This window comes from Parapedobacter composti (assembly GCF_900112315.1).
Taxonomy (GTDB): domain Bacteria; phylum Bacteroidota; class Bacteroidia; order Sphingobacteriales; family Sphingobacteriaceae; genus Parapedobacter; species Parapedobacter composti.
In genome coordinates this window covers 1-57,671 of record NZ_FOLL01000015.1, presented here as the reverse complement: position 1 = coordinate 57,671, position 57,671 = coordinate 1, and the positions used below count along the sequence as shown (strand labels likewise).

Here is a 57,671-nt window from a genome sequence, read left to right as displayed (position 1 = left end):
TCATCACGTATACCGCCGTAGCCCTCCATCACCCGGGTAAAAAACACCATCGCCGGGTTGTAATCCTCCTGTTTCAAGTGAACCCGTGCGCCAAGTTCTGCATAAGAGATTCGCTTCATTATGGCATTGAGCAACTCAATGGGTGTGCGTTGGTGAAGCAGCGTCATCAGCAAAAAATCCTTGCTCAGCTGTATTTTGGTTTCCTCGTCATAATAAACCACGTCCTTTATTTCCAAGCCGGCAGAAAAAGTGTCAAACAGCTTCTCGGCAAGCACTTTGCCTTTTTTCCTGCGCGTGGATTTACTGTAATTGCGGTTTGTGGCTGTTCCCACCATTTGCCTTAACAACCGGATGAATCGTTCACGCTGACTTTCGGACAGGTGCGTTGCCGGCTTAATTTCCTTTTCGCCCAATTGGCGATCTGCCTCCAGAAATGCCTTCGTTGCCATGTCAAATTCGGACGTATCACCCATATGTGCGTGGATGAAACAGCAGTGATCGACAATCAATTGTAAGAATCCGGGTACAGGTATTCCGAACAGCCCACAGGCCACTTCAAAGTCCCGCGGAACGTCCAGGTGTGCCGTTTCGATGTTCATGTTCATTATTTGTTGAATTTATCCGTAATGAAATCCAAAGCCGCCGCCAGATTCACGCCGGGATGCAACACATACCGGTAGCCGAAACTTCTGCGCTTGGTGCGTTTGAGCGGTGCTTTTCCCTTACGGCCGACCAGTTTGTCGAGTTCGGTCTTGAAATGGATGGGGTCGACCCCAACTCCAATTAAAGATTCCAGCTGCCGATAGAGTCTATGCGGCTCGATGGGCTTGTCGAAACACTGATGAACAAACATTTCGGTTATCCCGTCCTGAGCTGCTTGCTGGCGGTCCTTGACCGAATTTTCGTAACGGTACTTGCTCACTGCCGGATCCTCTTCGCATAACTGGAACAATACAATGCTTTCATAATCGCTCTTGTAACACTCCATGCGGTAAAAGATCGTGTCACCCGCTTTCCAGCTATGCATTTCATGGCGGAGCGACGGCTCCCCGTGGTGTTGGTGGCGTAGAAAATTCGTATGGCAAAAAACCCTGCATAGCTGCCCATACAGTTCAATGCTGAAATCCATCACGTCAAACCGTTCCATATTTCGGATAAAATCATCGTCCTGCCCTAAAAGGAAAGATAATTCCAATGCAGAATACCCACGGCTGAGCCGGTTCAGCATCATGCAGTAGATAAAACTGGAATACGTAAGGGAGCATTCGGCTGTGTATTTCTCCACGTTGCTGTCTTCAAACAACACACTCATGCCTCAGTCCCCTCTTTAATAGCCGTGCCCGCCTTCCCCTCCAGTTCCTTCACCGCCCCCTCGCAAAGCGTTTCGAAAAAGTGAACCATTTCCTTCGCCCGAGTTCGGTAAAACGCTTGAGATTGACCCGACAGACCGATCTCCATATTCTGCCACCATACGGCATGCGGACTCAGCATCAACCTCATTCTCGTTTTTTCAATTTCACTCGTCGGATATAAAACGTCTAAGAGTTGGCGGCCCGCTACGCCACTCCAATCAATCAACTCCGCCAGATGCACGTCAAAAGGCACAAAGCCCACGGCACACCGCAAATAGGTATTGACACCGATTTCCAATAGGTTACCCAGCAGCAACATGCAGGTGTCGAGCTTCAACGATCCGGCGTTTTGGATCAGCTCATTCAGATTACCCATGCAGGCTTTAGCATTCCGCCACGTCTGCTCTGCCCGATCATATTCGGCTTTCCAGTCCACGGAAGCCACTTCAAATGATGGTTCAAAGGTTGCCTTCCTGCGCAAGGTGCGCCCCTTGGTCCACATCGTATGGAAAAAGCGGTTGCCTTCCGCCAGGTTCTTCTGCACGGTTTTCACGTTGAGGTAAACCACCATGGCGCTGGCTTCCCCCACCTCCATGCAACGGAAGTGGAACGGCCCTTTGTTTTTCATCAGTACGACCAGGTAAAGTTCAGTTTTCGAACCTTCCCGTTCTTCCACCTGTTCTTGCTGGAACGGGCTCACTCCCGAAAAACCGCCTGTGTGATAATTCAGCATCATCACCTGCTCAGGCCGGTGCGTTTGATGGATACGATCCAGCAACGCGTTGACATCCTTTTTGTATTGCTCCGGCCATGGAAAGCCGGAAAAATCCTCGCAGATAAGCTGGGTAGAAGCCATTGGCGAAAGTGTGGCAGCATTGGGAGCCTGCCGTGCTCCGTCAGCCGCCTGCTGCGCCGCCGCGGCCTCCAGCTGCCCGCGATACGCCGTGATCCGTTCAACCATAGCGGCAACCATGCCGTCCATCACCGTCCGCGCACGCTCGCATTGCTCCAGGAGAAGGTTAAATTCGTCCAGGCTGATAGCAATCGTCTCCTGCTTCTTGGCTTGGGTATATGCTTGATCCAGCATGCGGAAAAGTTCAGCTGACGGTCCGTCACAGGGAAAAATTTCCAACAGCTGCGGCGCCACATTCCGCACGGATTTCATCAGCTGCTGAACGCTATGGGATTTACCGCCGTTCATGCCCAAAGCAGCCTGGAAGCCTTTGAGGCGGAGCTCCATGAATTGGTGTAGCATGAACGTGGCTTGGCTGTAGTCGTCTTTGGCAAGGAAGTTATCGGCCGCCTCCCGGAACTCGTCTGACTGTTTCCGGCTTTTCTTGTAGTTGAGCTGCGAGAGTTCCAATAAGCCGGTAATGGTTTTCCGGGAAAACAGCGGATTTTTTTTCGTTGATGCGGCATGTAGCTGGTGCGGTGGCAATGACGCATACGTGTAGTACAGACTCCCCTGCTTCAACTGGTTCTGCCATTCACCGGTAAGCACCATGTCAAACGGGATTTCGGTGGTATCTGACATGCAGAGGGAGACAATGGGTGCCATAGCTTTGGGGGAAAGCCCTTTAACTGGATTGACCACCAGCAGGAGCTGCTGCTTCTCCTTTTCAAGGAAAGGATATGAAAACAGAAAAATACGATCGAGATCCATACGCTGGACTAATCGGTCGACCAAAAGTTGAATATCAGTATTCATATTGTATAGATTTTCTATACAAACGTATACATAATATTTAAATTGTCAAAAATTTTGTGCATAATTTCTATACATATAGTAATTTCACCTAAACAAATGAACAGCATATATGACCAAACTGGGTGAAATTTTGGCCAAACGGTCGGTCAATAAGTCGATGGTGGCCAGACGGACGGGATTGAGCAAAGCCCGGATAAACGAACTCACGCTTAACGTGTCAACCAAATTGCGGGCGGATGAACTTTACCTGATTGCCAAAGCCATTGATATGGATCCGTGCGAGCTGCTCACACTTTTATATGGCCACTTGACGTTAGTGCCGCAGGTGGATTAAGAAAATGACCCGGTTAAATTGCTTGCTTCCTATCAAAAGTGTCGTATCGGACACTTTTGATAGGAAGCACTTAATTATTTTACTGATTAGAAATACTTCGTTTTCTTGGCAACAACAGCGTTGTCCTTTTCGGGGCATCTGAAAAGGGACATATCGAATACGAAAGCAGCTTTGAACACAGTTACCAAACCTTGCTGAAATAAAGCAGCCAGCGGCAATACCTACCGCTACGAAGTATCGGGTGCCACCGGAGCGGGATCCGCCTGGCTGACCACCCTCGCTATCGAACGCTCAACCGCAGCACAGACGGTTTGTCGACTCCTGCAGCGTATTGTCGAAAGCCGGCTACCCGCAACATCCATCCGCCTAAATTTGCTGGAAATCAGAAATCATGACCAAAGAAGCTTTAGATGCACCGAGTCTCTATATGGAAATGTTCGGGAGCCTTGCGGAAGCAAACGCCGTACAGCACCAGTACCCATTGAGCTGCGGCACGGAACACTCCTGCCCGGTTGAATTGGCGGATACTTATCCTGGACTGATGCTAACCTGCGAGACGAGGCACCCGTGGCTGAAACAGTCGACAACGTTCATCCTGGCGTATATGTTCGTTTATTTAAACGTTATGTGCAACCCCAAAAAAGAAAGAGGTTGTTATAAACAACCTCCTTCAATGTGACTTCATTATATTAATCTAATCCTAAACGAATAGCCATTTCAACGGGAGAATAGCCGACATCAGAATCTGAAATAGACAATTCGCCCCTTAACAACAAAGGTGGTTGTGCCATAAATTTAGGCGTACTTCCCTTATGTGGTTGAGCTGAATGAACCAAAAACGGATGACATAGGTAAACTGTACCTGCTTTACCAGTTGCATACACTTCTTTTCTTTTTGGCAACTCGTCCAACTTGCCTGCAAGTTCCATAAAAGAAAGACCTAAATCTCCTTCTTTACACAATAATCTTGCAACATCAATATGAGAACCTTCATATATGATTGTTGGAGCATCATTTTCGCTGACATCTGAATACAAAATCAACATTAATAATGCTCGTCCTTTTGATTTGACATTGACACGCCATTCAAAAAAATTATTCGGGTCATTTCCCGGAAAGCTTGCATCTACGTGTTTACCAGTATCGTTAGGCTGCTGATCAGATGGAAATCTGACAGGAAACGTTCCTACATTCCGACAAGGAATCCATTTGTCTTTACCTATTAATTGATTAAAAGCGTTATGTAACTTTGGAGTATTTACGGAATTAACAAAAGGTTCATTTGTGTACATTCCCAAACGAATTACAGGCTCAATCCAGGTTGAAGGATTTGACCTGTCACAAGGAAGGTCATTCCAAAGAATTTCTAAAGCAGAATCTGCGATTTCCTTGGAAAATGAATTATCAAGACGAACAAAACCGTTATAAATAAAATGCTTTATTTCCTTTTTACTTAGTATATCTGGCATAATTTACTTATTTAAAAACCAACCACATACAGCAACAAATCCTATCGACCAGTGGACTTGGTTTTAAGATTATTAATAAAATGAATAAATAATAGAAACGGACGCTTTGTATAAATAAAGCGCATTGCTTAAGAACTAAGCTTGAAGGAATATTATAGCATTACGGTCATTCTCATTGCGACAAAATTAAAAAAATCTCTAAACGAACAAAACGAAAAAGGGTATGCACATAACATTGTATAAGCATAATGCGTGATGAACGACTGAAATTGAGTATTTTGCAATCTATCAAAGTTTAGTGTGGGCGGACAGTGAATCGCTCCGAAACCCGCACTACGCTTATACTTGACCGTTGGATACGGCGCAGCGCAGGATACCATTGACCGATATCCATTATATATCGACATCCCCTTACTAGACATGCCTTTCCAACGAGATGCCGCGCGGGCCGGGGAATTGTTTGGATAGCGGCCGCTTTCCATGCAACAACAGGCGCACAACAGTGTTGATGTGATGCGTATCGCTTCGAATCCGGGTGGTCGTCCAGCCAATATTACGAGGCGTCTTTATCCACCAGTCAGAAATTTGGCCAATATACGTTTCAGTTCGGCAATATCGCCGAATTGCGGCATCAGCCGATCGAGATAATCCGCAGGCACACGCTGATAGGTTTGAACATGCTGGGCTTCGGACCAACCCTGTTTTGCCGCCTCGAATGCTGCGGGATGGCTTCGGTGCAGGTTGGTAAATGCGGCAGCCATCTGCTCCCGCTCCGGATCAGAAAACCGGCTACTCACCAACACCGGACCCAGCGGTATCTCCGGAGATTTCCAGACCAGCCGGATAGGGCGATTGGTGGTATCGCGCACAAAATCGGCATAAGCAATGCTACCGATTGCGCCAAGATCGGCTTTGCCCATGGCTACTTGCCCGGCTGCGGCCTGATGGGTGCCGCCGTATACCACCGTCTTGAATTGCTGCTCGGGGTACGCGATGCCCAAGGCAGATAGTGCCATACGCGGCACCAGGTTGCCTGAGGTGGAGCCTTCGCTGACCAACAGCAGCGAAAGTTCGGAAGCATAACGCACGATATCGGCCGAGTCAGCTATAAGACCGCCCTGCGGTGCGATGAAAATGCAGCGGTAATTGTCTCCCACGCCACCCGTGGGTGGCTGCCACACGACCAACGGCGGCATGCCTGTCGCAGCCGCGGAATCGGCCGCCAGCAGCAGGTACCCGAACGTATTGATAAATGCCAGGTCCACTTCATCCCGCTGGATGGCATCCACCAACTCGCGGACGCCGGCGTAGCTGGCCACCTTTGCGGTCTGGCCGATGGCTGCGGCGACGACATTAGCCGCCGGACGGATGTTGTTCTCCCGGCTGTTGCCGGCATATTGATAGGTTGCGACGCGCAATTGGGCGATCCCCTGCATGGGGGTTAAACACCACAACAGAAACAGTAGGTGACTAATCCGTGACATGTAACAAATCTTCAATGACATCCTTGCGGTTCCCACCGCCATAATTGGAAAACAGCACGACAGCCATCTGCCGGTCGGGAAAATAAATCAGATTGGCATCTACGCCCAGCGAGCTGCCATTCATCCCGTAACCGGAAAACGGTCCCACTTTCCACAGCTCGATACCCAAGCCATATCCGCAATCATCGCAACCAGGAGCTTCAGCAATCGTGGTCATCGCCTCCAGCGACGGCGCGCTTAGCAACCGGCCGTCAAACAGGGCTTGGCCGAAAGTGAGCAGATCTGCCGCCGTGCTGATAATGCCGGCGGCAGGATCACCGTCGCCGTCGGCCGCATCCCAACGTGTGACGTCATAGATACGGTTCCCGCTGCGATTATATCCCCGGGCGACATTGGGGTCGGCTCGCCTGGCCAGGTAGGTGTCCACAAGCCCCAAGGGCACGAATACTTGTTCCTGCAGGTTTTCAGCAAACGGCTTGTCCGTAGCGGCTTCCACCATCCACTCCAGCACCCAATATCCGGCATTGCTGTAATAAGTGCTGCTTCCGGGGGGATGTTTAAGCGGCTTGCCATAAATAAACTGCTGCAGGCGTTGCCGTGTGGTAAGATCTGCAAAATAACCCGGATTATTGATCAATCCCAGCTGGTAGTTCATGTCATCATCGGTGGGGTGTCCTAACCCGCTGGTATGGTTCAGCAACTGCCGGATGGTTATTTCATCTGCCCGGGGAAGCTGGCCGCGCAATCCGGGCAGGTGCGTAGTGATCTTGTCGTCCAGCCCGAGCAGCCCGGCCTCCGCCAGCTTTAGGACAACAGTGGCTGTAAACAGCTTGGTAACGCTACCGATCCGAAACGGTGTACAGGCATCCATCGCCGACTGATGGGCCAGGTTGCTGTATCCCGCTGCGCCTACCCAAGGGGCTTGGCCGATTTGCTTGACACCGACAATACTTCCGGGTGCTGCCGTCTGTTCTTGATATGTATGTAGCAGCTGGCTATACTGCTGATGCTGGGGATGGTTGGTGTATCGTGCCGAGCATGGGCTGTAATCCGGCAGCGGAATCTCTTCCTGCTGGCAGGACATAACCCCAAACACCGTACAAGCGACCATCCTCCATGAGTTAAACCGTCGGATATTCATTATAGGCTATTCATTTTTAAGCCGACCTGAAAAAGCTGGTGCGGCAGGATGGTGGAACTGGAATTAATGAATGGCGAATCGACATAAAATCCGTAGCTGGCATAAGGCACAAATTTCCCGAACCGATGGCCATAGCTGGCGGCGGCGGCCCCGACCCATTTTCCCTGGAATATCTTTGCGTGATAATGGCCTCCGCCGGTACGATAGACGGGGCTGGCAGGGCGGAATAGGTTATATCCCCCGCCTACGCCTAAGCTGACGACGGCGTTCCCGTGTACATACTTAGGACCAAATTGCGTGGTCAACATGTTGCTCGTGCCGAACGATCGGTTCGTTGAAAGTGCATAATCTACCGAATGGAAAAAGGCGATACGTCCCCGACTGCCATAATGATATTCTGCGCCGATTTGTATTCCGGGATTAATGCCGTACTTGAAGCCGGAAACTCCGGGCAAGGCAATCTGTTCCATGAACAGTCCGACCTTCAGCCAGACTCCCCTTTGGGACATTGCTTGACCTGAAGCCCCTGTGCCGCTGATCAAGCAAGCCAGTACAGAGGCTGTCATTACCCGGATGCAGCGGCTTATGCGGTGATATCTCATCGTATTAAATCATTCCGGTTATAACGATGCCGAGATTTGCTTACTTGTAAGGCTCCAGCGCCGCGACCAATTCGCGGTAGTCTTTTCGCGTCAGCCCCGGCCCATCGGTAATTTCCCATAGCGCACCCTGAATCAGCGTATAGATAAGCTGCCACTCGGGAGTTTCATAATCTTCGTCGAAGAGTTCCTGCGGATTGTAATGCTGGGTAAGCCGTAGCTTGGGGTAGTCTTTCAGCAAATCCAGCAGCTTGCGGATGTTCGGGTCTGTGGTGACCACGCCGGGTTCGTACATATCCTTACCGATGGGATAGTCCTGCGTGTCCCATTGCTGGTTTTCTTCCCACGGGAAGGCCATGGAATAGTTGAGGCACCCCAAGCCGAGGTACACGGTGGTGGTGTCTGCGGGCGTGCTTACGTCTGCATAGGTGGGCGGCACCTGGAGACGCACCGTGGATGTGAGGATACCGTTCTGCGTGCGTCCTTCGTGTTTGAACAGGCAAATGAGCCCTCCCGGTATCTCAACGGTCACCGTTACATTCAAGCGGTTAATAAAATTTACGTCTGCATAAAACGTGTTCAGGCTGCCGTGCAGCAGTCCGAGGTCCGGATTGAACGGCTTGTCCGGCCGGGCTACCACCTCGATGCCTTCGGGCAGCTGCCAGGGCGTCCCTGCGGGAATGCCTTCCGTATCGCCGAATCCCGGCTGGTCTTTCGATGAAGGGATGACGATATCCCAATCGTTTCCCTCTTCCAGTGGATCAGGCAAGCCTGGTCCCTCCCCTTTGCTGCACCCTGCCAGCAGCAACAGTGCCAAAAGATAATGCGGCACCCTATTCATCTTCATTAACGTAATCATGCTATTTTACAATTTGATAAATTCTACCCTTCTGTTTTGTGCGCGGCCCGCTGCGGTTTGGTTGTCAGCTACCGGCTCCACCTCGCCCTTGCCACTGGCTTCCAGCCGGGCGCCGTCTATTTGGTGCTGGGCCTGCAGCGCTTCTTTCACCGCGGCTGCTCTCCGCTCACTCAGCGCCTGGTTGGCGGCACCATCGCCCACGGCATCGGTATGGCCCACAATGTGAACACGGATATCCGGGTGCTGCGTAAGCACCGCGGCGATGGATTTGAGCACCCCGGCGGATTCAGGCTTGATGGTGGCCGAACCGGTGTCAAACAAAATGCCTGTGGTGCTGAACCTGCCCTCTTCTACCAGCTTGTGCCGGGTATCTGGCAATCCCCTGGCTATTTTGATGTTGCCGACGTATACGCCTATCTGTTCGTCTTCATACGGGCTGCTGCCCAGTTGGAAAAACAATTGGTTGAGCTGGCCGTCTTTCGGAATACCCTTGGGTACATCGTATAACTTCTCGCCATCCACCCAGAGGCGCAGCCGCTCCTTTTGCACCTGAATCGCCACGTGCGATGATTTGCCGTACCAGCTGCGGGCGACCTTGTTCTTGTTAGGCGGACTGTAAAAGTGGCGGGTATACTTCTCATAACTCTCCAGCATCAGGTTGGCGGCATCCGACAACGGCGATATTTCCAGGTAAAATGACTTGTCGCCCTTCGGGTCGGACAGCAGCTTGTTGGCGGTTGTCGACTCGGCCCCGGATGCCAACAGGCCAAATTTGAATGAGGGAGGCAGCCAGCCCTTGAAATCAATTTGCAGCACCATGTCAAACTCCACCGTAAAATCGGGCCCGAATGCCTGCTCGTTGTCCGTCAATACCACGGTGCGCTGCGCCATGCGCAGCCATTGGCCCGGCAGTCCATCCAGCGAGACCACCACCGAGCTGCCGTTGCTGTTCCATCCGGTAGGCAATTCGCCGATGGCCTCGCCGCTGAAGTCGTTGGCGTACAATACCGAGTCACCAGGCACAAAATCGTACCTGCTGAAGGCGTGGATGGCAGTCTGCTTGTTGGCAGCCGTATCCGGCCCGGGTGCAGCGGATGCGCTGTCTGTTTCGGGGGTATCTCCATCCGGCTTAGCCGTTGCCGATTTGATGGCTTTATCCATCCCTTTCGATACCGCCTTATCGGTCTCGTTCAATACTTTCTGGGTCGCGGTCTGCTCCGCTCTGTTCTTTATTTTGTTCAGGATAGACTGGGCCTGTATAGGAAGGGGCATGATGCCGAATACGATTCCTATAGCTGCGGCAATCGCCGCTGTTGTTCGTTGTAAGCACTTCATAACACAAATCATTAATGGGCGCAAAGTTACCTCTGCTGCCTTATCGCCTTTGTCCGTTTCGATGAACAGCAATATAGCGGCATGAATGCACCATAGCTTCGACGAAAGTCATGGGATTTTCTATCGCGGTTTAAAGCGGTTCATCGGCGCTATCGGCGATTCGTCGAAAGCGTTGTTCAGTAAAGACAAAAACCGGCGATACTTGCACCAAAAATTGATCATGGAACGACATAAAACATCCTTGCTCACCTTGGCCGGATACCTAACACTTGTGTTGGCTTTGTCTTGCAACAAGGATACCCCTGCGTCGGCAGACGATGAGGCGCCGCCGGTTTTCGGCGAACCGGTAACCAGGCCAAAAGGTCAACCTTCGGCCAGTGCCGCTTCAGCGATTATCGGGGCCAATGGTGGCGTTCTGCAATACGAGCAAGCTGTACGGTTGGAAATTCCGCCCGAAGCGGTGGCGCAGCCGACTACCTTTGCCATCCAGCCCATTACCAACACGCTGGACGATGGTTCTGCTGCACAAGCGTTTAGACTCATGCCGGAAGGCGTCCATTTCAAGAAACCCATCAAGGTATCTTTCCCGTATGTACCCGGCAATGGCGACAACCCGACAGTCCGCATGGTGGCTTTCCAACGGAATGACGGTATATGGTGTGGCGTGCCTACGGCACTCGATGCGCAACAGCACCTGTTGACCGTAGAAACGCACCACTTCAGCGACTGGGTGTGGTTCGATATGCTGTCGCTACGTCAGGACAAAGAAACCGCACGGGCGGGGGAAACGGTGAGCCTCAAGCTGATGGAACAGGTGCTTGGCGCATTGATGCCCGCAAGTACAATCGATAGTGTGCCATTGGCCGCGATGGACGACATCGGCTTTTCAAAAGACGTCACGGTAAGCGGCTGGCGGATTGTGTCTGGCCCCGGCACGCTGGAACCGAAACTCAACACCAATCTGTTGCTCGGCGACGCCATTTACACCGCCCCTACAACCGTCAACGAAGCAACGAACGTGGAAATCCAGGTGGAGGTGGAAAGCAGGAACGGTTACATCAGCGACCCCACCGCCCCCAACGGCCGGCGTAAGCTGGGCAAAATGATCCTCCTGACAACCATCCGCCTGATGCCCGAAAATTTCGTGCAGCTCAAGCTAAACGGTGCCGAACAAGACTTCGCCCATTTAGGCAATGCCCGCGTGGTAAACGGCACGCTGTACATCCGCACGCACAACGAGCAGATAAACCTCGCCTTGCAGTGCAACGGCGCCGGACGGGGCACCTATCCCGGTGGATTTGGAAATGGCCAGTCGCTCTTTTCGCTGACCAGATCCCAGGGACAGACCCGCCGCGACTTCGCCAATTTCTATCGCTCATGTGATACCAACAGGGAAATCTTCAACGGTACGACTGTCATCAGTACGGTGGAGGATTATGTCGAAGGGACGTTTACGGGCAACCTGTATCCGGTTGACCACCAAAGCTGTGATCTTCCGGAAGCAACGGCTGTGGAGTTTAAGTTCAAGATTAAACGTAGTGACGATTTTTAAAAAAAAGATAACCAACATGAAACAAATGAGCACGCAAATCAAATGGATATTTTTCCTGCTGATATTGAGCCTTATCATCCAGACGTTTACCAATTGCTCAAAGGCCAACGATGGGCCTGAAGGAGATGACCGTGGTACGCCACAGCCCGGCTACCTGACGGGAACGGTGAAAGACCAGGCCGGAAATCCGCTGCAAGGCGTGCATATCCTTGTAGATCACAGCATTTTTTTCAATTCGAATCTCTCGACCTATACCGATGCTGAGGGTAGGTATAAAATCAAGGTACCCAACGGTTCCTGGTATGCTTTTGCTATGCATGATGTCAGCTACCAAGGCAATACCTTTTCATTGTACCTCCACCCGGAGAATCCGGCTGGATTCGGCGCGGAAGCCGGTGTCCGCAACTTTGTATGGAAACTTTCGGGTACCATGCCACAACCGCTGTCGGGTATTTACGGAGGATGGGTGACCATTGACAACTTCCCCGGAGTGTACATAGAGGAAACGGCAATTGACTTTGTCTTTACGCCGGTAGGCCCGCTCATTGACGGCAGCGCCGGGGAAGTCATACGCCGCCGTGCGGAAGATGCACATAACATCAAGGATATTCCCATCGGTCGATACCAACTTACCGCCACTTATGAAGGGCGGCCCGTAAAATTCAGGGCTTGGAACTCGGACGCGGAATTCCGTGAAACGTACGATCTGCAGTTCAAGCCGCAAATCGCTGAACAATGCGACAACTGCGCGATGTTGGAATATTATTGGGAGCCACTATAAGATCAGCGACTTGATATGATTCAGGTAATGCTTGCCGACACTGATTTCCTGTCCGTTTTCCATGACCAAGTACAGCTTCCCGATATCCCGGTAACAAGAGTCGACACGTTCCATATTGACGATAAACGACCGATGCACGCGGATGAACAACGCAGGATCCATTTTCCGCTCGATACATCCGATACCGGAAGAACTCAGAAATTCTCCACAATCGGTATACACTACCGTGTAATCGCCCGCGGCTTTGAGGTACCGGATGTCATTCGCCGCAATTCGGCGCAGATGCCCCCCGTCTTCTACAAAAAGGTGCTTACGATAGCCTACGGAGGCGGCTGCATTGCCCGACATAACATCTACAGCCGGTTTACCTGTCACCTTTTGCAGCGCGGCATCAAGCCGCGCCGCGCCATAAGGTTTCAATAGGTAGTCTAACGCCTCATGGTCAAACGCCTGGAGGGCATGTGACTCGCAGCAACCCGTGAAAATAATCTTGGGCAAGTGATCGGCCTGCCTGATTAAATCAAACGCCCTGTCGCCCCCAAGTTGTATATCAAGAAAAAGCACATCCGGCTCAAAAGTGTTGACACAGCGGACGGTCTCATTCGGCGTGCCGCACTCGCCAACCACACGAAACCCCGGACGGCCGACGATATGCTGGCGGATTTGGCGGCGGCATGCCGGTTCCGGATCGGCAATTAAGATGGTATTCATGCTAAACTCCTTTCTGGTGATCCATAGCAGCCATCGCATCTTGCTGCAAGACAAAAGTAAACCGACTAACGTATCATGTTTATCGGGGTTCTACCGGAAAGGATTTTTACGTAGTACTACGCAACAAACAAATGGCTGTAACATTCGAAGCCACTCTCTCGTCTACACTACATAATTTGCGAAAACAACGACTAACCATGAAACAGCTTCGCTTTCTGTGCCTTTTTATTTTTGTTCATGCCAACGCCAGTGGTCAGATAGTCAAACAGGACACAGCCCAGGTAATTCAGCTTATCGAGGCGGCAAGGGACAAGCAACAACAAGGGCTGACTGATGCCGCGGAAAAGGATTTCCGGCGGGCAGGACGGTTAGCCCAAGAGCTGAAATTCGACCGAGGGCTCTTGATGTATGCCGGCCATTATTGCGTATTTCTATATAGTCAAATCCGGTACGAAGAGGCGATGACAATGGCTAAATTGCAATTGGAAGTAAGTGAACGTATGGGCGATAAGCAACGCATGGGATATGCTTACAACAACATATCCCTGCAACACCAAGCACACGGAAAGTTGCAGCAAGCCGCCGAGTCCCTGATGAAAGCACTGGAGATTTCATCGGAAATCGAAAGCCCCACCGCCCGGGATCTCTCGGATCGCCGGAAATACTACAACAACCTCAGTTCGCTGCTGCTGGATATGAACGATCTGAAGAAGGGTAAGGAATATGCCGTGAAAGCACTCGAAATCGCTGAGCAATTGCAAGACACTTTGGCTATCGGATGGAGCCTGATAAACCTACTGGTAGCCGAAGCGATGGCCGGTGAGCTGGCTGATGCGGAGAAACATGGCTTGCAACTGCTGGCCGTCGGCCAGTCGCTCGGCGACACCGAAATGGAGCTGAAAGCTTACAATAACCTCGGCGATATCTATCGCATGCAAAAACGGTATCCACTCGCGTTGGAAACCTTTAAAAAAGCCCAGCGGCTTCTGGCTAAAGCGCCTCCCGGCAACGAAGTGTATATCCTCATGGGCATTTCTTCGGTGTACAACGGCATGAAGCAGTACGGCCAAGCCAATACGCATTTCGATCGCGCACGTATGCTGGCCGAACGGGAACTAGCCAAACCTCAGCTTATTGAACTGTACCTTTCGGGCGCGGAAATCAAGGAGGCTATGGGTAACTATAAAGAAGCGCTCGCGCTTCGGAAGCAGTATGAACAAATCAACGATTCGCTGCGCAATCAGGAAACACACAATGCCATACAGGAGCTCGAAGTGAAATACCAAACTTCCGAGAAAGAGAAGGCGCTTGCCGAGCGTGACTTGCAAATCAGCAAACAGCGCGGCGAACTGGAGCGCAAGAATAAATGGGTAATTCTATCTGTCTCCCTGATTGTGCTATTGGTTTTGCTATTGGTTTTCAATCGGCTAATCAACCAACAGAAACGGAAAAATGAAATTACTGAGCAGGCAAACCGCCTGTTGGAAGCGCAGCTGCGTGGCGAAGAAAAGGAGCGGGCGCGCACCGCCCGCGAACTGCACGATGGCGTGGCCAGCATCTTATCGGCCGCCAAACTCCACATTAACGCAAAGTCAAAAGGAGATACCGAAACCGATATACTCGTGGGGCAGCTAATCGAAACCGCCGTACAGGAAATCCGCAACCTCTCCCACAATCTGGCCCCCGAGCGGGTACTTAACGACGGGTTTGAACAAGCGGTGCAGGAGTTTTGCAGGCGCGTGAACCATCCGGGTTTGCAATTGGAGTGTTATGTGGTAGGGAAACTCCCGAAACTGGACAAAGACGCTGAACTCTTGCTATACCGAACCATTCAGGAAGCGGTAACCAATATCGTGAAGCATGCTGATGCCACTGAAGCTATCGTGCAGCTCGTGGGCGACGGCCCACGGCTCTCCATCACCATTGAAGACAACGGCAGGGGATTTGAGCCAGGCGCATCAAAGGGCGCCGGCCTTGGGCTGGAAAACCTCGCCTCCAGGATACAATTGCTCAAGGGCAGCCACGAAGTACATTCCGCACCCGGAAAAGGAACCTTCATCTACATCGAAATTGAAACGGCTACCGTGATGCAACTTGTCAGTACGGGATTGGAAACGCACTTCTCCGGATAACGCTATCTTACGTGGTGATACGGATACAGCAACGCGATAATTAGTTTAAATTTGCCTAAGACTTAAGGAGATATACATGTATGATTACCATTGGAATTGTGGATGACCACTCGCTGATCATCAGTGGACTGGGCCATATGCTGAGTGATCAGCCGGATTGCCCTGTCGTATTTACCGCCAGCAACGGCAAACAGCTGATGATCGAACTGGAGCGCCAGCTGCCGGATGTCTTGTTGCTCGATATCGAATTGCCTGACAGCAACGGTATCGAATTATGTACTGCCGTCCTGGAAAAATACCCGGCCTTGCCCATTATCGCACTCACAAACCACGACGAAGTGGTTTACGTAAGAAAAATGATGCGCAGCGGCGCAAAGGGTTATTTGCTGAAAGGAACCGATAAGCAAAACCTGTTAAACGCTATCCACGCAGTATATGAAGGCCGGCAATTTCTGGATCGCCCGATAGAACAGCTTATCCTGCAGCAAGCTATCTCCGGCAAGCGCGCATCAGCTGCAATCAAACTTACCAAACGGGAGAGTGAAATCCTAACGTTGATTGCCAATGAATATTCCAACCAAGAGATCGCCGACAAACTATTCCTCAGCGTCCGCACAGTAGAATCCCATCGGCATAGCCTCAACCAGAAACTGAACATTAAAAACTCAGCAGGATTGGTCAAGGAGGCCTATCTGCGAGGTTTGATATAGCCTCACTTCTGGCCCAACGTCTTCCGTATCCGGCTAAGGCTATCTTGGTGGATGGCCAAAAGCGACGCAACATACTTCAAGGGCACCTGTTGGATGACCTCCGGCTGGGTTTCCATTAGTTTCTTATAGCGCTCTTCTGCGGTCATACAAATGGCATCTATCTGATTATCCTGCAACCAGTTCAGCAACCGATCCATAATGGCCAGTTCCATATCGTACATCTTCTTCGGTATCGCTTTCTTCAATGATAGCGCGCTTGCTTTATCCCAAAGCAAGACATCGACAGTTGTCAGCGATTCTAACGCGCAGGTGGATAACTGACCACTCTGGAGGTATAACGGCGTAGACAAGAAGTAATTGGTAGAAACGATACCCAATGTGTGATCCACGCCCTTCTCTACCCGGTATAAACGGGCGATACCGCTATTCAAAAAATACAAGGTGTTGACCACCTTGCCCTGTTCCATGATGACTGTATGCGGCGGCAGAACCCGATGCTGTGTATGAGCGGCTATCAACTTGTATTCGGCGGGCGTGAAGAATATTTCATATTGCCGTGCAAAGGTGCATACAGGTTCGTAGAGCTTTCTCGGTATCATGAATCGAACACGCTCGTTTGAGCTTAGTTGCTCCCAAAATAGAAAAATAAATCGACCCGTGCAATTTCTGACATACGTCGGGTGAACACGGTCATTAGCTACGTTAATTTTGCCTTTCAAAAGGACATCACTATGAGAAAACCAACCTTACTGATTGCCGACAAGGATCATAATTTCCGGACCGAACTCCAACGCCTGATAAAAGGCCTTGGACGGAGTGCCGTGTTCTGGGAGTGTTGTAATGGGGTAGAGGCGCTTCGATACTTCAACGCCCTACAGCCCGATTTGGTTTTCATGGCCGTTGATCTACCCGGAGAGAGCGGGTTTGATGTACTTGACAAAGCGACCCACGCACCCGCCGTCGTTTTACTTTCCGATTCGTCCAATTATGCCGCAAGGGCGTTTGAGTATCATGCCTTGGACTATCTGTTGAAACCCATATCCGCAGAGCGTATGGAGCTGGCACTACGGCGGTGGGAACGGCACGCCGGTTTACAAACCGAAACGCAAAATCTTCGCGCCGCGAAGGCCAGCTACCCCTCCCGCATCTTGGTAGAAAAAGGGAAACGGCTCACCAGCATTCCGGTCAATGAAATCACCCACTTAAAAGCTGACAAAGATTATACGTGGATCCACACCATCAACGGGGAGTCCTATCTCAGCATGAATGGCATCGGCCAGCTCGAACGCAAACTAAATCCAGAATATTTCATCCGCATCCATCGTTCCTACATTGTCAACATTGATTATATCCAAGAACTTTACCGCGATATCAGCAAATTGTTTATCGCACTTCCGAACGCCGTTGAAATCAATGTGGGGCGGCATTATTTGCCCGTCATAAAGGACCTAATGTTTTGACTTCGTTACATCCGCCTGCCACGATCTGGAACCGCTATAGCCTTACCAGACGTTGGCCCGCAGGCTCGGTAGAACTACGCAAATATTCCATTGGGTAAAGCCTTGGAAAAAATCCACATGCTTGGAAGCCTACTTTTGCCATAATACAAGATCAAATAAATAATTGGGCAAATTTAATCCATATGAAAAACCAACTCTTATTAGTATGTGTAGGTCTTGCGTTAACGGCAAGCTGTAAAAAGGACAACACGGATTCTTCTGCAGGAAGCACGAGATACCTCCAACGGTTCATTACTACCGAAGGCGGATCGTCAATAACGTATACACTAACTTACGACAACAAAAACCGCCTTGTTGCTTACAACAGTGATGATGACGAATACCAAAGCAAAGTGACCTATGATGGCCATGGCAACGCGGTAAAGTTCGAACTCGAGTCTGAAGGAACAAAGCAAATCTTCGAAATCAGCTATAACAGCTCCGGCGTACCAATAAGTGCCATATCGTCGCTGTTCAATCCGGAAACCCCAGAAGATCCCTTCGAAACGGAAATCGCTTACGAGGTGACAAACGGCAAGATTAATCAAATGCTCTTTACCGATGAAACGGGGCATGAAAGTGTTTACGAATTGCGCTATACAGAAAATAACCTGACCGCGGTGACGTATACATCCGGCGGGGAAGAATTTACAATCACCTGGAAACATGGGACGAAAAAATCACCGTTCAGCGCCGCACAATTTAAGTATTTGGTAATTCCTGATCTGTTTTCCGTATTTTCCAATGAAAATGAAATAACCGAAACCATCATGGAGATTCCCGGTTTGGGTGCAGCAGTAACGCAAAAGGAAGAATACCAGTATGATGCCGAGGGATACCCTACCTCTTCGGTCATGAAAGATGAAGATGGCAACGTACTGCAGACCAGCATTTATCACTACAAACCATAAAGCAACCTAATCATTCTTCTGTACGGCATTGATTAATAAGGACTCGTTAAGAAAAGTTTGGCATTGTTTTCGCTACTGAATGCTTAGGTTTAGGTTGATAGCCCCTAACCCCATTGGGGCGACCGCCCGTCTTCGGATGGGCGGTTTTTTTGTTTTCTTCGGAACTCCCAACCTACTATAACAACCCAGCCACCCACGCCGGATAAACACCCAATACAAGCGTAATCAGTACCGCAACGATCAATACGACCCTATATTCTCCCGCCACGGCGATTTGATCGCGATCAAGGGGCCGGAAATACATAGCGACAATGACACGGAAGTAATAGAAGATCCCCATGGCCGCATTGACGGCCGCCAAGATGACCAGCAGCACCTGATAATCGGCCAGCACGCCGGAAAACATCATGAACTTACCAACAAAACCGGCAGTGAGCGGGATGCCCGCCAAAGATAACATGGCAACAGTGATAGCCAAGGCTAAGTAAGGATTTTTCTTGGCCAAGCCATTGAACGCTTCAAAATGGTCGCTTCCAGTGGCCCGCTTAACCAAAATCAGCGAACCAAAGGCTACCACGGATGCCAAGGAATAAGCGCCTGCGTATACCAATATCGACTCAGCCGACGTAGCGCCGATGGCCACGATGGCAAAAAGCATATAACCCGCATGGGATATGCTGGAATAGGCAAGCATGCGCTTGAAACTTTGCTGCACGATAGCGGTAATGTTTCCGACAAACAGCGTAACAATGGTAATGACCAGCAATACCGGCATCCAGAAATCCTGTAACGGCACAAAGCAGAACGCAAATAGCCTTAAAAAGCCCGCAAATGCGGCCGTCTTCACCACTGTACTCATAAATGTGGTAATCAATATCGGTGCGCCATCGTATACATCAGGCGTCCAGAAATGGAACGGCGCAGCGCCAACTTTAAAAGCTAAACCCACAATCAACAACAGGATACCTCCATGGAATAAGGGTGATACCCCATGCGGGTTATCCACTACATGGCTTTTGATGGCCGCCAAATCAAACGAACCGGTGGCGCCGTACAGCAGGGCAATACCGAAGAGCAGAAAGCCCGTAGAAAATGCCCCCATCAGAAAGTATTTAAGCGCCGCCTCGTTAGAAGCAAAATCCTTCTTGCGGATACCGGCCAGGATATACAGAGCAACCGACATGATCTCCATCCCGATGAACAGCATGGCGAGGTTATGGAAAGAAACCACCAACAAGGCCCCCGTCAACGAAAACAGGATAAGTGCGTAATATTCCGCCACATGCGTGCTCGCTTTATCGAAATAATTTTTCGACAGCAATAATACCAATGCCGTAACACCAACACACAATATAGAAAATGCCACGGCATATTGGTCAAAAAGCACCATCCCGTTGTAGCGGGGCTCTGCGTCCTTTGCCCAATCCGTACCGTACATAACCAGCGTTGCTACGAGGCCCAGCAAAGAAACTGGCAGCAATGCCGCTTTCGCTTTGAACAGTCCCAAGTATAGCAGCAGTATCGCTAATAAAGACAGCGTAATAATCGCACTCATGTTTTGTTTATTATCTTAATCCATCGATGCACCGCACCCCCGGAATATGCTTATTTCTATTTATTAATCAGGTTTACTTTATCAATCAAATCCGTCACTGCCGCTTCAGAAACATCCAATAGGGACTTGGGATATACGCCGATTCCGACAACCAATACCACCAGAATGGTCAACACCGCCCACTCCGTGCCCTTAACATCCGGAAAAACCGCTGTCTGTGCATTGACATCCCCGAGCATGGAGTTTTGATAGAGCCTCAACATATATACCGCTCCCAATATCAGGGTAAGGCCACCGAACGCGGCATACCATATACCATATTCGTATATCCCCAACAGTAACAGGAATTCCCCAATGAATCCGTTGGTCAGCGGCAATCCTACCGCACCCATCACCAATATCAGGAACATCACAGCGAGCGCTGGCGCAGGTTTGGCAATACCACCCATGGCTGCCAGCTCGCGCGTACCCAACCTGCGGATAACGATGTCAAGCACGAAGAACAGCCCAACCACATTGATGCCATGGTTAACCATCTGGATGATTGCTCCCTGTACGCCCTGTACGTTCCAGGCAAACACACCCGCCCCAATGAGTCCCACGTGGGCGATGGACGAGTAAGCGACCAACCGTTTAACATCCTGCTGCCTGAAAGCAATGATAGACGCGTAGACGACGCCGATGACACACAGTACCAGCGCCAATTGGCCGTAAGCGGCAAAGCCAAGAGGCGCCACGGGGATCAACCACCGGATGACCCCATAGACCCCCATTTTTAGCATAATACCCGCCAAGAGCATGGTGCCGGCCGTGGGTGCTTCAGTATACGTGTCGGGCTGCCAGGTATGGAATGGAAAAATAGGCATTTTAATAGCAAAAGCCAGAAAAAAGGCCCAGAAAATCCAGCGCTGCGTACCGGAATCCAAAGCCAACTGGTAGAACGATGCCAGCGCGTAATCGCCTGAAGGCACTTGCAGATGCAAGTAAATAATCGCCACCAGCATGAACAAACTTCCCAGAAACGTATAAATAAAAAACTTCAACGTTACACGGATGCGATTTTCACCACCCCATAAGGCACAGATAAAATAAATCGGTATCAATGCAACTTCCCATCCTACATAAAAGGCAAAGGCATCCAACGCGGTGAAAACCAGAAGCAGCCCCGCTTGCATGAAAAGTACCAACGCATAAAAACCGCCCTTGTAATCGTAATTGAATGCAGCAAGTATAATCAAGGGAATCAAACCATTGGTCAGCAGCACCAATGGCAGGCTAATACCATCGATCCCAATATGGAAATGGATACCCAATGCAGGAATCCAAGCAAAACGCTGCTCAAACTGCATGCTGGCATCCGGCACGAAGCCCACCCAAAATGGGATAGTACACGCCAAGGTGACCAATGATAACAGCAGGGCCAGCTGTTTGGCGGTCTTTGCCTGCCGCACAAAAGCGAGGACCAATGCTCCAAGGACCGGAAGTAATAAAAGTATAAATAGATTGTCCATGTACGCGATATAACTTCGTCTTGATTAACCGTTAAAAATACCGTATGCCAATAAAACAGCTACAGCAATAACCATCATGAAAATATAGAAACCCACATTGCCGCTTTGTAGCAAACGGATGCCTTTGCCGGATTCTCCCACGCTCTTGCTGAGCCCGTTGACCACCCCGTCAATACCCGCCTTATCGACTACCCGATAAAAAAATACAGACAAAGCATTAAGTGGGCGCACCACTATTGCATCATAGAGTTCATCCACATAAAACTTATGGTAAGAAAGCCGAGCCAGCAACCCGCGCGGGGCATCGTCCGCGGGCGGAAGATCTGCTTTGATAACATACTGCCGATAGGCAACGAGTGCCATCGCTAAGGCAACCAGCGCCGAAGCGGCCATGAGGATATATTCTGTGCTGTGCTCCATATGAAATTCACCGGTCTTTGCCAAGGAATCCGCAAAAACAGGAGCCAGGAAATTTGCCAATGCATGGCTTCCTCCCAATGCCGCGGGCACATTCAGCAGGCCTCCGATTGCTGCCAACACCGCCAGTACAATCAACGGTATTGTCATCGTTGCGGGCGATTCATGCAAGTGGTGTTCCTGATCGGCCGTACCCCTAAACTTTCCAAAAAAGGTAAGGAACAGCATCCTGAACATATAAAATGCGGTGAACATGGCCCCGATGAAACCGACCACCCATATCAGCCTGTTGTTACCATACACATGCAGTAAAATCTCATCCTTCGCGAAGAAACCCGAAAGGGGAGGAATCCCCGCAATAGCGATAGTGCCAACCAGCATTGTCATAAACGTCACCGGCAACGCCTTTTTTAATCCTCCCATTTTGCGCATATCCTGTTCGTCGCCCATGGCATGAATCACGGAGCCCGCCCCTAAAAACAACAATGCCTTAAAGAAGGCGTGGGTAACTACCAGGAAAAACGCACCTGTAAAAGCGCCCACACCAAGCCCCATGAACATATACCCCAATTGGGAAACAGTTGAATAGGCCAATACTTTCTTGATGTCATTTTGCGTAACCGCAATCGCCGCAGCCAGAAAGGCGGTACAGATGCCGACGGCAACAATGACCTGCAGGGTAATGGGTGAAAGCGTGAATAAGATATTGGAACGGGCAATCATATAGATACCCGCCGTCACCATTGTTGCGGCGTGAATCAGCGCAGACACGGGAGTGGGGCCGGCCATGGCATCAGGAAGCCAGGTAAACAGCGGTATCTGAGCCGACTTACCCGTAGCTGCCACAAACAGCAACAATGTAATCAATAGCAACGTGGTATCGCCCACCGGCATTTGAGCCGCTTCGGGAAATATGCCCGAAAATTCAAGCGTTCCAAAAGTGGCAAAAATCAGGAACACGGCAATAAGGAATCCCAAGTCGCCTATGCGGTTCATCACAAATGCTTTCTTCGCTGCACTGGCATAAGCCGAGTTTTTGAACCAAAACCCGATCAGCAAGTATGAGCATAGTCCCACGCCTTCCCAACCAATGAACATCACGATGTAGTTGGACCCCAATACCAGCAACAGCATGAAGAAGATAAACAGGTTCAGGTATGAAAAAAACTTAGCGAACCCCGTGTCATGCTTCATGTACCCGATGGAATACACATGGATAAGAAAGCCGATACCCGTAACGATGAGCAACATAGCTGCACTCAACGGATCCACCAACAGCGAAAGCGAAATATTTAAGCTACCGGCACGGATCCATTCGAATACCGGCTGCACAAAATTTGCTGCCTCGCCGGCTTGCCGAGCGGCGTATACCTCGGAGAATACTCCACAACTCAATAGGAAAGCGACCAACACCACGCCGCTACCGATAATACCCACAAGCGACTTGGGCAATACTTTCCTACCAAGACCATTGATTAAAAATCCTACCAATGGCAGTGCCGGAATCAACCAAATTAACGCTATCATGTTTTTTTATGGTTCAAATGTTCAAGTTAATCGTCCTCAAATTGACCAACCACCCGTTGGCAACACTTAAGTAATCTATCCGCGTAGACGGTTCAATGCATTGATATCCACCGAACGGGTATTACGGTAAACCATGACAATGATGGCCAGCCCCACCGCCACTTCGGCTGCGGCCAACGCCATGATAAAAAATACAAACACCTGTCCGGAAGCATCCCCCCAATGTACCGAAAATGCTGCCAACAGCAAGTTTACGGAATTGAGCATCAGCTCTACGGACATCATGATGATGATTACGTTACGGCGTATCAGCACGCCAATTACCCCGATAGAAAAAATAAGGCTACAAAACAGGATATAGTGATTCAACGGAACACCCTGTATATTTTGGATGACAGTTTCCATTTATGCTTTTTTTGCGTCGTTTTTGGCCAACAATACCGCACCCACCATGGCGGTCAACAATAGTATTGAAGAAATCTCAAAGGGCAGCAGAAATTCACTGAACAGCACCTTGCCCAGGTTGCCCACTAAGCCGATATCGGGGTTCTTCAGCGTCACCGGCTGCGAGGTTTCCAGCATCCTGAACGAGCCGACCAGGGTGACCAGTACGCACATGCCAGCAATGACCCCCATGAATTTAACCAGGTTGGACTTCAGTGGTTCGGTATCTTTATTCAGGTTAAGCAGCATCAGTACAAAGAGAAACAGTACCATGATGGCCCCCATATATACAATGAAATTAACAACGGCCAAGAATTGGGCATTCAACAGGACGTAATGTACGGTGAATGTAAAAAACGTGATGACCAGGTAGAGAACACTGTGTACAGGATTCTTGGCAAAGATGGTCATCAGTGCAAAAAATATAGAAAGAAAGGCGACAAAATAAAAAATACTCATGCTATTCCGTGGGGTTACTTGTAGTCAAACCTGGGTTCCACCAATTTATCTTTCCCGTAAATAAAGTCTTTGCGTAACTGCTCCGGCGGCACATGCGAACCATCCAGAAAGATGGCCTCCTTAGGACAGGCCTCTTCACAAAGGCCGCAGAAAATACACCGCAGCATATTAATCTCATATACCGCCGCATACTTTTCTTCCCGATAAAGGTTTTCTTCTCCCTTCTGGCGCTCGGCAGAGATCATCGTTATGGCTTCAGCCGGACAAGACAAGGCGCACAATCCGCATGCCGTGCACCGCTCCCGCCCTTCTTCGTCGCGCTTGAGCGAATGCATACCCCTGAAATTCTTGGAGTAAGGCCGTTGCTCCTCCGGGTACTTATACGTAACCTTAGGTTTAAAAAAATGCCTGATGGTAATGGCCAGTCCCCTTCCGATAGCGGGCAGATACATCCGCTCCCAGAAGTTCATGGGCTTTTGTTCCAGTACTTTTTTTCGATTACTCAATGATTGCATGTCACACCCTTCTTTTCTCGTTAAAAATACGTATCCTTTATGATGGTGACGATGCCTGTCAGCACAATATTAGCCACCGCCAAAGGTATTAAAATCTTCCATCCCAACCGCATCAATTGATCATACCGGAAACGGGGAAGCGTCCACCGTATCCACATGAAAAAGAAGATAAATGCCAATATTTTGATGAAAAAGGCAATTACCCCTAATATCGTTATCCAATTCTGCGATAACCCCAGCTCATTCATGAACGGGAAATTATACCCACCGAAATATAATGCGGCCATCAATGCCGAAGACACGAACATATTGATGTATTCCGCGAACATATAGAAAGCCAGCTTCATGGAGGAATACTCCACGTTATACCCGCCTATAAGTTCCGTCTCACATTCTGGCAGGTCAAACGGCACGCGGTTACATTCAGCAAAGGCACATACCATAAAAATCAAAAAGCCCAACGGTTGCACCCAGATGTTCCAATTGACAAAGCCTTCCTGCTGGGCTACAATTTCTTTCAGCGATAACGTACCGGTAACCATCAGCAACGCGATTAATGACAGCCCCAAGCCGATTTCATAGCTGATGCTCTGTGAGGCGGCACGCACGGCGCCCATAAGGGAATACTTGTTGTTGGACGCCCAGCCGCCTATCATGATGCCATATACCCCCAACGCCACCACGCCGAATATATATAGTACACCAACGTTGATATCGGTTACCTGCAGGGAAACCACCCTGTCGCCGATAACAAGCTCCTGCCCCCAAGGAATAACGGCACTGGTTATGCAAGCGGTAAACATAGCCACGGCAGGCCCCGCAATGAATAAAAATTTATGTGCTCCGGCAGGAATAATCTCCTCCTTAAAGAAAAACTTACCTCCATCGCACAGCGGCTGCAGGATACCGAAAGGCCCCGCCCGGTCCGGCCCGAAGCGCGCCTGCATAAAACCGGCCACCTTGCGCTCCACCAATGTAGAATACATGGCGATAAAGAGTGTAATGGCAAAAACAGCCACCACCAAAATCGTTTTTTCCAACAACAAAGCAGATTCCATAGTCTATCTCTTCTTGTATATTATACTTCCGCCTAACCGCTTACAATAACTGCTTCATCCGTTCAAACTGCTCCTTATTGGCTTCCTGCAACGCCAGATTCTTCTTGATCACGGCCGGCGGATTCGGATTTTCATAATGGTTCAGCGATATCACGGACGTGCGTTTCACTTGACGCGGGCCTTCGATTACCCAGTCTGACGTGGCCTTTTTATCAAACCGGCACGTGTTGCAAATGAAATCTTCCACCTCACCGTACTCGTCCTTACGGGCTGTCACACGCAACACCTCATCGCCCTTGTACCATAAGGTCACTTTGCCGCTGCATGAAGGGCAATCCCGGTGAGCTTCCACCGGTTTGGTGAACCACACCCGGTTTTTAAAACGGAACGTTTTGTCAGTCAGCGCACCAACCGGGCATACATCAATCACGTTACCGGAAAACTCATTGTCAATTGCTTTCTCGATATAAGTGGAGATCTCCGCGGCGTCGCCTCGGCCCAGCACGCCGTGCACACGCTTAGTCGTAAGCTGATCGGCCACAAAAACGCAGCGATAACACAAAATACAGCGGGTCATGTGTAACTGTACTTTATCACCGATATCAATGCGGTCAAACGTACGCCGCTCAAACTCATACCGCGTATCGGCTAACCCATGTTCATAACCCAAATCCTGAAGATGACATTCTCCAGCCTGGTCACATATCGGGCAGTCCAGCGGGTGATTGATGAGTAGCATTTCCACCACGCCCTTCCGGGCCTCGATCACTTCCGGCGATGTGATGTTCTGTACCTCCATACCATCCATCACCGTTGTACGGCAGGAAGCCACCAGTTTGGGCATCGGCCGGGGATCTTTCTCAGACCCCTTCGTTACCTTAACAAGGCAAGTACGGCATTTGCCCCCACTGCCCTGTAACTTGGAATAATAGCACATAGCTGGCGGCACAATATCCCCGCCGATTCTGCGGGCAGCGTTCAATATGGTTGTTCCCGGAGCGACCTCAACGGGAATGCCGTCTATGCTTACTTTAAACTTTACGTCTTCAGCCATTTTTTCTCCATTCAATTTTTTCAATTAGGCCACTGGCTCAAGCGGATCGGCATAATGTGCCAAGCCATAATTGCGTGTTTGTGCTTCCTGTCCATGAGTGACGTGCCATTCAAACTCATCCCTGAAATGGCGGATGGCACTGGCCACGGGCCACGCTGCCGCGTCACCCAGCGGGCAAATCGTATTGCCTTCTATTTTTTTGGATACGTCTACCAGCAGATCGATATCGCTGAACGCCCCATGCCCATGCTCAATCTTATGGAGCACTTTTTCCATCCATCCGGTACCTTCGCGGCAAGGCGAACATTGCCCGCAGCTCTCGTGGTGGTAGAAGCGTGTAAAATTCCAGGTGTTCCGCACGATGCACTGGTCTTCATCAAATACGATGAATCCCCCAGAGCCCAACATCGTACCGCTCTGGAATCCGCCATCGGCCAACGATTCATACGTCATCAGGCGCGAATCGCCTTTCAACGTTTTCAGAATAAGGTTAGCCGGCAGAATCGGTACCGAAGAACCTCCTGCGACCACCGCCTTCAGGCGTTTGCCTCCTGCTATGCCACCGCAGTATTCATCCGAATAGATGAACTCCTCGACAGGCAGACCCAACTCGATTTCGTAGACACCGGGTTTATTGATATTCCCACCTGCGGAGATCAGTTTAGTGCCCGTACTCCGCTCAATGCCTATTTTTGCATATTCTTCGCCACCATCGTTGATAATGGGGACCGTTGCCGCTATGGATTCGACGTTATTCACCACCGTGGGACAGTTGTAGAGGCCAGATACGGCGGGGAACGGTGGCTTGATGCGCGGATTCCCCCGCTTGCCTTCCAATGATTCCAGCAGTGCCGTTTCTTCACCGCAGATATAGGCACCACCGCCCGGCTGCACGTACAGCTCAAGGTCATAGCCCGAACCTAATATGTTCTTACCCAAGAAACCAGCATTTTTGGCTTCCGCGATAGCCCGTTCAAGAATACGAATCTGCGGCATCATTTCACCCCGTACATAGATATAGGATGTATTGGCACCCAGCGCATAACTTGATACAATCATGCCCTCAATCAACGCGTGCGGGATATGCGTCATCAGGAAACGGTCTTTGAATGTTCCCGGCTCGGATTCATCGGCATTGCAGACCAAGTACCTGGGTACGCCTTCCGGCTTTGCCAGAAAGCTCCATTTCATGCCCGTAGGGAACCCAGCGCCACCGCGTCCGCGCAGCCCGGATTTTTTCACTTCTTCTACTACGTCGTCGGGCGTAAGCGTTTTCAACGCCTTTTCCACAGCACGGTATCCCCCTTTTTGGCGATAAACCTCAAAGGTTTGGATACCCGGAACGTCGATATGTGTTAATAATAACTTGCGAGCCATAACAATCAGTCATTGGCTACCGGCTACCAGCCGCAGCTTTGTCTTTTAAATCCTCAATTAATTTATCGATGCTTTCCGCCGTCAGGTTCTCATAGAACGTATATTCCGGCCCAATCTGCAATACCGGCCCGTAGCCGCAGGCAGCCAAACACTCCACGCCGCGCCAGCTGAACAGGCCGTCCGGAGTAACTTCACCTTCTTTGACTCCCAGCCGGGTTTCGATGTGTTTCATGATACGCTCTGCACCTACCAGGCAACAAGGCCCTGTGCGACAGACTTCCAGCACAAATTTGCCCTGCGGCTTCAAGAAAAACATGGTATAGAACGTAGCTACCTCATACACCTCGATCGGTTCCAACTCCAGATAGGCGGCTACACTATCCATGGCCGGCACGCTCAGCCAACCATATTGAGCCTGCACTTCGTGCAATATGGGTAATAAGGCTGACTTTTGCCGCCCTTCCGGGTAGCGGGCTACGATTTCGGCAAACTTACCGAGCATCTCATCGGTAAATACCACGGGTTCATTTTCTTTGACACTAAGCATCCAGTTCTCCTGCTATGATGTTTAAGCTGCTCATGTTGATGATGGCGTCCGACAGTAACATACCACTGCTCATTGGCGCATACATCTGGTAATTGATAAATGAAGGCCTACGGAAATGCAAGCGATAGGGCGAACGCCCCCCATCACTGATCAGATAAAATCCCAGTTCACCATTAGCTCCCTCCACACAATGATACAGTTCCTTCTTTGGCGCGTCTATCTCGCCCATCACTATTTTGAAATGATAAATCAGGGCTTCCATATTGTTATAAACCTGCTCTTTTGGTGGCAGGTAAAAATCGGGCACATCCGCGTGAAAAATACCTTTTGGCTCCTTCTCAATTTTGGCAAGAGCCTGTTCAATGATACGGAGGCTTTGCCACATTTCATGATTGCGCACGAGAAAACGATCGTACACATCACCGTTCGTTCCCACCGGTATCTCAAAATCAAACTCTTCGTATGATGAGTAGGGTTCATTGGCCCGCACATCATAGTCGATTCCCGTTGCCCGCAGTATCGGGCCGCTCCAGCTGTAGTTAAGCGCAGTTTCAGCGTCAACCGCTGCCACACCAGCCGTTCGCTCGATAAAAATGCGGTTGCGCTCCAGCAGCGCCTCAAATTCCTTCAGTACAGCAGGAAACTCTTTTACGAATTGCCTGATTTTAGCGAATGCTACACCGTTAAAATCGCGTTCGAACCCGCCTATACGGCCGATGTTGGTGGTTAGCCGTGCACCGCAGATCTCTTCGAATATCTCATAGATAAACTCCCGTTTAATCATCATCGGGATAAATCCGGCAAAGGTGCCCGTATCAACCCCAAGGATACCGTTGCAGATAATATGATCGGCAATGCGTGAAAGCTCCATCACAATCACCCGCATGTATTGCACCCGTTTGGGAAGTTCAATATCGAGTAGCTTTTCTACCGTCATATGCCACCCCATATTATTGATAGGGGCCGAGCAGTAGTTTAGCCGATCAGTCAACGTAGTAATCTGGTAGTATGCCCGTCTTTCGGCAATTTTTTCAAAAGCCCTATGGATATAACCGATGGTGGACACCCCGCTGACTATCCGCTCGCCGTCTACCTGCAACACATTTTGAAATACGCCGTGCGTGGCCGGATGCGTTGGCCCCAGGTTAAGCGTAAAAAGCTCTTCCTGTAGTTCCTTATCGGCATAAATCGGCTTATTATTCGATGTCTTGCTAACTGAGTTGCTCATAATCAAGTCCCCCTATCTACCGAAGAAATAATCTTTTTTATCTACCCTGTTTGGGTCTTCCAATGGGTGTTCTTTGCGCATCGGGAAGGCTTCCATGTCATCCATATTCAAGATACGCCTCAGGTCAGGATGCCCAACGAACTGGATTCCATAAAAATCATACGTCTCGCGTTCCATCCAATTCGCCCCCTTCCAGAGCACTGTTGCCGTAGGAATAGCCGGATATGTTCCTTCCAAGAACACTTTGATTCGGATACGGATATTATTTACCAAGCTATGTAAGTGATACACCACCGCAAATTCTTTTGGCAATTCTGGATAATGCACCGCTGTGATATCCGTGAGGTAAATGAACTGCAGCTCTTCATCGGTTTTCAGGAGCTCCAAAACATCAAGAATATCCTCTTTATTGGTTTCGATTGTCAGTAAGCCGTAGGCTTCTTCAAGTTGGCTGAAGCGCCCCTCAAACCGCTTATTAAGGCACTCTACAACCCTCTCATTACTTAGTTTAGCCATTGGTATGAAATCCGTATTTCTCTAACAGCGCTTTATATTCCGGCGTTTGCCGTCTATTCAACGATTCATTCTTTACAATCTCCTGCAATTGCATGACGCCGTCCAAGATAGCCTCTGGTCTGGGCGGGCAGCCCGGCACATAAACGTCCACCGGGATGATTTCATCTATGCCTTGCAGCACGGAATACGTATCAAATATACCACCACTGGAGGCGCACGCCCCCACGGCTATCACCCAACGGGGTTCAGCCATCTGCGAATATACTTGGCGGAGCACAGGAGCCATCTTTTTGGCAATCGTACCCATTACCATCAACATATCCGCCTGGCGGGGCGAAAAACTATTCCGTTCCATACCGAACCGTCCGGCATCATATGTCGCCGCCATGGTCGCCATAAACTCAATGCCACAGCATGACGTGGCAAAAGGAAGCGGCCACAGCGAGTTGGCCCGCGCCAACCCAATCACCTTATCCAGCGAAGTAGCAAAAAACCCGGAGCCTTGAATGCCGGGAGGAGCCTCGGCCAATTTTATGTCGCTCATAGCTAACTCCTAACCTTTCTAAATAAAAAAACCTACCAGAAACATCTGATAGGTACAAAGCTACGATATATTGTCCTTTTAACGGGCCAATAATCTTATTTAGAAACAGTCTAATATCCCGTCAATCCCATTCCAGCACGCGTTTTTTGATGACATAAATGAAGCCGAGGAGCAGTAATCCCATAAAGATGAACATTTCAATCAAGCCTGACAAACCGAACTCCCGGAAGTTCACCGCCCAGGGATACATGAATATAACCTCAATATCGAAAATTACGAAGAGAATGGCCACAATGAAATATTTGATAGAAAACGGTTGGCGGGCATTGCCGATAACCTCCACCCCCGATTCAAACGCCCCCAACTTGGTATCCGTGCGGACCTTCGGCCCGATAACGTGTGTCAGCAAAATCACTCCCACCGAAAATACCACCGCAACACCGAACTGGATCAATATGGGCAAATAATCACTTGGCAAATTAGACACTTCTGTTTCCATGATTCCTTACTGCATTTTAATGAAAGACACCATCAATCGTGCCTGCAAAGCTAAAAAAATAAAGCGCTAATTTCAAGATTAGCGCTTTATTATAATCATACAAGACAATAGACCGGATATTATCGGCTGGTATTGCCGGTTGAAGTCGAAGCCTGCTCGAGATACATCAATGTCTGTTTCGCGTACTCGTTTGCCGGGTCCAGCTTCAGTGTTTCGTTCAGGTAATCCCGGGCTTGTTGGTATTCACCGTTTTTCGCAGCGATAGCAGCCAAGTTATTATAAATTTCAATGAAATTATTCTTGGCTTTTTGCACGTCTGCATCACCTTTTTCTTTAACCACTTCAATATATTTCAAGAAGTAGGGGACAGCCAATCCCTGTGGCTTTTCACTGTCGTCCAACAGATTGTTTATCCGTGCCCTGAACAGATAAGCATCTTGGGTAGTTGGGGCCTTTTCAATTACAAGGCCGAGCGCGGTGTCCGCCTTACGAAGCCATTCGGTGCGGGCCGGTTCTTCAGCCAACTGCTTGGTTGCCACACCATAATAGGTGGCAAAACCAACATAGAAATTGTCGTAGACATGATTTCTGGAAGTCGGTGTTGACGCAGGAATTTCAAAAACCTTTGCCGCCAAAGCATACTTCCGCTTATTGGTAACAAGATCCATACCCACCTCATGCAAATCATCGGCTATAGAGGAATCCGCAGCGACCGCCTTTTTCAATTGCGCAATGCCTTCATCAAAGAGCGCTTCGTCAACCGGTTCTTTCTCCACGGCAAGACCAATGTCTACAAGTCCGAGATGCAAATAATCCCTGGGGATAATCCGCTCTGCCTCCATACGCGTAAACAGCTTCTCCAAGGCATCTTTACTTTCTTGAAACTGCTTATTTTCATACGCCGCATATCCGAGATAACGCAATACTTTCGGGTTAACATCTTCCAGCTCAGCGAGCGCCCGCGCTTGTTCCTGCAGTTCGGTATAATCCCTCGCATAGACCAAGAAGTCGGCATAACGGATACGGGAATCTACCGTATAGTCCGTTTTGTCCATATACTGCTTGTAATACTCTACAGCTTGCTTATTGCGTTCTTTATAGTCATCGATTGATGTGGCCTGAACAGCCCATGCATGATAGGTTTCAGCCAGCTCACGGTATGTCGGTGCATAATCTGGCACCTCTTCTGCAATCTGCTTCAGGCCGTCAATCGCCTCCTGCCAAGCATGGGAACCCCGCACAATCACCTGCATCTGTACCCTGGCACGCGTAAGCGTATTATCCAATGTAGATGCTTCACGATAATTTACATACGCTTTACTCGCATCTTTCATTGCCAGATAAGCATCTCCTAAGGCCAGTGGAATCATCGGATCCTGCGCGTTTTTAGCCTTTGCTTGATCCAAATACTGCACGGCCTTCTGATAATCAGGCTCTGGGGCGTCGATGTACGCCCGCCCGATGTGGTATAACTCCAAATATTCTTTCCGCCTTAACTTCGCGGTTGCCTCGGCAAATTTCGCAGCAGCGCTGCTGGCATCATCTTTATACAAATCGACCATTCCCTGCCCAACCTTGTTCAGGTTGTTCTTCGGATCGGCCGCTAAACCCTGGTCAAAAACCGTCTTGGCCGAATCAAGGTGATCATTATGTATATACACAAGCCCTAAATAAAAGTAATTCTCTCCATCCTTGGGCTTGTTCTTCACCAGCGTTTCCAACATTCCCTTAGCCTGGGCATACTGTTCCGCATCAATGGCCTTCCTCGCATCACTCACACTTTGCGCCCGTGCACCGGTAATCACAAAAGCAAGGGATATACCCCATATCATTGCTTTCTTCATCATTTTAATCCTATTTAGTTTAACCTATATTTCCCTATATCGAGTTGCCGTCCATGGCAACAAATTCATGGGCATCCGCCCGCCTTTCTACCTGCCCCTATCTAATTATAATTTCCCTCGGCGGCAGGCTATCCGGCATTAATCCTGATTTGAGAACAATCCGTTGCCCTGTCACGCCGGTTAAAAACGCTGCAAACCCCATACCCAAACTCCGGCGAGGCTCAGCATTGATCACATAAACCGGGCGGGATAGCGGATAACGTCCTTCGGCCAATACTGATTGAGAGGGCTTATAATACCCATCATCACCATTCTTACCGGCCTGATTCCTCACGGCCAACACCTTCACACCATCCACGTACCGCGCCAAACTGCTATCCGGCCTCACAATCCAATTAATCCCCAGAACACCTACCGACTGAGGCGTTTCATACACATGTTTCAGCACTTCAGCGTTAGACTTCAATGCATATACGCCTGTAGAAGGTAGCGAATCCACCTCAGCCAACGCTTTCAAGAAACGAACCGTACTGGAATTCGGGTTATCGAAAACTAATCGACCCACCCGGTCCGCCGACTGTTTCCCCTGCATTATCCGTACAATATCATCCACGGTGATCACCGAATCAGGATTCCCTTTATTCACAATCAGTGCCACGGCATCCGTTGCAAACTGATGCACGCGTGGCTCAAACTGCCGTGTCTCAAAGAACTTTTTTTCCTCTTCCGTTAGCAGCCTTGTCAGCACTACAACTTCCGCTGACTGGTTCAGCAGCTTAGCTACCACCTGGTTTTCCGGCGCGTCTGACAGTACCACGTCCACCCGCCTGTACAGGTGTTCAAAAACCGTCACCTGCTCTTCCATAATAGGAAGCAGGCTCTCATCTGTCAGCACATTCAACTGCCCGCTTACGATGGTCCTGTCCTCCCTGGGTTCCCCGCTGTTGCAGGACCATAAGCAGCACGCTGCGCCAAAAACGAGTGGTAATAATAGCAATTTTTTCATAGCTATGAAAAAAAAACCGGTTTTTCAAAAAAATCCCGCCGCCCGTCTCCCCTTGTCACCTGCTTTGCCATAGCCGCACGAATCGGAAAAATGAATATACCACCAGTAACACTCCAAAAAGCACCCGGTATGTGCTTTCCATACGGATCGGAAATTCCTTCCAAAAGATAATCACCACACCAAGTGCGAAATAAAAGCCAAACATAAACAGGCCCAAAACAGACAGAAACCGCTTACTGGGCGATTTCTGTCTGCCGTTATTGTCACTGTGATAACTTGGTGCCAATATACCTACTGTTGGATGTTAAGCCGGATGGGCAGTGTATAGGCCACCCGTACGGGCCGACCGTTCTGCACACCTGGCTGCCATTTCTTGGCCTTCTTAAGCAACTCTATTGCTGCTTCGCCCGTGCCATACTTCAAGTCTCTTACAACCTTCAGGTCGGTGAGGCTTCCATCGCGCTCTACCACAAACGAAATTTGCACCAATCCATTCACGCCGGCTTCGATAGCGGCCTGCGGATAACGGTAATTGTCACCTACCCATTTCATGAACGCGGCCATACCACCGGGCGGTTGCGGCTGAACTTCCACGGAGTGGAAGATTTCATTGCTTGATCCCGATTCGGTTACTTCAGCGTCAAGCTCACCTTCACCTACAGGCAAATCGATGCGGATATCCGCATTGGGATCTCCCTCTATCGTTTTCGACCCCGGATCCGCCAGCTTCAACTGCTCAACCGTAGGAGGTTCTTCGTCGCGAACTTCCTCCGCCGGAACTACTTTGGGTTCAGGCATCCGCACCTGATCCACCCTTGGTGGTGGCGGCTCAACAGGAGGAGGGGGAGGGGGTTCTTCCTCATTCACGGGCGGCGGCTCTGATAGCTCCACCACCGTTTCGATAACCCTTTCCGTTTCCACCTCCGATGCATCTTCAACGCCGATCCACCTTGCGATAGCCGGCGCCATCAACAGCAAGACGAAGGCAACGGTCGACACGACCAGCCCAATATTGGTAGCCTTCGGCGAAAGGTTACGCAGGTCATACGCCCCGTATTCCTTGTTCCGCCCCTCGAACACCACATCGAGCCATTCTTTCTTAAAAATATCTAACTTCGATCCAAACATAATCTATTGTTTTATGTGGTGACTATCAATCGTTATATAAACCGTCCCGTTTCAAGGCTTCGATTTCCGGCTCGCTGATGGTCCCGATCATATATTGCTTAGCCTCCACGATATTCATCTCATCCAAGATATCCACCAAATTCCGGTGGGTTGCTTTTTCACTCGGACGAATCACAATGATTAAGCCCTGACCGGTCTTTTGTTGCACTTCCTGCATTTTTTTGAGCAGTATCGGGCGTATTCCATCCTTTCCATAGTCAGCAATCTCAGGCCCTTCTATGGGCTCGCTATACTGGCCTAAGTACCATTCAATTTTGTTGTTGGATCCTAAAAGGAGCGTCAAGGTGCGGTTGTCCGCTACTTCCAGCCTATCTTCCGGATCTTCTTCATTCTTGTCTGGCATGGCCACATCCATGGCGTTCGGTTTATTCAATGAGGTGGTAAGCATAAAGAACGTAATCAGCAAGAAAGCCAAATCCACCATGGCTGTCAGGTCTACCCGACCGCCCTGCTTTTTACTTCTTACCTTGCCACCGCCCTTTTTACCACCGCCACTATCTTGATTTAATTCTGCCATTGCATTAAAATCTTAATCTGTTTTTAAAAACTCCCCATTAAAAATCCGAACTACGCAGGCTGGTAAGCAAGCTGAACTTGTTTACGCCCTGGCTCTGAAGGATGTCAATTGCCTGCTTGATAGCGGGATACTTCTCATTGGCATCTCCCCTGATCGAAAGCCGCATTTCTTCATTCTTAAGCTCCTTGGTTGCCACGCGTGCTGAATAAATCCAATGGAACAGCTGATTGGACAGGTCCTTGGTAGTGTCTGCAGGTATTCCGGGCTGGAGCCCCGGGCGAACCCGGTCACTCGGTTCCATATTGATCACCTGCTTAAGGTTCCCTATGGGTACACCGAATGTTTCCATCAACGAGAATTCTGCCTTTTCCTCAGCAGTGAATGGAACGCTATACTTCTCAGACATTAACTCGAGCATCCGGGACCGGATATCCCGCCCTTTAACGCCAAAGAACAGCTTCCCATTATCCCCCACGGTAATAAGTCCGAGATTTTCGTCGGGCACCTTCACCTGTGTAACAGAGGCTGGGGTATCCACCTGTAACGGCTCCTGCGGACGGGCCGTAGCCGTCAATATAAAAAATGTGAGCAGCAAGAAAGACACATCGCACATTGCCGTCATGTCTATTGTCGTACTGGCTCGTTTAACTTTTACCCTTGGCATAATCGTACTTTTTACTACTCGTTACTGATAAGATGCACATTCATCCGGTTTTCCATAAACCGGATGAAATTTCCTATTTATGACTGGCTGCGTACGTCTGTACAATCGAGAAACCAGCCTCATCAATAGAGTACGTCAATGTATCGATTTTCGAGGTGAAGATATTATAGAATACGATCGCAAAGGTAGAAGTAGCGATACCGGTTGCTGTACACATCAACGCTTCAGAGATACCGTTTGCCAACTGTGCAGAGTCCGGAGCCCCACCGGTAGCCAATGCAGCAAATGCACGGATCATCCCGGTAACTGTACCCAACAGACCAGTCAGTGTACCAATGGAAACCAAGGTAGCCATAATCGTCAGGTTTTTCTCCAGCATCGGCATCTCCAACGCTGTAGCTTCTTCAATTTCCTTCTGGATAGCTACCGTAGCTTGCTCGATGTCAAGATTAGGATTAGCCGATACGTCTTTATATTTCAACAAACCTGATTTGATAACGTTGGCCACAGAACCTTTTTGCTTGTCACACTCTGCGATAGCGGAATCAATATTACCACCACCTATCAGCGACTGTATTTTCCGCACAAAGTTGCCTACGTTTCCTTTTCCAGAAGCTCTTCCGATTACGATAAAGCGCTCTATAGCGAACATAAACACCATCAAAAACAATGATAATAAGACGGGGATTACCGGCCCGCCATGATACATCATACCGTAATAGTTACCCGGAAGGGGCTGGTTCTCCGGATTGTTGTCTATAAAGTTGGACGGATCGCCCAGAATGAATTTATAAACACATATCCCTACAATGAAACAGAAAATAATTGCCAGACTTGCAAAAACATTCGAACTTGAATTGCTCTTCTCTTTTGCTGTACTTGTTTTTGGTGCGTTTGCCATTTTTTTTGAATTTTTAGATTTTAATGTTGTTAAATATGATTTTTAAGTAATTTGTGCAAATTAACCTTAATACCCTCATATAAGGGCAAAGCAAATATAGTGTTTTAAACTAAAAACAAAACGTTTGTCAATAATTGTCAGTAAATCTTATCATACTAAGGAGTGCGCAGCAGCAGCATCAACACCTCCCCGACAAAACATGCTTCTGTAATGCGGAAGCAATTTTTTTACAATGAAAACTATTTTTTTTTGTAATTGCAAATTAATCATTAAATATCTCTTTTTGGTAAATTGGGTTATCCACCCACTTGTTTAGCCCGATATCCGGCGTCTAACAGCAATTGCAAGACGCGCTGCTTAAAATCGCCTTGTATGATGATTTCGCCATCTTTAGCACTTCCGCCCACACCACATTGCTGTTTAAGCCGCTTTCCCAACGCCTCCAAATCGGCCTGCGTACCCACAAACCCCGTTACCAAGGTGACCACCTTCCCGCCGCGCATCTTCCGGTCCAACATCACCCGAAGCTGCTGCTGTTGATTGGGCAGCGTCACTTCTTCTTGCGTTGATTCCTCTTCTTGATAAACGAAATTATCGGCCGTGGAATATACAACACCTGTATATTTTTGTTTCTTTTTTTTCATTGCATCTAACAGATAATTCTCAATGTACTTGGATTCACTTCGATGTCCAACACCGGGCCTAATGCTTTGGGTTCGCCGTCCACATGCACGGCATCGGCGGATTCGCGGACGATGCGGATTTGCCTGCCGGGAATAATTTCTACATACTCGGATTGATCAGCCGTTTTATTGAACAAGTGGAATACCATCATCGGAAAAATATACAGCGGAAATTTATGTATGATACACACATCCAATATACCGTCCGTAACGGATGCCTGCGGAGCCACATGCGCATTGTTGCCGTATTGCGGGGAATTCGCTACGCTGATCATCAACGCTTCTCGTTCCAAGGATTGTCCGTCGATGGTTAACCGGTAATGCTGGGGCTTATAGGTACTGATTTCGGTCATGACAGCCTTCAGGTAACCGATAGCCCCCCGTATATTGTCGTTCGCAAAACGATCACTTACAGACGCGTCGAATCCGATGCCCGCCATATTGAAAAAAAGTAATCCGTTAATGCTTCCGCTATCAATAACCATGCTTTCCATCCGGTTTAACCTGCGCACCGCCGCTCGTTCATTAAGTGGGATACCCAAGTACAACGCCAGTCCGTTGCCCGATCCCTCGGGTACAATTCCCAACGCCGTAGACGTGCCATTCAGCGCCGAGGCAATTTCATTAATGGTGCCGTCGCCCCCCACTGCCACAACCACGTCCACCCCGTCGGCTACTGCCTCAGCCCCCAGTTCATAAGCGTGGTTAGCATACTGGGTACACACAAACTCCGCATCGTACAAAGAAGTATCCAGGTCTTCAAGCGCACGTTTTTCGAAGCCTTTTTTCTTCTTCCCACCGGATATCGGATTTACCACAAAGAGCACCCGCTTCTTTCCCATGTCAGATTGGTCCGTATTTAGCACCACAAATGTATCAGCATAAACGTTAAATTTTGATAAGTGTTGTAACAATTGATAAAAATTTAATATTGGACCCCCAGATTCCGCGGTACTGGCCACGAACCGGAACCCCATCATTTTGAAAACCATAAAAGTATCGTAGCTTTGCATCGCAAATAGAACACCACTATGCCTTATTTATTCACTTCAGAGTCCGTTTCGGAAGGACATCCCGATAAAATAGCGGATCAGATTTCCGATGCGCTAATCGATAACTTTTTGGCTTGGGACCCCGACTCCCGGGTAGCCATCGAAACATTGGTCACTACCGGCCAAGTTGTGCTTGCTGGCGAAGTAAAATCAACGGTATATATTGATGTACCCAAAATCGCTCGTTCGGTTATTGAGCGTATCGGCTACACGAAATCCGAATATATGTTTGAAGCCCATTCCTGCGGCGTGTTATCGGCCATCCACGAGCAATCGCCCGACATCAATCAAGGGGTAGACCGGAAAGAGAAGCAGGAGCAGGGAGCCGGAGACCAGGGCATCATGTTTGGTTATGCCAATAACGAAACCGATAACCTGATGCCGTTAGCGCTAGATCTCGCCCATAGGTTGTTATATGAGCTTGCCGCTTTACGCCGTGAAAACAAAGATATCACCTACCTACGGCCGGATTCCAAGGCTCAGGTAACACTTGAATATGACGATAACCACAGGCCAAGCCGTATCGATGCCATTGTTGTGTCTACACAACACGATGAGTTCGGAACAGAAGCTGCTATGCTTGAAAAAATCAAATCGGACATCATTAATATTCTCATACCCAGGGTTAAGTCTCAGCTCAAGCCTGAATTACAACAATTATTTACTGACGACATTAAGTACCATATCAACCCGACGGGTAAGTTTGTCATCGGCGGACCACATGGAGACACCGGTCTTACCGGCCGTAAAATCATCGTAGATACCTATGGCGGAAAGGGCGGCCATGGCGGCGGTGCCTTTTCGGGCAAGGATCCTTCAAAAGTGGACCGTTCGGCGGCTTACGCAACGCGCCACATCGCAAAAAACCTGGTGGCTGCCGGTGTTGCCGATGAGCTATTGGTACAGATATCCTATGCCATTGGTGTGAAGGATCCCATCGGAATTTATGTCAACACCTACGGCACGGCCAAGGTTAACCTGTCTGACGCCGAAATCGCGGAAAAAATCCACGAACTGTTTGATATGACGCCTTATGGTATCGAAACCCGCCTAAAGTTGCGCAACCCTATCTATTCCGAAACGGCGGCTTACGGCCATATGGGCCGGGTTCCGCAAACCGTCACCAAAACATTTGAAAACAGCAACGGCGAAACCAAAACCCTGGAAGTGGAGCTGTTCACCTGGGAAAAGCTTGATTATGTCGACAAGGTTAAAGCTGCTTTCAGCCTTTGACGGCCGGTAACGCAGACCGGCCGCTCCTTTAAAGCGTTGCTGCTGACGTGACGGCCTGTCTGTTTATTTTCTTCACCAGCCCCTGCAACACATTGCCCGGCCCAACCTCCGTGAAGGATGCTGCGCCGTCTTCAACCATATGCAGGATGCTCTGTGTCCAACGCACCGGTCCGGTAAGCTGGTCGATAAGGTTTCGCTTGATAGCCTCCGGATCAGCGTGCGGCTTTGCATCAATATTCTGATAAACCGCACATACCGGCTTTTTAATTTCCACCTCCGCGATGGCCGCTTCCAGTTCTACCTTTGCCGACTCCATCAGGGGCGAATGGAACGCTCCGCCCACATTGAGCTTAAGCGCACGCTTAGCTCCAGCTTCCAAGAGCAGTTCACAGGCCCTATCTACACCTGCAATTGTTCCGGAAATCACCAGTTGGCCGGGACAATTATAATTGGCTGGCACCACCACATCGCTTATGCGCTGACAAATATCTTCCACGGTAAAGTCGTCCAGCCCAAGGACGGCAGCCATGGTAGACGGCTGGATTTCCGTAGCTTTCTGCATCGCATTAGCCCGTGCAGCCACCAGTTTCAAGCCGTCTTCAAAGCTTAGCGCCCCCGCTGCCACCAAAGCCGAAAATTCGCCCAGAGAATGTCCCGCCACCATCTGTGGATCAAACGCCTTGCCGAGTGCTTTAGCTAATATTACTGAATGCAGGAAAATGGCCGGTTGTGTAACTTTCGTTTGCTTGAGATCTTCATCTGTACCTTCAAACATGACATCGGTAATTCGGAAGCCGAGCAGTTCGTTTGCCTGTTCGAATAAGAACCTGGTCTCATCATTATGGTCATACAGGTCTTTCCCCATGCCTACAAATTGGGCTCCTTGCCCCGGAAATATATACGCTTTCTTCATCTTTCGTTCAGTTTATTAATCTATACAATGCTTCCAAATGGGACAAATATAGGGAATATGCCGACACTTGCCGACCGATTTCAGATTTCGTCTGGATTCGGAACGCGAATTTGCTAAATTAGCGTATCCATGACACGAAAAATTATATACTGTACCCTACTATTAGCGTTAGCCTCGGTAGCTGCGCAGGCCCAATGGACCGACAGCACGCATTACTATATACAACTCTCTTCTACCAATTCCATCAATCGGGCATCGGATAAAAGTGCTTACCTTTTTAATAATGGGCTACGCTTTTCGATCCGAAAAGAATATATAAGCCTCAACCTGAATAACAACTGGCTTTATGGAAAACAAGATGGGACGACGACGAATAACGACTACTCGGCTACTTTGGACGCAAATTTCTATCGCTCGGGCCGGAGATTTTTCTATTGGGGGTTGGCTAACTATAACACCAGTTTATCGCTCAACATCAAAAACCAATTGCTTGCCGGCGCTGGTGTAGCTTACAGCTTTTTCGATAACGAAACCGCTTATCTTAACCTAAGCGACGGCTTTCTTTTCGATACGAGCAGTATTTTGGTTGACAACCGGCATGTGGACTACCAAACCATCCGTAATTCGTTCCGGTTAGCGTATAAATTTGTAATCAAGTCGTTGGTCGTACTGCAAGGAAGTAATTTCTACCAGCCTTCGCTCCGTGACGGCAAGGATTTTAACATCCGCCTTAACAATGACATTACATTCCAGCTTAGCCGCTGGCTTAATCTAAAAGCAGCGCTCGTTTACAACCGGGTTAACCGCACGCGCAGCGAAAACCTGTTATTTACCTATGGCCTTTCGTTTGAGCGATACTTTTAGTCGCTCAACGGTATTCGAGGGCGGTAATTGCCGCGGTCGGATTATCCTGTAAGCTGCACTACGGTAATCCGGTTACCATATAAATCGGCACAATGGAAAAACCTGCTTCCCTCGGCGTCTTTAATAGGTTCGAGGATGGTCACACCATTGTTCAGCACATGCTCATACACTTTTTGGCATTCATCGGTATACAGCACCAATGTAGGCTGCCCGCCCGTCTGATTTCCCAGCAGGGCCTTTTGCGCCGTGTCGGCACGCAAGAACCAGATACCGTTCTGCTCATCGCCCTGAAAGCGGACATGGAGATACCGTTCTCCGTCTGGCATGACGGCATCAAATAGCTTTTCGCAAAAGAAATTCTGCCGATAAAACTCAAAAGCCTCGTCATAGTCGGCTACTAAAATGATGGTTCTGCCTAGTCGAATATGCATAATTTATTGTTGTAACCCTTTATCAGAAATGGTAGGCGATAACACCTACTCTGGCATAAAGCACAAACTGGACAGGTTCTGCTCATCGAAAATCTCATTAGCAATAGCCAGCAATTGGTCAGCGGTGACTGCATCAATTTTCCTGAACACTTCATCCAGCGTTTGCACCTGTCCGTAATCCAATACACTTTTGGCTAAGGCCATAATCAGATTCAGTCTGTTCTCTTCGCCTAAGGCTATCTGCCCTTTGAACTTCTTCTTCGCTTGATACAATTGCATGACGCCCAGCTTCTGTTCACGCAGTTTCTTCAATTGCTTCTTGACCAGTCGTACCGCTTTTTCCGCCTTTTCTGCATCGGTACCGAAATAAATATGAAAAATACCTGTGTCTGAAAGCGGCGTGTACCCTGATTCTATGGTATATGCAATGCCTTGCTGTTCGCGCACGATGAGGTTGAGCCGAGAACTCATGCCCATGCCACCGAGTAAGTTGTTGAGCAAGAGCAGTCCGGTTTTATGGTCGTGATGGGTATCGTAAGCCAATCCTCCCATCACATAATGGGCTTGATTAATCGGCTTTCTGGCAACCATATGGTGTGTGCCATTGCGATGGGGTGCTTCCCTTTTCCTTAGACTGTGGGCTGCCGCTGGGATGTTACCCATAATCCGTTGGGCAGCAACCGTAACCGCCTTTGCCGTATAGTTGCCACTGATGCCGATAACAAGCTCATGCGGATGGTAATGCTGCTGAATAAAATGGGTAATATCGGCCTTGTTAAGCCGCATCACGTCATCAGCCGTACCCAGGATGTTATGTCCAAGAGCATGCCCTTGAAAAAGCTGATCTTCAAAATCGTCCATAACGGAGTCTTCGGGACTATCCAGATACGAGGCCATTTCATCGAGAATAACACCTTTTTCCTTTTCCATCTCGTGCGTTGGGAACACCGAATGGAAAAACAAATCCTCAAACAAATCAAGCGCACGCCCCAAGTAAGGAGTCAGGAACGACGCGTGTATGCAGGTGTACTCTTTGGTAGTATAGGCATTCAGGTCGCCCCCTACGGCCTCAAGCCTATTAAGTATCTGACTGGTATTCCGCCGCTCCGTCTGCTTGAATAACAGATGCTCGATAAAGTGCGCCAATCCGTAGCGGCCAGCCTCCTCATCGCGCGCACCGGCGTTAATCAGCATGCATGCATGGGTAACCGAGGAAGGCACTTGGTGCAAAACGACACGGATACCGTTAGGCAAATGAATAAGCTCATACTCCATAGGCGCGCAAGATAGCAAAAAAGGCGGTACTCAGAAACGTACCCTTCGGCGATCGCCATCGCCGAAGCCCCCAGGTCCGCCTGAGCCATCAAACATATTTCCCCCGGCAAAATTCGAAAACCGGTAGCTGAACGTCAGCATAAAATAACGAGCCAGGCGGTTCGTACGGCTATCAATAATGCTATTGTCTGTCACCATGCGGGACACATTGGTTTGTTCGTTGAGCAAATCAAAGGCTTGGAAACGGATAGCCCCTGTTCTGCCCTTGAGAAACTGCTTTTCGATATAAGCGTTGATAATCATCGGGTTAGCATCCACTGAACTGTTGTAGCCATTGTTCGTTGTTTTAGCTAAATCTGCACTGAATATCCACGTCGGCGTTAAATTTACGCTGCCATACAAAGTAAGTGCCCAAGTGGATACATCCCGGTTATTCCTATCAGAAACCGTGTTGCGTGTGGTATTGTATGTATACCTTACACCCGGGGAAACCTCAATGGTTTCCTTGGGGTTATAACGGAAGTTTACCCCTTGAGCAAGCACCCAGTTTTTGGCAATATTGCGTTGTGTAAGTAGCGATGCCTCGGCATTGTTTTCCGGGGCAGTTACATACGATACGTTGTTATTATAACTTACCATACCGTTGAATGACAAAGTATATGTTCGATCAGCGAAGGGTTTGGAGAAGTTATAAAACCCACGGGTATTATAAACACCATTGGCATTCAAGTATTCAGTAGCATTAATGACACCAATGGAATCATCTACCGTAGTTGTCCGGTTTGTTACGATTTTATCTTCTGACAATGAACCTGTAAGGCCTACGAAAAAAGAATTCCCACCACCCACATTGAAGTTCCGGTAATTGACCCGCAACTCATGATTAAATTCTGCAGACAGCTCCGGATTACCCGTCACCGGCGCGTTGGGATTGGAATAGTCTGTAAACGGCTGAATCTGAGTCACGCCGGGTTCGTTTGCCCGGCCGGTATAGTTAATATTAAATCGCTTGGTACGCGACATCTCGTATTCCAGCCGTGCAACGGGCATCCAGTTGAATCCCGTGCGGTTAATTGGAATAGCCTCCCCGTCGATGTTGGCGCCTCCACGCAACTGATTTGGCTGGGCGGCCACACCCAGTGAATAATTCCATTTATCTTTGCGGTAACGGTAGGTAAGGCTACCCCGATGCGTATAAAAGGTATAGTCGTATGTACGGCTGTTATTGTACTCCGGATTATCAATAATCACGCCATCAATATCATAGGCATTGGCATGACGGTTGTTGTCATACGATGCAAAATTGAAATCATAGCTAACTTCCAGGTTGCTGTATTGGCCGAGCGGCTCTATGTAAGAAAGTGTGGTACCGCCGTTGAGGTTTTTGTTTTCCAAATCAACCAAATGCTGTTGATAAATACTATCCAAATCAGCAATGGAAGTCGTATAAACCAATGAGTTCAGGATACGCTCCTGATCCTGGGCGGTACGGGCAGTATTCAACGAAAAATTCAAAAAAATGTTCCGCCCGTTGTCGCTCAACCTACGGTTATATAACCCGCTGATACCATAATTAGGCGCAGACGATCGGTTATATTGATTGGTTTGCTCATCGTTAACCAGCAAATCGTTGCGAATGTTGCTGCCCATCCGGAAGTTATTGGTGCGGTCGTGCCTATAACTGAGATTAGGCGAGAGTTTAATATAGTTTTTGTCATCAGGTTTGTATTCAATATTCCAGCTGAACCGATGATCATTGGTTTGCCTTCCGTTGTCGGTGTTACTGGCCATGTACACCACACCTTCATTGATAAGCGTGGTTTCTTCAAATCGTGCGCTAAGCGTGGCGTTATCGGTATGACCAAAGCTATATTCGCCATACATGGTCAGTTTATCATTAAAGTCCTGACGATAGTTGATGCCGATGGATTGGGTATTAGTAAGGCCATCTGCCCCTCCCCAACCGCCACCGCCAAACCCACGGCCAAAGCTGCCGCCTCCGCGGCTCCGGCGCGCTCCACCGCTGCGGATGTTAAAATCGAATAAACTAGCGTTCACATTGTTCAGGTTGCCTAATACGGAAAGCTGCATACCTTCCTTGAATTTGCCGTACGATCCGGTTGCCTGATAGCGGTCTTCGGTACCGCCTCCGGCACGGAAGTTCCCGAAATCACCGTTGTTTTTATCGGGCGCTATCTGGAGGTTCAGCACCCGTTCCGGATCGCCCGTACGGTTTCCGGTAATATTGGCCATATCCCCATAGTCATCCACTATCTGTATTTTCTCAATAATCTCGGCCGGCAAGTTTTTGATGGCTGCCTGGATATCACCGCCAAAAAAGTCCTTGCCGTTGATGCGGGCCCGTGTCACGGTTTCGCCCTGAGCGGTTACATTACCATCTTTATCGACCTCCACACCATCCAGCTTTTTCAAGGCATCTTCCACCAAAGCCCCTTCGCGCAATCGTAAATTTCTCGTAGAATACTCTAACGTATCTTCCTTGACGGTGATGGGTATAGTACCCGTCACAGAAACCTCCCCCAGCAAATGACTCGCTTCACGCAAAACGAGAGGGGGTATCTGCAGCTCATTTTCACCCGCGTCAAACACGAACGTCTGACGAAGCGTGTCATATCCCAGGCTCGTCACGGTAAGCACTAAACGCTGCCCTCGTATTTTGTTGAACGTAAAGCCTCCCTCGGCTCCAGAGCTGGTCTGTACGGAATCGCGTTCAGACACCAGCCTAACTGACGCGCCCGCGACAGCGTCACCGGCAGGATTACGCAATGTTCCCCGCACCCGCCGGTCGCTTTGCGAAAATGCGGAATGAGCGCCAAGCGGCAATAAAAAAACAACCAATAGGCTTGTTTTAACAAAGAATTGGGCAGCTGATTGATAGAAAATAGTCATATAGTATATTAAAAGTTCGTCATTCTATTGCCAAAGGTGATACGACCCAAACACCTGGTTCCTCCCTTGGCCTAGACGGCATTTGCCGTCCGTAGCCGTATGGATAGCCGTATCCATAAGGATAACCATATCCACCATATCCCCTCCGCATCGTTGCAGGAGAGCTCCCGCTGCCGGGTATCATAATACCGTTAATCTTGATATTAAAAGCGAGCTTATCTTGGTTGTCGAGCGTGAGGCCCAATCGATCCAGGGGAACGACCATTTCAACGCACAACGCATCAGCAGTATCCAGCGTAGCTTTAGCGGCTATACCATACGTATTGTCGAGTGAAATCTGCCCATCCAGCACATCGTCAAACCGCATGACATAAATAGCCCGGATAGCCTCAAGCGCTCCCTTGCGCATATCGTCGGGCCGATCATCATTATCGGCAGACATAATGGAGCGGAAGGCCAACCGGTCAGCCACGGGAAAATATACCGTGGGCCCGTCCCTTTTTTTTCCTTGATTATTGATCATGAAGGCCAGTCCCTGCGCAAAAACCTGCATCTGCCGATCTTTATCCATTACCCGTATGGCTACATATAGGTTTTCAGCATTGTTTTTAATATGGTAGCTGAAATCCTGGGTAGCATGCACATATGCGAGCGTATCGCCCCAATCATTGAGCCGGCCATCAACCGTAATGCCTTCGGCCCAATCTAATGATGGCTGCACCACCCCTTTATTACGCTGGGCAAGTGCCGGGCCAACCAAAAGCACAGCCAATAGTCCAGCAAAGTAAACCTTCAAAGCCATCTGTTTTATCATAATGTGTGGATTTGACACCTTCATCAGGATTTAGTTTAATTGTATAAAAATTATTACGTAAGGTCTATATAACTATGTCGGCATTTGCTTTTTCGCCGACAAAAGTATGCTTTTCTTGTTTACGCGAGACAAGTTAGCTAAGTTTGTTGCATGTTACTATCCAGGTATCAAGATAGCTACGTGGAAGCAGGATGCGATGAGGCGGGAAGGGGGTGCTTGGCCGGGCCGGTATTCGCTGCCGCCGTGATCCTCCCCACGGCTTTCCGGCATGCTTTGCTCAATGATTCCAAGCAATTGTCTGCTACCCACCGCCTGGAACTCCGGCAGGTAATTGAAACCGAGGCGCTGGCCTTCGCTGTCTCCAGTGTAAGCCCCCAGGAAATTGACCGCATCAATATCCACAAAGCCTCCTACTTAGCCATGCACCAAGCACTTGATGCATTGAAGCTGAAAGCCGAATACATTATTGTAGATGGCAACCGATTTATCCCGTACCGGCAAACCCCATACTGCTGTATCGTCAAAGGCGATGGTAAATACTTATCTATTGCTGCGGCCTCCATATTAGCGAAAACCTATCGCGATGAATACATGGAACAACTCCATAGCGAATTTCCGCAATACGGTTGGTCACAAAACAAAGGCTATCCCACCGTTGAACACCGCAGCGCTATTTTATCGCATGGTTTTACACCGCACCATAGGCGCACATTCCGGGTAACCGATCCCCAGCTTACCCTTTTTTAGGTCCTGACTCGCCGCTCTTTCCTTTTATTTCCACCCACACTGCGACAGCAATTCCAAGCACCAGTATGATGGAAGCAATCAGGGCGATTTTCTCGCCAGTATGATACGATGCCGGTTCGAATTTGAATTCCACTTTATGATTACCCCCCGGCAACTGCATGGCCCGGAGCAGGTAATTGGCCCGGAGAATGGGTTGTTCCTCTCCATCTACATAGGCTTTCCATCCCTTGTCATACCAGATTTCGGAAAATACCGCTAATGCATCGTGCGGTGTAGAATATTCATACACTAATCGGTCGGGCCGGTATGAGATAAGCTCGATAGTCGCATTTGTGGGACGCCCCAGACGCTTCTCGTTCAGCAACGGTTTGAATTCTTCATGAACAAAAGCCTCTTTACGCGGATCGAACGCATTGATCGACTCCATTTCTTCTTCGTTGCTCTTTACCAGCGTTACCTGTTCTACGAACCAGGCATTGCCGGCCGCGGAGGCACGGCGTTGAATACGCTCGTTATTCTGGTTATTATCGCGCGTGATGACATAGCGTGTGTTGAGCATATCAAGCACATCCTCATTGATGGCGGTGCTGAACTGCCTTTCAATAACTTCCTGATAACGCATAAGCTTGGCCGCATGGTAGCCGCCGATGGATTTATGGAAATAAGAGGTCCGGGAGTCCGCAAAGGGATTTGTGGTGAGATCGAGCACCCTATAGTTCGGATCCTTATCCATGAGAATAAGCTTATCCACCTCTCGTTCCTGCACGAACTGACGGTTCAACTGCAGCTTGTCGACAAACCGATCATTATTCAGATACCGCTTATCAACCCCCCAAAGATCAATCAAGGTAACAAGGCCCAACAGAATGATTGCTGGCTGCGCTTTAAGCTTATTTTTCGCGATCAGCCATACCAAAGCAAAGGTAAGCCCAATAAACAGTAACGACCGCAAAGCATCGGCCCGCGCCAAAGCCGCCCGATCTTTTACCAGCGCCGACATGAGTTCATTAGCCAACGTATTATCACGCAGTTGCTGAGCATACTGCTGGATCATCAGCTGATGATTAGAAGATTTAAAACTTAAAAAAACATCTGGCACTAAAACAATAAGCAGCGCCAAACCTCCCACTCCGTAAAGCACATACAACACCTTTTTATCCAACTTGTTAATCTTAGCGCCATTGGTAATCAGTTCGTTCACGGCAAGTATTGCCAAGACCGGAATCAGCAATGTCGCTATCATCAGCGTAGATTCTACCGCCCTCATTTTATTGTACAAGGGAAAATAGTTGAAAAACAAGTCGGATACCAGCGGGAAGTGGCGTCCGAATGACAAGAGTACGATCAGAGCCGTAGCCCCTGCGAGCCACCACTTAAGCCTGCCCCGTACAATGAGTAATCCTAATATGAAAAGGAATACTACGCCTGCACCGAAATACCATGGACCGGAGGTACTGGGTTTTTCTCCCCAATAAGTTGGAAAGTTAGCTGCGGCCTCCGGCGCATACCCGCGGCTGCTTAACACCTTTGCAACATCCGAGTTTTCGTCCAGTTGGGTAGACATTCCCCCACCATAAGCGTTGGGAATCAGGAAAGTCAGGCACTCGCCTACCCCTTGGCTCCAGTGGTAGGCATAGTCTCTGCTTACGCCGCTTGTCACCTTCTCAGAACCTTCGGCGGGAAGATTTGCCTGGCCACGTATCGATTCTTTGCTATACTCATAAGTAGGCCACAACAAAGACGCGTTAACCGCAACAGCAATTAGAACAGCTATAAGCTGGTAACCGATGGCTTTGCCGAAAGGCAACAACCTTTTTTCGCGGATGGCATGATACAGTTCTATACCGCACAATACCAGCACAGCCAGCATCAAGTAATAGGTTACCTGAACGTGATTTACGCGAATTTCAAGCATCATGAAAAACGCCAGAATCACCGCTCCCCACAAATACTTGCCACGGAAAGCCAATAAAATGCCGGCCAATATCGGTGCCATGAACGCAATCGCATAGGTCTTGGTAGCATGACCAGCCTCGATATAAATAAAATTATAAGAAGAAAACGCAAATGTGATGGCACCAACCGCAGCCAGCCATGGCCGGATCTTTAGCACGCTGAACAACAGGTAGGCTCCAAGCAGGTAAAGCAACACCACATCGATAGGATGAGGAAATATAGCCTTAAATCCCCTCATGATATAAGTACCTACATTACATGGAAGCTCCATCAGCACTTGATACGTTGGCATCCCGCTGAACATGGAATTTGTCCATAACGGCATGTCGCCATCACGGGCTTTTATATCTAAAATCTCTTTCTGCCCTGCCTGTGCCAGCAACACATCCTGCTGATATAGCACCTTTCCTTGCCACGCCGGCGTGAAGTACAAGAAACAGATGGCGATAAAAATGCCAATAACCGCAAAATGAGTTGAATTATTATTGAACCAAGTTTTCATTCGTTTTTATTAGTCGTTGCAGGCAATAAGTTATCTGATGCCGCACGCAATGGTCGCTGACCGTTAAAGATCGCCACGGCAACGTGCCAAAAATAGAGATTAGATTTGATAATGCCATATACCAACTCATTCTGCTTTTTTGATCAGCCGGTTGATGTCTTTCGACTCGCCGAACAGCACCAAAATATCCCCTTCTGCCAAGATAGTATCTGATTGCGCTATACCCGTGGCCTCCTTGCTGACCTTGGTTTTTCCGCCCTCGTGCGATTCCGTAGATTTGATGGTGGTAAGCACGATAACACGGTATTTATTCGTCAGATTCGCCTCCTTTAATGTCATCCCTGCATATTTTGCCGGCACTTTAGTTTCAACGATGCTATACCGTTCCGAAATTTTAAAGGAGTCGACAATATCGATATTATCTAGCCGCATGGCCAGCCTGGCAGCCGATTCTTCCTCGGGCATGATGTATTCATCGATTGCCATCGCTTCTAATACCGTCTTCTGGAGGTCTGACACTACACGACCGATAATCCGTTTCACACCAAGTTGTTTGAGCAGGGCTGTGGTTAGCAGGGAAGCCCCCTCATCTTCCCCGATCGCCACGATCGCCGCATCGGCATCTTTGAGCGGTAGTCCGCTCATAGCGTCTGCATCCGTACTGTCCATGCGGACGGTATGCGTGATTTTTTCCTTCAGCTCTTCAACCCTGCTCATGCGGTTGTCTGCTCCGATCACTTCATGGCCGAGCTCCGTGAGGCGGATGGCCAAGGCTTTACCGAAATTCCCTAATCCTAATACGATATATTTCATATCAACATCAAATTAAAACAACACCTTTTCCTGCGGATATTCATAACTCCTGTTTTTGATGTTCTTCACCAATGCTACCAATAGGGTGAGCAGCCCAACCCGGCCGACAAACATCGTACAGGTAATCACCCCTTTCCCCGCATCGCTTAACTCGGGTGTGATGCCTAAACTGAGCCCACAGGTGGCATAGGCTGAAAAACATTCAAAGGCAATATCCAATAAGCTCTTGTCGGCATCGGTAATTGTCAATGCGAAGGCAGCTATCCCCATGGCTAACAAAGACAGCATAATTATGGCGAATGCCTTATTTACCGAATCGTTTGAAATCTTACGCCTGAAGATTTCCAAATCATCCTTCCCCCGCGCTAAACTGATAATATTGAGAAAAGCTACCGCAAACGTGGTGGTTTTTATGCCGCCTCCCGTTGATCCCGGAGACGCGCCTATCCACATCAACAACATGATAAACATCACGGAAGGAAACGTAAACCCATCCATATCCACTGCGTTAAACCCCGCCGTGCGCGATGATGTACCGGAAAAAAAGGCCACTATTATTTTTCCCCACAAACTTTCGTGATCGGCTAACGTATGGTTATATTCCAGCAAAAACGTAAATACCGTACTTGCTACGACAAGGATAAAGGTTGTCCATGCAATTAGCCGGGAATTAAAGCTGATGACCCATGCACGATACGTAAATGCCCTACCATAAAATACCCGGTAAAAGCCATTTACTATCCAGCGCTTGATAAAAGTATACGTATTCAGTACGATTGCGAAACCCAAACCGCCCAGTATAAACAACATGGCGATAACCAGCTGTAAATTATAGTTAAAGCGCAGGTCCGGATGAAACATGCCATCACGCACGGTGGAGAATCCGGCGTTACAAAACGCCGATATTGAATGAAACACCGCAAAAAACAAGCGCTCACCATTAGATCGGAAATCTGTTGCATCGGTACTGAAATATATCAGCACCGCACCAATCGCTTCAAAAAACAACGTAATGAAAACAATCTTAAACAACGTGTTGATAACAGAACCAACCTTCTTATCACTAAGTATCTCGCTGTACATCAACTGGTTTTTGTAGGAAAATCCACCTGAAAAGAAATAGCCAAAAAAACCAGTAAAAGTCATGATGCCCAATCCGCCTAATTGGATGAGAAGCAATAGCACTGTTTGCCCGAAACCACTGAGCTGTGCGGAAACGTCAATAACGGACAATCCCGTGATACACACAGCGCTGGTAGCCATAAAGAGGGCATCGACAAAACCTAGCGGTATTCCCGGCGTGGCCCGTGGAAGCATCAGCAATAACGTACCTATCAGGATAAGCACTAAAAAGCTGATGACAAACAGGATGGTGGGATTAAAATAAAAATTGTCAAAAAACAGGCTGCTTTTCGACAACTCGGTTACCGCAACAGCAAAAATGCCCAGGTAAAGCCACTCGTCTTGCTGGAGGAACGCAAGGAAACCGTGGCCTGCGAGCCGCCCCAGGGCTACCACCAAGAAATACAGCATCAGCACCAACCCGCCGTAGTGTGCCACCACAATACGGTTGGTTATCCAGACCGCCATTAGCGTACGGGTGGCGCTTAGTACCATAAGGCCGTAAAACAACCCTTCAGTAATAATCGCAAATTGTTCAGCGGTTGCCGTACTGGTATTATAGCCGAGATGGAAAAGCACAACCAGCGCACATGCGGCACTCACATACAGCATTACACGGTCGAGCGTTTTTTCCCGATATTTAAAAAAGTATTTGATGTCACTCAGCATGGCTGGCGGTTACCGTTCAATGGGCTTGATTTCGTAAAGCTTGCTCCACAGCTTTCCAGTTACAAAAAGCCGATCCCCCTGCCGATCATATGCTATGCCGTTAAGTTCGTTGTCGTACTCTTTCTTATCCGGATATATGCCAATAAGATTAATCTCTCCCTCAACGGCGCCCGTCTGAGGGTTGATGATAACGATAATATCTTCGGTATAGACATTGGCGTATACCTTTCCGTTGATATATTCCAATTCATTCAGGCTGTCTACCGGTCCGCTGTCATTATATACCTCAATAAAACCCTCTTCAGCATAAGTATCTTTGTTGAGAAAATAAAGCCGATTGCTCCCATCCGATTTGATAATACGGTTCCCATCATAACAAAGGCCCCAACCTTCAGGGCTTTGACCATATGCAAATTCTCCGATTTTGGCAAAAGTCTGCTTGTTATATACAAAACCGATTTTGTTCCGCCAGGTAAGCTGAAGAATTTTATCACCAACGATGGTCATTCCTTCACCAAAATATTGATCATCAAGATCTATCCGCTGCAATATTTCGCCTGTGCGGTAGTTCACTTTGCGTAAGGAAGATTTACCTGTTTGGCCCGTGCTTTCATAAAGCACCCCATTTTCATATTCCAGCCCCTGGGTATACGCCTCGGGATCATGCGGGTACTCATTAACCACCGAAAAACCATACCGTTGGGGGGACGGCGGCACCACTACGATATTGCTATAAGCCACCTGCTCTTCACCATTATAATATAGTCGTGCACTGAGTGTTCGGCTGCCAAAGGCGACATGCTCGGTATCAAGCGTTACCGGTGTGCTGTCTGTTTTCCGGGCAACGATTTCACCATCCATCGCATAAACCACCGAGTCAAACGTAGAAATGTCCGTCGGAAACACCAATTTCAGCGGAACGGCTTCTCCGGCCTTGACCATTGTGCCGGCCTGTGGCGTATCAAATCGAAACTTCGTTGTTTTCCGCTGCGTATTGCACGAAGCCAGAAAAGCAAGGACCACCACAGTTAAAGAAATCAATTTGTTCATGGCTACAAACTTAGTGATTATTGCTCAACACCCTTACGGTTAATCCGGCCAAAATGCATCCTTAATCAGCCGCGCTTGATAGTTCCCCTGTTTGTCGGTATACAGGATAGACACGACATCAAACCTGATTTCGCCTCCGTAATGATGCAAGGCAATATAATGATTAGCCGCACGCACCAGTCTGGCTTGCTTCAGCGCATCTACGAACTCATACGGCATGCCGTAGGCGTATCCTGTACGGCTTTTGACTTCTACAAAAACCAGAACGGGGCCGTCTTGAGCGATAATGTCCACTTCCAGCTGCTTATGGCGCCAGTTACAGAAATGAATCCGATAACCATGCTGTTTCAGCAGCCCGACCGCAGCTTGTTCACCGTTTCTGCCTATTTCGATAGCACTTGCCATTATTTTACAACGATGGTGCCTAATTTTTCTGCAATTAGTTTCAACACGTCTTTTAACCTTTGGTAATTGGCCAGCATTACCTGGATATTAGCTTCATCAGCTTCAGCCTTCAACGCTTCCCTGATATGAATCATCTGGCGTTCAATTTTTCGCTTTTTGATCCGGTAAATTGCACTGTATACCAAATCCTCTAGGCGCTCAGACTCATGCGACACGTATATTTTACGCTTTTCATCATTCCAATTGGGACTGATGTTGTATCTCACGGAAAGCAAATCCACCGCCAGGTCGGCGATGCGCCGGTCGGCATTAGCGATAAATATACGATCATCCGGAACCTCCTGGCGATCCATATACTCCTTATAAATATCGATTATTGCCCGGCACGCCGGATCGTCAAATGCCACATCATTCAAGCCACTAAGCAAGAGCGGTGCTATCGGTATATTTGCTTCCGCTTCCCAGGTAGCGGGCATATGGCCATAGTGTAACAGTATCCGCACAATTTCGCGTTCTTGCAGCACATCCGAAGAAGTGCTGTCTCCTTGATCTGCCGGCGGAGGCTGGGATGCTGGTTGCGACGAGCCCGGGCCGGCAGACAAGGGGTCCGGGTTCTTATCGGCTTTCCGTGCCTGCCCGATACGCAACTTATTAAGTTCTGCAACTAAAAGGCGCTCTTCTATGTCCAGCAACACGCTACATTCCCTGATAAATACCGACGCTTTGATGGCGTCCGGAATCAAAGCAATGCTTTGCACCACATCATGGATCACCTCTGCACGTTTTATCGGGTCATTGCCGGCGTTGCGAAGGAGCACATGTGTTTTATAAAATATAAAATCCTGCTGGTGCGAAGCAACATAGTCTTTGAACGCCGTAGAGCCGAATCGCTGCACGTAAGAATCGGGATCGTTACCATCAGGAAAGAGCAGCACTTTAACGTTGAGCCCTTCTTCAAGCAGCATATCCGTGCCGCGCAGTGAAGCTTTGATACCTGCTTCATCGCCGTCATATAAAATGGTGACGTTTTTAGTGTACCGCGAAATGAGCCGGATTTGTCCGCTGGTAAGTGAAGTCCCCGAAGAAGACACCACGTTCTCAACGCCTGCTTGGTGCATAGACAGTACGTCGGCATACCCTTCTACCAGATAGCAATTGTCGGCCTCGACAATGGCCTTTTTAGCGAAAAACAAACCATATAACACATCGGATTTATGGTATATTTCACTTTCAGGTGAATTGACGTATTTGGCGGCTTTTTTATCTGTCTTTAGCGTGCGGCCACCGAATCCCAGTACCCTCCCTGTGAGGTTATGAATGGGAAACATCACGCGCCCACGGAAGCGATCATATATTCCGCCGTCGTCTTTCCGGATGATGAGGCCGGTTGTTTCCAGAAACTCCTCTTTATAACCTGCTGCCTTCGCCTGATCATATAAAGCTGTCCAGCTTTCGGGAGAATAACCGAGCTCGAACTTGCGGATGATATCTTCGCGATAGCCCCGCTCCTTGAAATAGTTAAGGCCAACTGTACGCCCCTCGCCAGTATCCCAGAGCACTTCCCTGAAAAATTTGGCAGCCCAATTGGTTACGATAAATAAACTTTCCCGCTTATCCTGGGCGGCTGCCTGCTCGGGCGTGCGTTCAGCCTCCTCCACCTCAATATGATATTTCTGCGCGAGATACTTGAGCGCTTCCGGATAGGTGTATTTTTCGTGCTCCATCACGAATTTAACCGAATCACCCCCCGCCCCGCAACCAAAACACTTATAGATACCTTTGCTTACGGATACATTAAAGGACGGTGTTTTTTCATGATGGAAAGGACAAAGCCCGATGAGCGATGTGCCCCGTTTCTTAAGTTCCACGAAATCTCCCACCACTTCCTCGATGCGTGCGGCATCCAATATTTTATCGACCGTCTCTTGTTTTATCACAGCAACGTTTTTGTTAGGGTAAAATTAACGAATAACATAGAAGTAGCAAGAAGTATTATGAATTACCCCCAGATACCGCCGTGCGCTACCGTACCGCCATATTTTTCGTACTTTTGCCGGTTAGTACTTATATTTATTATTTTAGTCACCGCTTGCATGAAAATTTCGAGGATTTGCTGTATCGGGGCGGGTTATGTCGGTGGACCGACCATGTCGGTCATCGCCCAGCAATGCCCCCACATTACCGTCACCGTCGTGGACGTCAACGAAAAGCGCATCGCCGCATGGAATGACCCCGACCTCTCCAGGCTGCCCGTATACGAGCCCGGGCTGGACGAGGTGGTGGC

54 protein-coding genes and 1 pseudogene (1 of these 55 running past the window's edge) are annotated in these 57,671 nt (G+C 48.9%); 11 read left to right on the top strand and 44 right to left on the bottom strand.

Translation table 11 applies throughout. From position 1 onward, the window contains the following. The 3 genes in view from BM030_RS14705 to BM030_RS14695 are tightly spaced (each overlapping or abutting the next) and all read right to left on the bottom strand, a layout consistent with a single transcriptional unit that may run on beyond the window. Positions 1–605, bottom strand: the 5' portion of a protein-coding gene (locus BM030_RS14705) for a hypothetical protein (RefSeq protein WP_079717890.1). It extends 172 nt beyond the left edge of the window; only the first 605 of its 777 coding nucleotides appear in the window; it begins with the start codon at positions 603–605; its stop codon lies off the left edge, out of view. Next, the gene (locus tag BM030_RS14700; RefSeq protein WP_090974369.1) at positions 605–1,312 is read right to left on the bottom strand and encodes a hypothetical protein; all 708 of its coding nucleotides are present in this window, start codon (positions 1,310–1,312) and stop codon (positions 605–607) included. The genes BM030_RS14705 and BM030_RS14700 overlap by 1 nt, the downstream gene beginning before the upstream one ends. Beyond that, a complete protein-coding gene (locus BM030_RS14695; protein WP_090974368.1) occupies positions 1,309–3,060 on the bottom strand; it encodes a HEPN domain-containing protein in 1,752 nt (583 codons plus the stop codon). The genes BM030_RS14700 and BM030_RS14695 overlap by 4 nt, the downstream gene beginning before the upstream one ends. Positions 3,061–3,169: 109 nt before the next feature. Here BM030_RS14695 and BM030_RS14690 point away from each other — a divergent pair, with 109 nt between their 5' ends. Further along, positions 3,170–3,394, top strand: coding sequence for a helix-turn-helix domain-containing protein (locus BM030_RS14690; protein WP_090974367.1), 225 nt, complete (start codon positions 3,170–3,172; stop codon positions 3,392–3,394). A 689-nt stretch (positions 3,395–4,083) separates the two neighbouring features. Here the strand turns inward: BM030_RS14690 and BM030_RS14680 are convergent. The 6 genes from BM030_RS14680 to BM030_RS14655 all read right to left on the bottom strand — a co-directional run bounded on the left by BM030_RS14680 (position 4,084) and on the right by BM030_RS14655 (position 10,281). Continuing rightward, positions 4,084–4,863: a phytanoyl-CoA dioxygenase family protein gene (locus BM030_RS14680; RefSeq protein ID WP_090974365.1), complete on the bottom strand. Its 780-nt coding sequence runs from the start codon at positions 4,861–4,863 to the stop codon at positions 4,084–4,086. A gap of 566 nt (positions 4,864–5,429) precedes the next feature. Beyond that, positions 5,430–6,299: a phosphate/phosphite/phosphonate ABC transporter substrate-binding protein gene (locus BM030_RS14675; RefSeq protein ID WP_170845755.1), complete on the bottom strand. Its 870-nt coding sequence runs from the start codon at positions 6,297–6,299 to the stop codon at positions 5,430–5,432. Between the two features lie 34 nt (positions 6,300–6,333). Then, positions 6,334–7,488 carry a serine hydrolase domain-containing protein gene (locus tag BM030_RS14670; RefSeq protein WP_079717913.1) on the bottom strand — a complete coding sequence of 385 codons (1,155 nt, stop codon included), beginning with the start codon at positions 7,486–7,488 and terminating at the stop codon, positions 6,334–6,336. Continuing rightward, on the bottom strand, positions 7,488–8,090 hold the full coding sequence (locus BM030_RS14665) for a hypothetical protein (protein WP_090974364.1): 603 nt from the start codon (positions 8,088–8,090) through the stop codon (positions 7,488–7,490). Before BM030_RS14665 ends, BM030_RS14670 begins: the two co-directional genes overlap by 1 nt. A 40-nt stretch (positions 8,091–8,130) precedes the next feature. Continuing rightward, a complete protein-coding gene (locus BM030_RS14660) occupies positions 8,131–8,934 on the bottom strand; it encodes a hypothetical protein (RefSeq protein ID WP_090974363.1) in 804 nt (267 codons plus the stop codon). 18 nt (positions 8,935–8,952) lie between these two features. Beyond that, positions 8,953–10,281: an OmpA family protein gene (locus tag BM030_RS14655; RefSeq protein ID WP_170845754.1), complete on the bottom strand. Its 1,329-nt coding sequence runs from the start codon at positions 10,279–10,281 to the stop codon at positions 8,953–8,955. An 85-nt stretch (positions 10,282–10,366) separates the two neighbouring features. On the opposite strand from BM030_RS14655, the gene BM030_RS14650 reads away from it, so the two are divergent. Continuing rightward, positions 10,367–11,833: a hypothetical protein gene (locus tag BM030_RS14650; protein ID WP_090974361.1), complete on the top strand. Its 1,467-nt coding sequence runs from the start codon at positions 10,367–10,369 to the stop codon at positions 11,831–11,833. A gap of 16 nt (positions 11,834–11,849) precedes the next feature. Beyond that, entirely contained in the window at positions 11,850–12,614 is a 765-nt protein-coding gene (locus BM030_RS14645; protein ID WP_090974360.1) for a carboxypeptidase-like regulatory domain-containing protein, read from the top strand. Here BM030_RS14645 and BM030_RS14640 read toward each other — a convergent pair. Further along, complete coding sequence (locus BM030_RS14640) at positions 12,609–13,325, bottom strand: LytR/AlgR family response regulator transcription factor (RefSeq protein ID WP_170845753.1); 717 nt, start codon at positions 13,323–13,325, stop codon at positions 12,609–12,611. The genes BM030_RS14645 and BM030_RS14640 overlap by 6 nt on opposite strands. Before the next feature lie 197 nt (positions 13,326–13,522). Here BM030_RS14640 and BM030_RS14635 point away from each other — a divergent pair, with 197 nt between their 5' ends. Together BM030_RS14635 and BM030_RS14630 are read left to right on the top strand one after the other, a co-directional pair. Continuing rightward, positions 13,523–15,457, top strand: a complete 1,935-nt coding sequence (locus BM030_RS14635; protein WP_170845752.1) for a tetratricopeptide repeat-containing sensor histidine kinase — start codon at positions 13,523–13,525, stop codon at positions 15,455–15,457. 80 nt (positions 15,458–15,537) lie between these two features. Next, positions 15,538–16,167, top strand: coding sequence for a response regulator (locus BM030_RS14630; RefSeq protein WP_090974357.1), 630 nt, complete (start codon positions 15,538–15,540; stop codon positions 16,165–16,167). Between the two features lie 2 nt (positions 16,168–16,169). On the opposite strand, the gene BM030_RS14625 is transcribed toward BM030_RS14630, so the two are convergent. Then, positions 16,170–16,766, bottom strand: coding sequence for a Crp/Fnr family transcriptional regulator (locus BM030_RS14625; RefSeq protein ID WP_090974356.1), 597 nt, complete (start codon positions 16,764–16,766; stop codon positions 16,170–16,172). A 132-nt stretch (positions 16,767–16,898) separates the two neighbouring features. On the opposite strand from BM030_RS14625, the gene BM030_RS14620 reads away from it, so the two are divergent. Both BM030_RS14620 and BM030_RS14615 read left to right on the top strand, forming a co-directional pair. Further along, complete coding sequence (locus BM030_RS14620; RefSeq protein WP_090974355.1) at positions 16,899–17,627, top strand: LytR/AlgR family response regulator transcription factor; 729 nt, start codon at positions 16,899–16,901, stop codon at positions 17,625–17,627. Positions 17,628–17,809: 182 nt separating this feature from the next. Next, positions 17,810–18,577 (top strand): hypothetical protein, encoded by a 768-nt coding sequence (locus tag BM030_RS14615; protein ID WP_090974354.1) that lies wholly within the window; start codon positions 17,810–17,812, stop codon positions 18,575–18,577. 175 nt (positions 18,578–18,752) lie between these two features. Here the strand turns inward: BM030_RS14615 and BM030_RS14610 are convergent, their stop codons facing one another. From BM030_RS14610 to BM030_RS14500, 22 genes are all read right to left on the bottom strand, one after another. Continuing rightward, the gene (locus BM030_RS14610) at positions 18,753–20,132 is read right to left on the bottom strand and encodes an NADH-quinone oxidoreductase subunit N (protein ID WP_090974353.1); all 1,380 of its coding nucleotides are present in this window, start codon (positions 20,130–20,132) and stop codon (positions 18,753–18,755) included. Between the two features lie 56 nt (positions 20,133–20,188). Beyond that, positions 20,189–21,643, bottom strand: a complete 1,455-nt coding sequence (locus BM030_RS14605; protein ID WP_090974352.1) for a complex I subunit 4 family protein — start codon at positions 21,641–21,643, stop codon at positions 20,189–20,191. Between the two features lie 24 nt (positions 21,644–21,667). Further along, entirely contained in the window at positions 21,668–23,587 is a 1,920-nt protein-coding gene (nuoL, locus tag BM030_RS14600; protein ID WP_090974351.1) for an NADH-quinone oxidoreductase subunit L, read from the bottom strand. A 75-nt stretch (positions 23,588–23,662) separates the two neighbouring features. Continuing rightward, the gene (nuoK, locus tag BM030_RS14595; RefSeq protein WP_090974350.1) at positions 23,663–23,992 is read right to left on the bottom strand and encodes an NADH-quinone oxidoreductase subunit NuoK; all 330 of its coding nucleotides are present in this window, start codon (positions 23,990–23,992) and stop codon (positions 23,663–23,665) included. Next, positions 23,993–24,490, bottom strand: coding sequence for an NADH-quinone oxidoreductase subunit J family protein (locus BM030_RS14590; protein WP_090974349.1), 498 nt, complete (start codon positions 24,488–24,490; stop codon positions 23,993–23,995). Positions 24,491–24,504: 14 nt separating this feature from the next. Next, complete coding sequence (locus BM030_RS14585; RefSeq protein WP_090974348.1) at positions 24,505–25,005, bottom strand: NuoI/complex I 23 kDa subunit family protein; 501 nt, start codon at positions 25,003–25,005, stop codon at positions 24,505–24,507. A 20-nt stretch (positions 25,006–25,025) separates the two neighbouring features. Next, the gene (nuoH, locus tag BM030_RS14580; RefSeq protein WP_090974347.1) at positions 25,026–26,063 is read right to left on the bottom strand and encodes an NADH-quinone oxidoreductase subunit NuoH; all 1,038 of its coding nucleotides are present in this window, start codon (positions 26,061–26,063) and stop codon (positions 25,026–25,028) included. Between the two features lie 40 nt (positions 26,064–26,103). Next, a complete protein-coding gene (locus BM030_RS14575) occupies positions 26,104–27,117 on the bottom strand; it encodes an NADH-quinone oxidoreductase subunit G (protein WP_090974431.1) in 1,014 nt (337 codons plus the stop codon). Between the two features lie 24 nt (positions 27,118–27,141). Further along, on the bottom strand, positions 27,142–28,494 hold the full coding sequence (gene nuoF, locus BM030_RS14570; RefSeq protein WP_090974346.1) for an NADH-quinone oxidoreductase subunit NuoF: 1,353 nt from the start codon (positions 28,492–28,494) through the stop codon (positions 27,142–27,144). Between the two features lie 16 nt (positions 28,495–28,510). Further along, positions 28,511–29,041 carry an NADH-quinone oxidoreductase subunit NuoE family protein gene (locus tag BM030_RS14565; RefSeq protein WP_090974345.1) on the bottom strand — a complete coding sequence of 177 codons (531 nt, stop codon included), beginning with the start codon at positions 29,039–29,041 and terminating at the stop codon, positions 28,511–28,513. Further along, positions 29,034–30,269: an NADH-quinone oxidoreductase subunit D gene (locus BM030_RS14560; RefSeq protein WP_090974344.1), complete on the bottom strand. Its 1,236-nt coding sequence runs from the start codon at positions 30,267–30,269 to the stop codon at positions 29,034–29,036. The genes BM030_RS14565 and BM030_RS14560 overlap by 8 nt, the downstream gene beginning before the upstream one ends. Positions 30,270–30,281: 12 nt before the next feature. Further along, positions 30,282–30,785 (bottom strand): NADH-quinone oxidoreductase subunit C, encoded by a 504-nt coding sequence (locus BM030_RS14555; RefSeq protein ID WP_090974343.1) that lies wholly within the window; start codon positions 30,783–30,785, stop codon positions 30,282–30,284. Continuing rightward, entirely contained in the window at positions 30,778–31,329 is a 552-nt protein-coding gene (locus BM030_RS14550) for an NADH-quinone oxidoreductase subunit B (protein WP_090974342.1), read from the bottom strand. The genes BM030_RS14555 and BM030_RS14550 overlap by 8 nt, the downstream gene beginning before the upstream one ends. Before the next feature lie 121 nt (positions 31,330–31,450). Then, positions 31,451–31,828, bottom strand: coding sequence for an NADH-quinone oxidoreductase subunit A (locus BM030_RS14545; RefSeq protein ID WP_090974341.1), 378 nt, complete (start codon positions 31,826–31,828; stop codon positions 31,451–31,453). Between the two features lie 119 nt (positions 31,829–31,947). Next, a complete protein-coding gene (locus BM030_RS14540; protein ID WP_090974340.1) occupies positions 31,948–33,675 on the bottom strand; it encodes a tetratricopeptide repeat protein in 1,728 nt (575 codons plus the stop codon). 94 nt (positions 33,676–33,769) lie between these two features. Next, the gene (locus BM030_RS14535) at positions 33,770–34,678 is read right to left on the bottom strand and encodes a PstS family phosphate ABC transporter substrate-binding protein (RefSeq protein WP_090974339.1); all 909 of its coding nucleotides are present in this window, start codon (positions 34,676–34,678) and stop codon (positions 33,770–33,772) included. A gap of 291 nt (positions 34,679–34,969) precedes the next feature. After that, positions 34,970–35,806, bottom strand: coding sequence for an energy transducer TonB (locus BM030_RS14525; RefSeq protein WP_090974337.1), 837 nt, complete (start codon positions 35,804–35,806; stop codon positions 34,970–34,972). Positions 35,807–35,831: 25 nt separating this feature from the next. Beyond that, a complete protein-coding gene (locus tag BM030_RS14520; protein WP_090974336.1) occupies positions 35,832–36,383 on the bottom strand; it encodes an ExbD/TolR family protein in 552 nt (183 codons plus the stop codon). Positions 36,384–36,420: 37 nt separating this feature from the next. Further along, complete coding sequence (locus tag BM030_RS14515) at positions 36,421–37,047, bottom strand: ExbD/TolR family protein (RefSeq protein ID WP_090974335.1); 627 nt, start codon at positions 37,045–37,047, stop codon at positions 36,421–36,423. Between the two features lie 73 nt (positions 37,048–37,120). Further along, complete coding sequence (locus BM030_RS14510; protein ID WP_090974334.1) at positions 37,121–37,948, bottom strand: MotA/TolQ/ExbB proton channel family protein; 828 nt, start codon at positions 37,946–37,948, stop codon at positions 37,121–37,123. Between the two features lie 296 nt (positions 37,949–38,244). Beyond that, positions 38,245–38,592: a translation initiation factor gene (locus BM030_RS14505; RefSeq protein WP_170845751.1), complete on the bottom strand. Its 348-nt coding sequence runs from the start codon at positions 38,590–38,592 to the stop codon at positions 38,245–38,247. Positions 38,593–38,597: 5 nt separating this feature from the next. Further along, the gene (locus BM030_RS14500) at positions 38,598–39,473 is read right to left on the bottom strand and encodes a diacylglycerol/lipid kinase family protein (RefSeq protein ID WP_090974430.1); all 876 of its coding nucleotides are present in this window, start codon (positions 39,471–39,473) and stop codon (positions 38,598–38,600) included. A 189-nt stretch (positions 39,474–39,662) separates the two neighbouring features. On the opposite strand from BM030_RS14500, the gene metK reads away from it, so the two are divergent. Next, positions 39,663–40,916, top strand: a complete 1,254-nt coding sequence (metK, locus tag BM030_RS14495; protein ID WP_090974332.1) for a methionine adenosyltransferase — start codon at positions 39,663–39,665, stop codon at positions 40,914–40,916. 28 nt (positions 40,917–40,944) lie between these two features. Here the strand turns inward: metK and fabD are convergent, their stop codons facing one another. Then, positions 40,945–41,829: an ACP S-malonyltransferase gene (gene fabD, locus BM030_RS14490; RefSeq protein ID WP_090974331.1), complete on the bottom strand. Its 885-nt coding sequence runs from the start codon at positions 41,827–41,829 to the stop codon at positions 40,945–40,947. Between the two features lie 129 nt (positions 41,830–41,958). Here fabD and BM030_RS14485 point away from each other — a divergent pair, with 129 nt between their 5' ends. Then, positions 41,959–42,693 (top strand): DUF481 domain-containing protein, encoded by a 735-nt coding sequence (locus BM030_RS14485; RefSeq protein WP_090974330.1) that lies wholly within the window; start codon positions 41,959–41,961, stop codon positions 42,691–42,693. A 41-nt stretch (positions 42,694–42,734) separates the two neighbouring features. Here BM030_RS14485 and BM030_RS14480 read toward each other — a convergent pair whose 3' ends face one another. Genes BM030_RS14480 through BM030_RS14465 form a run of 4 tightly spaced genes read right to left on the bottom strand, consistent with a single transcriptional unit; the run spans position 42,735 to position 48,123 of the window. Then, the gene (locus BM030_RS14480; protein WP_090974329.1) at positions 42,735–43,124 is read right to left on the bottom strand and encodes a VOC family protein; all 390 of its coding nucleotides are present in this window, start codon (positions 43,122–43,124) and stop codon (positions 42,735–42,737) included. A 45-nt stretch (positions 43,125–43,169) separates the two neighbouring features. Beyond that, positions 43,170–44,399, bottom strand: coding sequence for a M16 family metallopeptidase (locus tag BM030_RS14475; protein ID WP_090974328.1), 1,230 nt, complete (start codon positions 44,397–44,399; stop codon positions 43,170–43,172). A 30-nt stretch (positions 44,400–44,429) separates the two neighbouring features. Beyond that, positions 44,430–47,309, bottom strand: a complete 2,880-nt coding sequence (locus BM030_RS14470; RefSeq protein WP_090974327.1) for a TonB-dependent receptor — start codon at positions 47,307–47,309, stop codon at positions 44,430–44,432. Between the two features lie 19 nt (positions 47,310–47,328). After that, entirely contained in the window at positions 47,329–48,123 is a 795-nt protein-coding gene (locus BM030_RS14465) for a hypothetical protein (RefSeq protein WP_139215901.1), read from the bottom strand. Positions 48,124–48,273: 150 nt separating this feature from the next. On the opposite strand from BM030_RS14465, the gene BM030_RS14460 reads away from it, so the two are divergent. After that, positions 48,274–48,870: a ribonuclease HII gene (locus BM030_RS14460; protein WP_090974325.1), complete on the top strand. Its 597-nt coding sequence runs from the start codon at positions 48,274–48,276 to the stop codon at positions 48,868–48,870. Here the strand turns inward: BM030_RS14460 and BM030_RS14455 are convergent. The 6 genes from BM030_RS14455 to dnaG form a co-directional block, all read right to left on the bottom strand. Continuing rightward, the gene (locus BM030_RS14455) at positions 48,857–51,328 is read right to left on the bottom strand and encodes a YfhO family protein (protein ID WP_090974324.1); all 2,472 of its coding nucleotides are present in this window, start codon (positions 51,326–51,328) and stop codon (positions 48,857–48,859) included. The two genes, BM030_RS14460 and BM030_RS14455, sit on opposite strands and share 14 nt — an antisense overlap. A gap of 126 nt (positions 51,329–51,454) precedes the next feature. Beyond that, positions 51,455–52,141, bottom strand: coding sequence for a potassium channel family protein (locus BM030_RS14450; RefSeq protein ID WP_090974323.1), 687 nt, complete (start codon positions 52,139–52,141; stop codon positions 51,455–51,457). A 12-nt stretch (positions 52,142–52,153) separates the two neighbouring features. Continuing rightward, positions 52,154–53,932: a TrkH family potassium uptake protein gene (locus tag BM030_RS14445; protein WP_090974322.1), complete on the bottom strand. Its 1,779-nt coding sequence runs from the start codon at positions 53,930–53,932 to the stop codon at positions 52,154–52,156. A 9-nt stretch (positions 53,933–53,941) separates the two neighbouring features. Next, positions 53,942–54,982 (bottom strand): glutaminyl-peptide cyclotransferase, encoded by a 1,041-nt coding sequence (locus BM030_RS14440; protein ID WP_090974321.1) that lies wholly within the window; start codon positions 54,980–54,982, stop codon positions 53,942–53,944. A gap of 39 nt (positions 54,983–55,021) precedes the next feature. Continuing rightward, positions 55,022–55,387, bottom strand: a complete 366-nt coding sequence (locus BM030_RS14435; RefSeq protein ID WP_090974320.1) for a YraN family protein — start codon at positions 55,385–55,387, stop codon at positions 55,022–55,024. After that, entirely contained in the window at positions 55,387–57,324 is a 1,938-nt protein-coding gene (gene dnaG, locus BM030_RS14430; protein WP_090974319.1) for a DNA primase, read from the bottom strand. Before dnaG ends, BM030_RS14435 begins: the two co-directional genes overlap by 1 nt. A gap of 156 nt (positions 57,325–57,480) precedes the next feature. Here dnaG and BM030_RS14425 point away from each other — a divergent pair. Beyond that, a pseudogene (locus tag BM030_RS14425) lies at positions 57,481–57,671 on the top strand (nucleotide sugar dehydrogenase); the annotation flags it as partial.

What these genes read in the sequence shown, in the direction of transcription:
- BM030_RS14700 (WP_090974369.1), bottom strand. Translation starts at nt 1,312, where the DNA reads ATGAGTGTGTTGTTTGAAGACAGCAACGTGGAGAAATACACAGCCGAA.
- BM030_RS14695 (WP_090974368.1), bottom strand. Translation starts at nt 3,060, where the DNA reads ATGAATACTGATATTCAACTTTTGGTCGACCGATTAGTCCAGCGTATG.
- BM030_RS14690 (WP_090974367.1), top strand. Translation starts at nt 3,170, where the DNA reads ATGACCAAACTGGGTGAAATTTTGGCCAAACGGTCGGTCAATAAGTCG.
- BM030_RS14680 (WP_090974365.1), bottom strand. Translation starts at nt 4,863, where the DNA reads ATGCCAGATATACTAAGTAAAAAGGAAATAAAGCATTTTATTTATAAC.
- BM030_RS14675 (WP_170845755.1), bottom strand. Translation starts at nt 6,299, where the DNA reads ATGCAGGGGATCGCCCAATTGCGCGTCGCAACCTATCAATATGCCGGC.
- BM030_RS14670 (WP_079717913.1), bottom strand. Translation starts at nt 7,488, where the DNA reads ATGAATATCCGACGGTTTAACTCATGGAGGATGGTCGCTTGTACGGTG.
- BM030_RS14665 (WP_090974364.1), bottom strand. Translation starts at nt 8,090, where the DNA reads ATGAGATATCACCGCATAAGCCGCTGCATCCGGGTAATGACAGCCTCT.
- BM030_RS14660 (WP_090974363.1), bottom strand. Translation starts at nt 8,934, where the DNA reads ATGAAGATGAATAGGGTGCCGCATTATCTTTTGGCACTGTTGCTGCTG.
- BM030_RS14655 (WP_170845754.1), bottom strand. Translation starts at nt 10,281, where the DNA reads ATGAAGTGCTTACAACGAACAACAGCGGCGATTGCCGCAGCTATAGGA.
- BM030_RS14650 (WP_090974361.1), top strand. Translation starts at nt 10,367, where the DNA reads ATGCACCATAGCTTCGACGAAAGTCATGGGATTTTCTATCGCGGTTTA.
- BM030_RS14645 (WP_090974360.1), top strand. Translation starts at nt 11,850, where the DNA reads ATGAAACAAATGAGCACGCAAATCAAATGGATATTTTTCCTGCTGATA.
- BM030_RS14640 (WP_170845753.1), bottom strand. Translation starts at nt 13,325, where the DNA reads ATGAATACCATCTTAATTGCCGATCCGGAACCGGCATGCCGCCGCCAA.
- BM030_RS14635 (WP_170845752.1), top strand. Translation starts at nt 13,523, where the DNA reads ATGAAACAGCTTCGCTTTCTGTGCCTTTTTATTTTTGTTCATGCCAAC.
- BM030_RS14630 (WP_090974357.1), top strand. Translation starts at nt 15,538, where the DNA reads ATGATTACCATTGGAATTGTGGATGACCACTCGCTGATCATCAGTGGA.
- BM030_RS14625 (WP_090974356.1), bottom strand. Translation starts at nt 16,766, where the DNA reads ATGATACCGAGAAAGCTCTACGAACCTGTATGCACCTTTGCACGGCAA.
- BM030_RS14620 (WP_090974355.1), top strand. Translation starts at nt 16,899, where the DNA reads ATGAGAAAACCAACCTTACTGATTGCCGACAAGGATCATAATTTCCGG.
- BM030_RS14615 (WP_090974354.1), top strand. Translation starts at nt 17,810, where the DNA reads ATGAAAAACCAACTCTTATTAGTATGTGTAGGTCTTGCGTTAACGGCA.
- BM030_RS14610 (WP_090974353.1), bottom strand. Translation starts at nt 20,132, where the DNA reads ATGAGTGCGATTATTACGCTGTCTTTATTAGCGATACTGCTGCTATAC.
- BM030_RS14605 (WP_090974352.1), bottom strand. Translation starts at nt 21,643, where the DNA reads ATGGACAATCTATTTATACTTTTATTACTTCCGGTCCTTGGAGCATTG.
- nuoL (WP_090974351.1), bottom strand. Translation starts at nt 23,587, where the DNA reads ATGATAGCGTTAATTTGGTTGATTCCGGCACTGCCATTGGTAGGATTT.
- nuoK (WP_090974350.1), bottom strand. Translation starts at nt 23,992, where the DNA reads ATGGAAACTGTCATCCAAAATATACAGGGTGTTCCGTTGAATCACTAT.
- BM030_RS14590 (WP_090974349.1), bottom strand. Translation starts at nt 24,490, where the DNA reads ATGAGTATTTTTTATTTTGTCGCCTTTCTTTCTATATTTTTTGCACTG.
- BM030_RS14585 (WP_090974348.1), bottom strand. Translation starts at nt 25,005, where the DNA reads ATGCAATCATTGAGTAATCGAAAAAAAGTACTGGAACAAAAGCCCATG.
- nuoH (WP_090974347.1), bottom strand. Translation starts at nt 26,063, where the DNA reads ATGGAATCTGCTTTGTTGTTGGAAAAAACGATTTTGGTGGTGGCTGTT.
- BM030_RS14575 (WP_090974431.1), bottom strand. Translation starts at nt 27,117, where the DNA reads ATGGCTGAAGACGTAAAGTTTAAAGTAAGCATAGACGGCATTCCCGTT.
- nuoF (WP_090974346.1), bottom strand. Translation starts at nt 28,494, where the DNA reads ATGGCTCGCAAGTTATTATTAACACATATCGACGTTCCGGGTATCCAA.
- BM030_RS14565 (WP_090974345.1), bottom strand. Translation starts at nt 29,041, where the DNA reads ATGCTTAGTGTCAAAGAAAATGAACCCGTGGTATTTACCGATGAGATG.
- BM030_RS14560 (WP_090974344.1), bottom strand. Translation starts at nt 30,269, where the DNA reads ATGAGCAACTCAGTTAGCAAGACATCGAATAATAAGCCGATTTATGCC.
- BM030_RS14555 (WP_090974343.1), bottom strand. Translation starts at nt 30,785, where the DNA reads ATGGCTAAACTAAGTAATGAGAGGGTTGTAGAGTGCCTTAATAAGCGG.
- BM030_RS14550 (WP_090974342.1), bottom strand. Translation starts at nt 31,329, where the DNA reads ATGAGCGACATAAAATTGGCCGAGGCTCCTCCCGGCATTCAAGGCTCC.
- BM030_RS14545 (WP_090974341.1), bottom strand. Translation starts at nt 31,828, where the DNA reads ATGGAAACAGAAGTGTCTAATTTGCCAAGTGATTATTTGCCCATATTG.
- BM030_RS14540 (WP_090974340.1), bottom strand. Translation starts at nt 33,675, where the DNA reads ATGATGAAGAAAGCAATGATATGGGGTATATCCCTTGCTTTTGTGATT.
- BM030_RS14535 (WP_090974339.1), bottom strand. Translation starts at nt 34,678, where the DNA reads ATGAAAAAATTGCTATTATTACCACTCGTTTTTGGCGCAGCGTGCTGC.
- BM030_RS14525 (WP_090974337.1), bottom strand. Translation starts at nt 35,806, where the DNA reads ATGTTTGGATCGAAGTTAGATATTTTTAAGAAAGAATGGCTCGATGTG.
- BM030_RS14520 (WP_090974336.1), bottom strand. Translation starts at nt 36,383, where the DNA reads ATGGCAGAATTAAATCAAGATAGTGGCGGTGGTAAAAAGGGCGGTGGC.
- BM030_RS14515 (WP_090974335.1), bottom strand. Translation starts at nt 37,047, where the DNA reads ATGCCAAGGGTAAAAGTTAAACGAGCCAGTACGACAATAGACATGACG.
- BM030_RS14510 (WP_090974334.1), bottom strand. Translation starts at nt 37,948, where the DNA reads ATGGCAAACGCACCAAAAACAAGTACAGCAAAAGAGAAGAGCAATTCA.
- BM030_RS14505 (WP_170845751.1), bottom strand. Translation starts at nt 38,592, where the DNA reads ATGAAAAAAAAGAAACAAAAATATACAGGTGTTGTATATTCCACGGCC.
- BM030_RS14500 (WP_090974430.1), bottom strand. Translation starts at nt 39,473, where the DNA reads ATGGGAAAGAAGCGGGTGCTCTTTGTGGTAAATCCGATATCCGGTGGG.
- metK (WP_090974332.1), top strand. Translation starts at nt 39,663, where the DNA reads ATGCCTTATTTATTCACTTCAGAGTCCGTTTCGGAAGGACATCCCGAT.
- fabD (WP_090974331.1), bottom strand. Translation starts at nt 41,829, where the DNA reads ATGAAGAAAGCGTATATATTTCCGGGGCAAGGAGCCCAATTTGTAGGC.
- BM030_RS14485 (WP_090974330.1), top strand. Translation starts at nt 41,959, where the DNA reads ATGACACGAAAAATTATATACTGTACCCTACTATTAGCGTTAGCCTCG.
- BM030_RS14480 (WP_090974329.1), bottom strand. Translation starts at nt 43,124, where the DNA reads ATGCATATTCGACTAGGCAGAACCATCATTTTAGTAGCCGACTATGAC.
- BM030_RS14475 (WP_090974328.1), bottom strand. Translation starts at nt 44,399, where the DNA reads ATGGAGTATGAGCTTATTCATTTGCCTAACGGTATCCGTGTCGTTTTG.
- BM030_RS14470 (WP_090974327.1), bottom strand. Translation starts at nt 47,309, where the DNA reads ATGACTATTTTCTATCAATCAGCTGCCCAATTCTTTGTTAAAACAAGC.
- BM030_RS14465 (WP_139215901.1), bottom strand. Translation starts at nt 48,123, where the DNA reads ATGATAAAACAGATGGCTTTGAAGGTTTACTTTGCTGGACTATTGGCT.
- BM030_RS14460 (WP_090974325.1), top strand. Translation starts at nt 48,274, where the DNA reads ATGTTACTATCCAGGTATCAAGATAGCTACGTGGAAGCAGGATGCGAT.
- BM030_RS14455 (WP_090974324.1), bottom strand. Translation starts at nt 51,328, where the DNA reads ATGAAAACTTGGTTCAATAATAATTCAACTCATTTTGCGGTTATTGGC.
- BM030_RS14450 (WP_090974323.1), bottom strand. Translation starts at nt 52,141, where the DNA reads ATGAAATATATCGTATTAGGATTAGGGAATTTCGGTAAAGCCTTGGCC.
- BM030_RS14445 (WP_090974322.1), bottom strand. Translation starts at nt 53,932, where the DNA reads ATGCTGAGTGACATCAAATACTTTTTTAAATATCGGGAAAAAACGCTC.
- BM030_RS14440 (WP_090974321.1), bottom strand. Translation starts at nt 54,982, where the DNA reads ATGAACAAATTGATTTCTTTAACTGTGGTGGTCCTTGCTTTTCTGGCT.
- BM030_RS14435 (WP_090974320.1), bottom strand. Translation starts at nt 55,387, where the DNA reads ATGGCAAGTGCTATCGAAATAGGCAGAAACGGTGAACAAGCTGCGGTC.